Source organism: Catellatospora sp. NPDC049609 (genome assembly GCF_040675365.1).
In the GTDB taxonomy this organism is placed as follows: Bacteria; Actinomycetota; Actinomycetes; order Mycobacteriales; family Micromonosporaceae; genus Catellatospora.
Map to the genome: position 1 here is coordinate 1 of NZ_JBFAOU010000013.1, position 57,671 is coordinate 57,671.

Consider the following 57,671-nt stretch of genomic DNA (forward strand, 5'->3'; position numbering starts at 1 on the left):
ACGGTGGAGCTGCCGCCGTACCAGAAGCCCATGGCCAGCTGGGACGGGGAGTTGCGGTTGATGCCGTTGGCCGCCATCGGGATCCTGATGTCCTGATAGGACGTGGTGATCACCGGACGCGCGCCGCCGTCGAGGGTGAAGTCGCCGAAGACCTTCGTCGACCCGCCCAGACCCAGGTTGAAGTGGGCCTGCTCGCCACCTGCGGCGCCCTTGATCCGCACCACCAGGTACGTCTTCGACGTGAGGTCCACGCCGACGTCGGAGCCGAACCAGCCGCAGTTGTTGTAGCGCAGGCTCAACGCCCCGCCCGTGACCACGCCGTTGCCGCCGCCGTCGAGGAAGCAGTTGCCGCCGGTCCACTTGCCCAGGTCGTTCTGGTTCGACGACGGGTACGCCGGGGTGCCGTCGAAGTTGTCCAGCACGAGCCCCGTGGGCGGCTGCGGTGCGGCGTCGGTGGTGACCGCGACCGCGTTGCTGGCCGCCGACCGGTTGCCCGCCGCGTCCCGCGCCCGGACCGTATAGCTGTAGGCCGTCGACGCGGTCAGGCCGGTGTCCGTGAACGACGTCCCCGTCGGGCTGCCGACCAGCGTCGACCCGCGGAACACCTCGTACCCGGTGACGCCGACGTTGTCGGTCGACGCGGTCCAGGACAGCGACACCGACGTGTCGGACCTGCCGGTCGTGGACAGCGTCGGCACGGACGGGGCGGTGCAGTCACCGGAGCATCCCGTCGTGGTCGCCGAGACCGCCGCCGACGCGTTCGACACGTTGCCCGCCGCGTCCACGGCCCGGACCGTGTACTGGTAGGTCTGCCCCGCGGAGCGGCCGGTGTCGGTGAACGTCGTGCCCGACGGCGTGCCGACCTGCGCCCCGTCCCGGAACACCCGGTAGCCGGTCACCCCGACGTTGTCCGTGGACGCCGACCACGACAGGGACACGCTGGTGTTGGTCACCCCGGACACCGCGAGGTTCGCCGGTGCCGAGGGCGCGGCGCAGTCGCCGGTGCAGGCGTTGGTGCTGACCGCGCCGAGGTTGACCCAGCCGTCGGCGCCCTGGTTGGCGTTGGCGAACGACAGCGGCAGGCGCGGCCGCCACTGGTCGATGATCCAGTCGGTCAGCCTGCTGGCGGCCGGACGGGCGCGCAGCACGTCGGCGGTGACCGCCTCCAGCGGGTTGCGTACCTTCAGGACCAGGCTGTAGCTGCCCGCAGGCACGCCCGCAGTGCTGACGGTGGTGGAGAAGTTGACCGGCCGGCCGAAGTCCAGGTACTTCGGGTCGGCGCCCACGTTCCAATCCGGGAACGCCCGGATCTTCAACGGCTGCACCGCGCGCAGGTCCCAGGGGGTGTCCCAGGTCTTCACCACGGCGCCCGCGCTGTTGCGCAGGCCGAGCTGGACCGTCCACGGGTGGTAGAACGGTGCCACGCCGTCGTTCTGGATCGTCACGCCGACCTTGACGTTGCCCGAGGCGGTGGCGTTGAAGTTGGCCTGCGGGATGTGCAGGTTGTAGCCCAGCTTGCGGATCCCGGCGGCGACCTTCGGGTCGGTGGCGCTGTAGCCGCCCGCGCCCGTCTGGTTGATCATCCAGGTGATGTGGGTCAGCTCGGTCGCCGCGAGCACGTCGTCCACCTGCCCGGACCCGCCCGGCCAGTTGGCGTACAGCTGGCCCTGGATCTCGGGACGGGCCTCGCCGCCGATCGAGTGGGTGACCCACCGGTTCTCGGTGCCGGTGTTGAGCTGCAGCTGCAGGAACGCGTCCGCCCAGCCGTTCATCGACATCGGCAGGGTCATGCTCTTGAGCTGCCCACCCTCACGGAACTCCTTGTACGGCCAGGAGTCGTCGTGGAAGCCGATGTTCGCGGTCTCCGTGCCGGCCAGCGGGTAGCGGACCTCCAGCTGGATGTTGTCGAACGCCGTGTCGTACGCCCCGATCAGCGTGCGGATGGTGGCGTCGGTCGGCATCAGGTCCGGGTAGCCGTCGGCGAGGTCCCGGTCGTAGGGCCAGGTGTGCCACTCGCCCCACAGCCCGACCAGGCCCAGCGACATGTACCCGATGCGCGGGTCGGCGGTGCCGCCCGGCCCGGCCTTGTCGTAGCGCTGGGCGAACGCGTTGATGAAGGTGACCAGCGCGCTGATGACGTCCGGGTCGTCGTAGTCGGGGCTGACGGTGCCCCAGAACCCGTTGGTGCGCAGCGCCATCTTGCCGTTGAGGCACGGCGGGATGCCGTTGCCGGGGTGAGTGCCGCTGCCGCCCGGGTACTCCAGGTAGAAGCGGAACGCGACCTGGCGGCTCCAGACGGCCGCCTCGTCGAGGGCCTTCTCGAACACGCTCCAGTCGATGTTCGCGCAGTTGGCCGGGTCCTTCATCACCTCGTTGAGGGCGAAGTAGCTCCAGACCAGGCCCCCGGGGAACTTCGTCGACAGGTTGTCGCCGGGGAAGAGGTACGGTGCGATGCCCTTCATGGGCTGGCCGAGCGGGGCGTCGGCGTACGCGTAGGTGTGGGTGGTCAGGCTGGTGTCGGGGCCGGGACCGGCCGGCGGGCGCGGCGGCGGGCCCGCCGGTGCCGCGGTCGCGCCCGAGCCGGCGGACACGGCCACGAGCAGGGCTGCCGCGGTGGCCGCGAGCAGCTTGCGTAGCGAGGGCATGTGCGTTGTTCCTTTCAGGGGACGAAGTGGCAGGAACAGCGGTGCGGGGGCGGGGTCAGCGGGTGGTGACGGTGCCCAGGTGCAGCCAGCCGGAGTGGGTGTCCTGGCTGGTGTTGGCGAAGCGCAGCGGGAGGCCCTGCGGCAGCGGGTTGGCCACCCGCAGGACGATGTCGTAGCTGCCGCGGCGCAGGCCACGCGTGTTGATCGACGCCGTCAGCTCGGTGGGGTCCGCGCCGGGCTGGATGCCGGTCACGGTCCAGCCGGTCTGCCAGCGGGCGGCGATCCGGCCCTCGGCGTCGACCGCGGCCAGCTCGGCCTGCCACGGGTAATAGAAGGGCGCGGTGCCGCGGTTGGCGATGCGCACCGACACCCGCTGCAGGCCGACGGCCGCCTCGGTGACGGTCAGCTCATAGCCGAGCGACCGGGCGGCGTCCACGGCGCGGAAGTACTCGTCGCCGGTGTGGCCGGGGGCGAACGCCTGGTGGTTGATCAGCCAGGACGCGTGCGTCTGGTCGACCGAGGCGGCGAAGTCCTCGTACTGACTGCAGCTGACGGGCTGCTCGAACAGGCAGCCCTGGATCTCCGGGCGCAGCTCGCCGCCGACGGGCTCGGTGCGCCACTTGTCGGTGACGCCGTGGTCGATCAGGCGCTGCACGAAGTGCCAGGACGTCGGCGGCAGCGTCTCGAACGCGAACGAGTCGTCGTGGTAGCCGATCGGCAGGTCCTTGTTCTCCGGGCTCGGGTAGCGGGCCAGCAGCCGGGTCCGGTCGAACGCGCCGTCGTACGCGGTCAGGATGCGGGTCTGGATCTCGGTGCTCGGCATCCAGTTCTCGGGCTTGGTCCAGCCGTCGTACGGCCAGGTGTGCCACTCGCCCCAGAAGCCGATCAGGCCGAGGGTGACGAAGCCGATGCGCGGGTCGCCGTCGTAGCGGCGGCCGAACGCGGTGATGAAGTTCTCCAGCGCGCTGACCAGGCGCGGGTCGCTGTAGTCGGGGGCGACGCTGACGCCGTTGTTGCCGAAGTCGTCGTAGGCGTGCGTGGTCAGGCCCAGGTCGAGCAGATACTGCGGGATGCCGCTGGGCTTGCCCGGGTAGTCGAGGTAGAACCGGAACACGCCCTGGTGGCCGCGCGCGGCGATGGTGTTGAGCTGGCGCTCCAGCGCGGTCCAGCGGAACTGGTCCGGGCCGGTCATCACGTCGCGCAGCGGCAGGTAGAACCACTCCATGCTGTGCGGGAAGGTGTCGTAGCTGCCCGCGAACGGCAGGAAGCCCTTGAGCGGGTTGTCGGCGGGCGCCGGGGTGTAGGACAGCGCCGTCCACTGGGGCGTGGCCGGTGCGGGCTTGGCCACGGCGGGTGCGGCGGCGGTCAGGGTCAGGGCGGCCAGCAGCGCGACGGTGTATCGCACGGCTCTTCTCATCTGTTTCCTCGCAGGGTGATAGGGCCGGCCGGGCGGGTGCCCGGCCGGGCGCGGTGGATGTGGGGTCTGGGGCGGGTGGGTTCAGGCGGTGCCGGTCAGCTGACCGTGATGCGGTCGATGTCCGGTGCCCAGCCGCTCGGGTTGCTGATGGTCACCGTGTTGGACCCGGCGGCCAGGTTGAGCGTGAACGAGGCCGAGCCGACGGTGTCCCAGGTCGCCGTGGCGGGGAAGCTGACCGTCTGCCCGTTGATCACAGCGCTTCTGGCCTGAGCGGACGTGTAGTACACCGTCACCGTCTTCGCGCCACCGGTGCCGCCCGCGACGCCGTTGAACGACAGCGTCGCGCCGTTGCCGACGTAGCCGACCTTCGACCCGCCCGAGCACGCCCCGCACGCGGCGACCACGGCGGTGCCGGTCCGGGTGTTGCCGGAGGCCTCGGCCTCGTAGCTGGTCGGGCCGGTGCCGCCGCCGCTGGTGGAGACGGTGATCCGGTCGATGTCGGGCGCCCAGCCGCTCGGGTTGGCCATGGTCACCGTGTTGGACCCGGCGGCCAGGTTCAGCGTGAACGAGGCCGAACCGACGGTGTCCCAGGTCGCGGTGGCGGGGAAGTTGACCGTCTGCCCGTTGATCACCGCGGTGCGGGCCTCGGCGGAGGTGTAGTACACCGTCACCGTCCTGGTGCCGCCCGTGCCGCCCGCGACGCCGTTGAACGACAGCGTCGCGCCGTTGCCCACGTAGCCGACCTTCGACCCGCCCGAGCACGCCCCGCACGCGGCGACCACAGCGGTGCCGGTCCGGGTGTTGCCGGAGGCCTCGGCCTCGTAGCTGGTCGGGCCGGTGCCGCCGCCGGAGGTCGTGCTGACGGTCAGCGGCGAGGAGGCCGCCGAGTAGTTGCCCGCGGCGTCGTACGCCTTGACCGTGTAGGTGTAGGCGGTCGACGCGGTCAGGCCGCTGTCGGTGAAGCTCGTGGTCGCCGAGGTGCCGACCGCGGTGCCGCCGCGCAGGATCTGGTATCCGGTGACGGCGGTGTTGTCGGTCGCGGCGTTCCAGGTCAGCGACACCGACGACGAGGTCTGGCCGGTGCCGGCCAGCCCGGTCGGGGTGCTCGGCGCGGTGGTGTCACCGGTGCCGGTGCCGACCGTGGTCGAGCCGAGCGCCAGCCAGCCGTCGGCGCCCTGCGTCGCGTTGGCGAAGCGCAGCTTCTTGGCGTTGGCGTTGACCGACTCCAGGGGGTTCTTGACCCGCAGCACCCACTGGTAGTCGCCCGCCGCGACGCCGGAGAGGTTGACCGCGGTCTGGAAGTACTGCGGGTAGCCGAAGGCGCGATAGCTCGGATCGGCGCCGACGTTCCAGTCCGGGAAGTTCCGGATCTGCAACGGCTGCACGGTACGCAGGTCCCAGCTGGTGTCGAAGGTGTGCACGACCGTCCCGGCGCTGTTCTTCAAGCCCAGCGTCATGGTCCACGGGTAGTAGAACGGGGCCACGCCGGTGTTCGAGATCCGCACGCCGACGTTGGTGGTGCCGCTCGCGGTGTTCTTGTAGTACGCGTTGTCGACGGTCAGGTTGTAGCCCATCAGCCGCACCGCGGCGGCCACGTTCGCGTCGCCGGCCGGGTAGCCGCCGCTCTGCTCATTGATCATCCAGGTGGCGTGGTCCAGCTCGATGCACGCCTTGAGGTTGTCCACCTGGCCGGAGCCGTTCGGCCAGTACTGGAAGGCCGTCGACTGGATCTCGGGCCGGAGCTCGCCGCCCATCGAGCTGGTGATCCACTTGTTCTCGACGCCGGCGTCCAGCTTGCGCTGCAGCTGGGCGTAGGAGGCGCCGCCCATCGACATGGGCAGGCTGACGCCCTGTAGCGGCGAGCCCTCCCGGTAGCAGAACGAGTCGTCGTGGTAGCCGATGTCGCGGCCGTTGGCCGCCCCGCCGGCCGCGCCGGGGTAGCGGATCTCCGGCTTGGTGGTGTTGAACGCGGCGTCGTACGCGGCCACGAGCTGCGCGCCGTTGGCGTCGGACGGCATGTAGTTGGGCAGGCCGTCGGCGGTGTCGGTGTCGTACGGCCAGGTGTGCCACTCCCCCCACAGGCCGACCAGGCCCATGTGGATGTAGCCGAGCCGGGGGTCGCCGTCGTAGCGGGCGCCGAACGCGGCGATGAAGTTCTTCATCGCGTTGATCAGGAACGGGCTGTCGTAGTCGGGGTGGGTGACGTTCCAGTACGTGTCGCTGCGGTTGGCGACGTTGCCGTTGAAGCACGGCGGGATGGCGTTGGCCGGGTGGCTGCCGGTGCCGCCGGGGTAGGTCAGGTAGATCCGGATGGCGGCCTGGTTGCCGTAGCCTGCCGTCTCGGCCAGCATGCCGTCCACGATCGACCAGTTGTAGCTGCCGCAGTTCGAGGCGCTGGTCATGATCTCGGACAGGCCGAAGTAACCCCAGGTCAGCGAGTGCGGGTAGCCGACGTTCTGGTTGGCGCCCGGTGAGTAGAACTTGGCCCAGCCCTTGAGCGGGTTGTCGACCGGGCCGGGTGCCGCGGTCAGCGGGTGAGCCTGCAGGGTCGGGTCGGGGCTGGCGGGTGCGGCGGGCCGCGGCGGCGGGCCGGCCGGGGCCGCCTGGGCGGGCGGCGCGATCAGGGCGAGGGCGGCGCCGAGGACGGCGGCGCCCAGCGCGGCCGGCAGTGCCCGGCCACGGGGACGTGAATTCATGCGCTTCTCCGGTACAGGAGTGGGACGTACCTGCGGGATGTGCGGCGCGCGTGCCGGGTGCAGCACGGCGGCTGTGCTGTGGTGCCGACTCCGAAGTGCTGGTCGGAGCTGGTGCGCGATACCTTCCGGCCTCTCGCCAGGCCCCGGCGTTACCGAAGCAATACGAAGAGGTGTTGACAAAATTTCGAAGGTCTACATCATTATTCGAGAGCGGGGCGGCTGGCAAGAGCCGACCGATAGATGGATCCGAGGACGTGGATGAGCTCGACAAAACCGCGAGACGACCGGCGGGCGGCGTGGTGGTTCCTGCTGCCCGTGCTGGTGGGATTCGCCGTCTTCTACGGCTACCCGGCAGCCCGTGGCCTGTGGTACTCGGTCACGGACTACACGATGCTCAACACGCCGTCGTACGTCGGCACCGAGAACTACGCCAAGCTGCTCGCCGACCCCCAGTTCTGGAACGCGATGCTGGTCACCGCCTGGTACGTGGTGCTCAACATCGGCTCGCAGACCCTGGTGGCGCTCGGCCTAGCGGCGCTGATGCACCGGCTGACCCGCTCGGTCCTGCTGCGGGCGACGCTGCTGCTGCCGTGGCTGGTCCCCAACGTCACCATCGGCCTGCTGTGGATGTGGCTGCTGGACACCAACCTCGGCTTCGTCAACCAGCTGCTGCACGTCTTCGGCTTCAGCCCGGTGGGCTTCTTCACCGACGAGACCTGGGCGATGCCGACCGTCGCCGGCATCAACACCTGGGCCTACACCGGCTACACCGCGCTGCTGCTCTACGCCGGGATGCTGCAGATCCCGCAGTACCTCTACGAGGGCGCGGCCATCGACGGCGCCGGCGAGTGGCGGATGTTCCGCCGCATCACGATGCCGCTGCTGCGCCCCGTGCTGGCCCTGGTCCTGGTCGTGTCGCTGATCGGGTCGTTCCAGATCTTCGACACCATCGCCGTGACCACCAAGGGCGGCCCGGTCGAGGCCACCCGGGTCATCTACTACTTCATCTACCAGCAGGCATTCAAGTACTTCCACATGGGATACGCCGCCGCGGCGGCGGTGAGCCTCGCGCTGATCCTCGGCGTGCTCACCGCGATACAGATGCGCCTGCTGCGCGCGTCGCGCTCGGATCTGGCGTGAAGGGGCGGACCGCGATGACGAAGAAGCTCAGCCCCGGCCGGGTGTTCGCGTGGCTGGCGATGGCCGTGATGATCCTGGTGACCGTCTTCCCGTTCTGGTGGATGATCCGCACCTCGCTCACCCCGGCGGCCGACATCTACACCGACAACCTCGGCCTGCTGCCCCGCAACCCGACTCTGATCAACTTCACCCGGGTGCTGGGCCTGACCACCGAGGCCGAGGCCCGCGCCGCCGGCGGCTCCGGTGCCGAGATCAACTTCGCCGCGTACCTGTGGAACTCGGTCGTCTACTGCAGCCTGATCGCCGTGGTGCAGACCCTGTTCTGCGCCATGGCCGGGTACGCCTTCGCCCGGCTGCGCTTCCCCGGCCGCGACCTGGTGTTCGCGATCGTGATCGCGGCGCTGATGGTGCCGCCGATCTTCACGCTGCTGCCCAACTTCATCCTGGTCAAGGACCTCGGCCTGATGAGCACCATGGCCGGCATGGTCGCCCCGACCGTCCTGATGACCCCGTTCGCGGTGTTCTTCCTGCGCCAGTTCTTCTTGTCGCTGCCGCGTGACGTGGAGGAGGCGGCGATCCTCGACGGCAACGGGCCGTGGGGCATCTTCTGGCGCATCGCACTGCCGATGAGCCGCGGCCCGCTGATCACCATCGGGCTCACCACCACCGTGTGGGCCTGGAAGGACTACCTGTGGCCGCTGCTGGTCGGCCGCGACGAGGGCAACCGCCTGGTCACCGTCGCGCTCGGGGTGTTCCTGCAGCAGTCGCCCAACACCCAACCCGACTGGACCGGGCTGATGGCCGCCTCGACGCTGTCGGTCCTGCCCGTGCTGCTCCTGCTGATCTTCGTGGGCAAGCGGCTGGTCCAGTCCCTGAACTTCACCGGAAGCAAGTGACAAACACCCAACCCCCGAGAAAGAAGGAACCGATGAACCGCAGGACACGGGCCGGGGCGGCACTGCTGTCCCTGGCCGTGGCGGCCGGCATGGCCGCGTGCAGCCAGACCGAGGACAGCGGCACCGGCGAGGCCGTCACCCTGAACTACTGGCTGTGGGACGACAACCAGAAGGCGTCCTACCAGCAGTGCGCCGACGAGTTCACGAAGGCCAACCCGAACATCTCCATCAAGATCAGCCAGGCCGCGTGGAACGAGTACTGGCAGAACCTGACCACGCAGATCGCCGCGGGTGACGCGCCGGACGTGTGGACCAACCAGGGCTCGTACTACCCGCAGTTCGTCACGTCCGGGCAGATCCTCGACATCCAGCCCTACGTCACCGCCGACGGCGTCGACCTGTCGCAGTACCAGGGCGGCCTGGCCGACCTGTTCACCAAGGACGGCCAGCGCTTCGGCCTGCCGAAGGACTGGGACACCATGGCCCTGGTCTACAACACCGAGCACCTCAAGGCCCAGGGTATCGACGCGGCCGGCCTGGCGAACCTGACCTGGAACCCGGCCGACGGCGGCACCTTCGAGCAGGCCATCGCCAAGGCCACCGTCGATGAGAAGGGCCGCAACGGCCTGGACCCGGCCTTCGACAAGACCAAGGTCAAGGTGTTCGGGTTCCTGCCGGAGTGGGCCGACGGCTCGCAGGGCCAGAACGGCTGGGGCAACCTGGCCGCCAGCAACGGCTTCACCTACCTGGACAAGAACCCGTGGGGCACCCAGTACAAGTACGACGACCCCAAGCTCGCCGAGACCATCGACTGGTTCAAGAAGCTGATCGCCAAGGGATACAGCCCCGCCCTGGACAAGGCGTCCACCCTCAGCCGGGACTCGCTGCTCAACGCGGGCAAGGGCGCCATCACCTTCGCCGGTTCCTGGATGATCAACAGCTACCTGGGTGAGGGCGCGAAGCTGAAGTTCGCGTTCGCGCCGCTGCCGACCGGCCCGCAGGGCCGCAAGACGGCCATCAACGGCCTGTCCGACGCGATCTGGGCCGGCACCAAGCACAAGGACGAGGCCTGGAAGTGGGTCAAGTTCCTGGCCTCGGCCGACTGCCAGAACATCGTCGGCGGCAACGGCGTGGTCTTCCCGGCCATCAAGTCCGCCAGCGAGAAGGCGCTCGCCGCGCACCAGGGCAAGGGCCGCGACGTGAAGGTGTTCGTCGACGAGGCCGCGGCCCCCGGCGGCACGTTCTTCGTGCCGATCACCGAGCACGGCAACGAGATCAGCCAGACCGTGCAGGACGCCATCCAGTCCGCGATCCTCGGCCAGACCGATTCGGCCACCGCGCTGAAGAAGGCAAACGACCAGGTCAACGCGCTGTTCAAGTAACCCGGTCGGACGGGTGCGGCGGGGAGGGGAACCTCCGGCCCCGCCGCACCCCTGCACCCACAAGAAACTGCATCTCACTGCCAAGGAGAACCATGGCACTGCTCATCGAGCTGGCCGGCCACACCTTCGCCCTCGAGCACGACGGCCCCGGCAGCCCGCAAGCAGCCGACGGGGGCCTGATTCTGCCACCAGGACGCGTCGCGCTGCTGCACGGACTGGGCGACGCCCTGTTCTACCGGCATGGACAGAACTCCTGGAGTCCCTGCGGCTGGCGCCGGCTCAGCGAACCCCCGCTGCGCATCGCCAACCCGCAGCGTCGCGTCACCGCCGACGACGACGTGTGGGACGACCCCGCCCGCCACCACTCCTCGGCGGTGGCCGCCCTCGACGCCGGCGACGGCAACGTCCTGCTGCTCGGCGCGCTCGGCCTGGGCACCGCACGGCTGTCGGCCGACCGCGACACCCTCGCCGGCTGGTACGAGCACGGCGCCCAGCCCTGGTTCGCCGCGTACGGGCCCGAGGACGAGGTGTTCGCCGCGTACACCCGGCACCTGGCCGAGCGGCTGGGCAGCAGCTCCCGCCGCGCCGGCAACGTCTGGTGCTCCTGGTACGCCTACTACGAGACGATCACCGAGCAGCAGCTGGCCAAGGACGTCGACGACCTGCGCGGCCTGCCGTTCGACGTGGTGCAGGTCGACGACGGCTGGGAGCAGCTGGTCGGCGACTGGCAGCCCAATCACAAGTTCCCCTCCGGCATGAAGGCGCTGGCCGACCGGATCGCCGACGCGGGCATGACCCCCGGACTGTGGCTGGCCCCGTTCATCGCGCTGCCCGGTTCGGAGTTCGCCCGGCAGCACCCGGACCTGCTGCTGCGCGACGCCCGCGGCGAGCTGGTGATCGCGGGGCACAACTGGGGCGGCGGCTACCATGCCCTGGACCTGTCCCGGCCCGCCGCCCGCGACCACCTCGCCGAGCTGACGCACCGGGTGGTGCACGAGTGGGGCTTCAAGTACCTGAAGCTCGACTTCATCAACGCCGGCGCCGTGCCGGGCGAGCGGGCCGGCGGCGCCGAGCGCGAGCAGACCTACCGCGACGCGCTGGCGCTGGTCCGCGAGGTCGCGGGCGACGACGTCTACCTGCTGGGCAGCGGCGGCATCCTGCTGCCGTCGCTGGGCATCATCGACGGCCTGCGCAGCGGCCCGGATGTCGCGCCGATGTGGCAGAACTACGCCAGCGACGACCCGTCCGACGCGATGGCCCGCAACGCCGTGGTCAACGCGATACACCGGCTGTGGCAGCAGCCGCTGGCAGAGGTCGACCCCGATGTCATCTACTTCCGCAGCCGGCTCAACCTGCTGACCGACCAGCAGCTGGCCTGGCTGCGCGACCTGGCCGACATCTGCCGGTTCCGCGCCGTGTCGGACCCGCCGAGCTGGCTCACCGCCACCGAGCTCGACGACATGACCACCTACCTGTCGGCGCGGCCGGACGTCCGGCGGGTGGGCCGGTACGCCTACCGCGTCGGCGGGCGGGTGGCCGACTTCACGGCGGCGATCACGCCCGCGGCGCAGGCGTACCCCATCTCCTGACACACCGACGCGGTCAGCCGGGCCCGGCTGCGCTCCCCATCGGCGGGCTGCGCGGCCGGGCCCGGCATCACCGTCAGTGGGCTTGCCATCACTCGGCTATTTTGTAAAGATCAAAGCGTATTAGCGGGCGTATCCGCACGCGGACAAGGGACAGACGTGACAGAGCTAGCAACCACCGGAACGGATCTGCCGCGGCTGCGGGAGCTCAACTCCCTGAGCATCGTGCGCGCGCTGCGCGACCACCCGCCGTCCACCGTCACCGAGCTGTCCCAGCGCACCGGGCTGTCCCGGCCCGCCGTCGACGTCATCGCCCAGGGCCTGGTCGGCGACGGCTGGGCCACCGTGCTCGAACCCGGCGCCAGCAGCGCCGTCGGGCGCCCCGCGCGCCGCTACCAGTTCCGGGCCGACGCCGGGCACGTGCTGGGCGTCGACATCGGCGTACACAAGATCCTGGCGCTGCTGGCCGACCTCGACGGCAACATCGTGCACAGTGTCCGCCAGGCCGTGGCCGCCGAAGCCGAGCCCGCCGAGCGGCTCGCCGTGCTCGACGACGTCGTCAACGCCTGCGTGGCCGGAGCGGGCAAGGCGCCCGGCGACATCTGGGCCGTCACCGCCGCGGTCACCGGCGCCGTCGACGCGACCGGCCGGACCAGCTTCTTCACCCCGCTGCCCGGCTGGAAGAGCGTCAACCTGGCCGCCCACCTCGGCACCCGGTTCGCCTGCCCGATCGTCGTGGAGAACGACTGCAAGCTGGCCGCCCTCGCCGAGCGGTGGAAGGGTGCGGCGACCGACGCCGACGACATCGTCTACCTGCTCGGCGGCATGCGCAACGGCGCCGGCCTCATCATCGACGGGATCCTGCGCCGCGGCTTCGGCGGCGCGGCGGGCGAGATCGGCGCCCTCAAGCACGTCCGCTGGCTCAACGCCCCCGAGCACCTGCAGAACTGCCCGGGCGTGCCGGACACCGTCAGCCCCGACGACGCCGCCGCCTGGGTGTTCAACGCCGCACGGGAGGGCAACCGGGCCGCGCGGGCCGCGGTCAACCGCTACGTCAAGGACCTCGCCGTCGGCGCCGCCGCGCTCGTGCTCACCCTGGACCCCCAGGTGGTCGTCTTCGGCGGCGGCTTCTCCCGCTCCGCCGACCTCGTGCTCGACCCCCTGCGCAACGAACTCCAGCGCCTGTGCCTGCGGATGCCCGACGTGCGCGCCTCCACGCTCGGCGCGGACTCCGTCGCCCTCGGCGCGCTGAAGCTCTCGCTCAACGAGGTCGACGCCCGGCTGTTCAGCGCGGGCCTGTCCGCACCCGTCGCACCCCGCCGTCAGTGACGGACCCCGGCCGCCACGCGACCACGGACCAGTGCGCCGTCACGCCTCGGCCTGGTCGCGCGTCGACGGCACGGCGCGCGTTCACACCCGGCGGCCCGGCGCGCCGTTCACACCTTGGACTGGATGCGCTCCTCGATGCGCTCCTGCTCGTGCAGCGGCCGCTGCTCGGCGGCGATGAGCTCGTCGCGGGCGCCGCTGGTGGCCCGGACCAGCTCGTCGAGCTTGAGCAGCACGGCCCGGGACTCCCGCCCGGCGGTGTGCTGGACCAGGAACACCATGATGAAGGTGAACACGCTGGTGACCGCGTGCAGGACGTAGATCCAGCGCTCAGTGAAGCCGCCCACCACGCCGCCGAACACCCACAGCCCGGCCAGGGCGACCGCCGCCGCCGCGGCCCACGCGGATCCGGCGAACTCGACCACCCGGCGGGTGGCGGCGGAGATCGCACTCCGAGCCTCAGCTCTGTCGGGCTGCACCGCTGACTCCTTCCGGCCGGTGTGCCACCGGCGATGCAGGCGCCATACCCCCGAACAAAGTCACTCAACCCAGTGTTTCAGCTCATGCCACCGGGCGTGGCCGCGAGCCGGCGCTCGTAGCCGATCAGCACCGGGTGCGGTGGGAAGGACGTCCTGGTGCGTGCCTCCGTCCGCTGCCAGCCGAGCTTCTCGTAGAAGCGGATCGCCCGGTGGTTCTCCTCGAAGACGCGCAGGTGGGCGCGGGTGACGCCGGTGGCGGCCAGCCGCGCCAGGATCTCGTCGTGCGCGGCGGCGGCCAGCCCGGTCCCCCAGGTCGGCACGGCCGTGCCGAAGTGCAGCAGCTCGTCGCCGCGCGTGGCCGCGAAGCCGCTGATCCGGCCCGCGTGCTCGATGACGTACACCTCGACGCCCGGATCGGCGATCTCCGCGACCCACCGGGCGAGGATGGTGTCCCGTGGAAACGGATGGGTGTCCTGCGGGAAGATGTGCCCCAGTCCCCGCTGCGCGCCCGCTCGCTGCACGTCGAGGAGGGCGTCCAGGTCCGGTAATTCAGCGTGGCGCAGCAGCATCATGGCAGCGTCATCCATCCCCTCAAGCTTGCGCAACCGAGATCCAGTGGGAGTGTGGTGGCGAGGACCGGCGTCCCCGCCACCGCGAACGTGCCCGCTCCGGTCAGGAGTGGCTGACCGTGACGCTGTAGATGATGACCTGGCCGTAGTTGGTGCTGCTGCACGGCGAGGAGTTGGTGCAGTTGGCCTGGGTGTAGGCGCCGGCCTTGAAGTACGCACCCGAGAAGCTCTTGCTCAGCGTCGCCTGCAGGGTGCCGTTGTAGTAGGCCTTGACCTGCCCGCCGCTGACGACGAACTTGGCCTCGAAGCGCGTGCCCAGCTGGTAGCTGCTGGTGATGAGCTTGTAGTGGGTGTCGTCGCCGTTGGTCAGGTAGAGGCTGCTGCCTTCCAGCCGGAACACGGTCACGTCGTCCTCGGAGTCGTGGATCTGCCCGGCGACCACGTGGGGCTTGGTCTGCGGCAGGTTGGTGATGGCCTGGCTGATGACCATCGTGTGGGTCCCGGAGGTGGACGACCAGCTCGCGTTCGCGGTGCCGTTGCTGGTCATCTCCCGCAGCTCGGAGCGGGGGTAGCCGGAACCGCTGGTGGTGACGCCGTTGACGGCCGCGCGGAACTGCACCCCGTCGCAGGTGGAGTTCACCTTGAACCACGGGTCGACGGCGAACGTGTTCAGCGCCGGCTGCTTGATCTCGGTCGGGCTCTCCGAGGCCCCGGTGGGCAGCGTCTCCTTCCAGTTGGTCAGGTTGAGGATCTGCGCCGGGTAGGTGCAGGCGCCTCCCCCACCGCCACCCGGCGAGCCGGCGCCGTAGATGTCGGTCTCGGTGATGCTCGTCCACTCGTTGAGGGTGTTGCCGTGCCCGACGACGCGCACGTAGCGGGCGGTGCGGTCGGTGAAGTCGTACTCCTCCTGAGCGGTGGTGCTGCCGGAGGAGGTGCGGTTGCCGATGGCCGTGCTCCACGACGAGCCGTCGGTCGAGGTCTGCACGTCGAAGGTGAAGGGACGCTCGTCGCCGCGGTGCCAGCCCAGCGCGATCCAGCCGACGGTCTGGCTCGACCCGAGGTCGTAGCGGATCCAGACGCCGTCGCCCTCGTCGGACCAGCGGGTGGACAGGTTGTTGTCCAAGGTGTTGCCGGGAACGTTGCCGTCGTCGCCGCTGGCGGTGACCGCGGAGACCGTCAGCGGGGTGGCGGCGTGCGCGGCGGGTGCGGCCAGCACGGTGGCGAGCATCGCCGCGGCCGCGGTGGCGGCGAGCGCGGCGACCTGCCGGGTGCGGCGTCGGGTTGTTCGGTTCACGTGCGCCTCTTTCGTCGGAGGAGGTATGAACGCGGTTCCTGGTGGTGGGTGCTGCTCGGGAGCTGCCGGGGTCGGGGGCGCGCGGCGTTCTCCGGCTGAGTAGCGGGTACCAGGCGGCGCGCCGGCTCGGGATCGGCGAGCCGCCTGGTGTATCGATGCAGTGGTGAATCGATGCCCCAGAAGCTAGACGCGCGCCGGATGACTGTCAATACCTCGCCACACCACAGAAACAGGCCCGACACAGTGGTGGTGTAGCGCACGCTCTACATCGCACCTGGCCAGTAGGCCTGTCCACATTGCCGGCGCGGAGTCGAACCGTGGGGACCGAAGATGCGGCATAGCCAGTGCGACGATCTACCGGACCGCGTGCAGGACGCTGCCCTCCCGTTGACAGCGACGGTGAGGGCGCTTTAACGTCACACCTCACGTACGGCGCCGGTCCTCGGTGCCATGCGCCCAAGAACAGCTCGGGTGAGGGCGCCTTTCCTCGAAAGGTGCTAGCCATGTCCCTGTCGATCCTCTCCCGAGCCGCGGTGGCGGCCCTGGCGATACCGCTGCTGCTCCTGCCCGCCCCCGCCGCCGCGTACACCGCTCCGGGCGTGCTGCATGTCGACCCGGTGCACGGCGCCGACGACGCCGGGTCCGGCAGCCCCGCCCGTCCGTACCGGACGCTGCGCGCGGCGCTCGGCGCGGCGGAGTCGGGTGCCACGATCGTGCTGCGGCCCGGCGTGTACGCCGAGGACGTCGCGACCGTGCGGCCGGGCGTCACCGTCACCGGCCCGGCCACCGCCGTCCTGCAGGGCGCCGGCACGTCGTCGCGGGTGTTCCAGATCCACCACGACGACACCACGCTCAGCGGCTTCACCATCGACGGCAAGGTGTGCGAGGAGCTGGTCGAGGCCTGCTACCGGGACAAGGCCGTCTACGTGGTGAGCCTGGTCGCGGGCGACGGCGTGTCCGGCACCCGCATCCTGGGCATGCGGCTGACCAACCTGGGCGGCGAGTGCGTACGCATGAAGTACTTCGCCACCGGCGCGCTCATCGCGGGCAACCGGATCGGCCCGTGCGGGATCCACGACTTCCAGGTCCCGAACACCACCACCGGGCAGAACGGCGAAGGCGTCTACATCGGCACGGCGCCCGAGCAGACCTACCTCAACCCCTCCCCCGAGCCCGACGCCAGCAACGGCAACCGCGTCTACGGCAACGTCTTCGACACCCGCGGCGCCGAGTGCGTCGACATCAAGGAGGGTGCCAGCCACAACGACGTCGCGTTCAACACCTGCACCGGGCAGGCGCCGCGCAATGGCAACTCCGGCGCGATCGAGTCGCGCGGGTCGTACAACACCATCCGCGGCAACTGGATCCACCACAACGCCGCGGCGGGCGTACGCATCGGCGGCGACCTGCCCGGCGACGCCGTCGGCAACGACATCTACGCCAACACCATCACCGACAACGCCCGCGGCGGCATCAAGGTGCAGGACGCCGGCCCGCACGGACGCGTCTGCGGCAACGTCATGCGCGACAACGTCGGCGGCGATCTGGTCGGGACCTATGCCGGCCAGCTGGCCGACCCCACCGCCGCCTGCTGAACAACGCCTGCCGGGACCGGCGGCGCGGCAGCTCGTGACTTGCCGCGCCGCCGGTCTGGTGCAACGATGCAACGAGATCGTCAGCCGGTGCCGCGCCGATGTCTGCGCCGTGCCCCGTGGCCCGCAGCCGGGCCTTCCCTTCCTGGAGTCACGCATGCCCAACATCACCGTCGAACTGCTCCGCGGACGCACCCTCGACCAGCGGCGGGAGTTCGCCGAGGCGGTCACCGCGCAGGCCGTGGCCCTGCTCGGCGCGAACCGGCAGGACGTGCGGATCCTCTTCGTCGAGATCGGCGACGACCTCGTCGCCAAGGGCGGAGTGCTGGCGGTCGACGCCCGCTAGCCGGACGGCACGGGCGAGCGGCGCGGACGCGAGTGACTCGCGTCCGCGCCGCTCGTGCATGCCTGTTCCACGGCCTCGCCAGCCGGAGCGGCGAGACCCGTCCGGGCCGGACGATCAGCCGTCCTGGCGCGGCAGGGCCGGCGCAGAGACGGTCAGCGGTCCTGCGGCGGGGCCGCCAGGTGCAGGGCGAGCAGCAGTGGCAGGGTCGGGCCGAACAGCAGCGGCCCGACGGCCAGCGGCAGCGCGACCAGCGGCGCCGCCACCGCCGCGGCGAGCAGCAGCAGGCCGCGCCGCGGCGAACCGAACGCCAGCACCAGCGCGCGGCGGCGCAGCCCGGCCCGGTCGGTGCGCGGGTCGGGGCCGTCCACGGCCGCGACCGCGGCCAGCGCCAGGTGGTAGGGCACGAGCGCGGCCAGCACGCCGACCTGCGCCGCCAGCAGCGCGAACGCCGCGGGCGACGGCTGCCCGGCGAGGAAGACGACGTTCGTGACGAGCACCGCGCAGGCCAGAGTCGAGGCGAGCGAGTGCCGCCACAGCGCCCGCCAGTAGCCGCCGAACGCGCGGATGGTGCCGGTGAAGCAGCGCTCGTCCTCGCCCGTGCGCCACCGGTGCAGCGCGTGCCCGGCCGCGGCGTACGCCGGCAACCAGGTGACCACGGCCAGGCTGAGCAGCAGGAACGCGAGCCCGGCCAGGGCGGGGTAGGCGATCCAGGCCATCGCGCGCAGGGCCAGGGCATACCAGTCCGGCCGGTGCGGGCGCCGCCGGGACGGGCCGGCGGCGGGCAGGGCGGGTGACGACGGCATGGCGGTCATTGCAGCACACCGGTCCAGGGCTGCTCCGACCTGTGCAGGAGCCGCCCGTCGCGGATCACCTTCGTGGCCGCGACGACCGCGACCCGGTCACCGGAGATGATCACCGCGGCGGCGTCGGCGCGTACCCCCGCGTCGTCGATCTCCCGCGACAGCGGTGCGACCAGCACGGTCTCATCACCGAAGGTCACGCCCTGGTGCAGCGCGGTGGCGCGAGCCGGTGCGGGCCGCAGCGCGCCGGTCGGCTCCAGCGCGGTGAGGAACGCCGTGCGCGGCACCCGAGGGCTGGTGGCCCGGATCGTGTGCAGGTTCTTGGTGATGCGCAGGCTCGGCGTCGACGACGTCGGGTTGGCGTCGATCATCGTGACGCCGGTGCTGAGCGTCGCCCCGGCGGGGGCGAACCGGGTCACCCACGCCTGGCCCGGCCCGGACCGCAGCACCAGGCGCTGCTCGTCGAGCTGCTCGGCGGGCCAGTCGCTGTGCAGCAGCATGGTCCACTCGCGGGGTGCGGTGGCGGCGAGCTCGTCGAGGATCACCACGCGCCCGCGCGGTGTCGTGACGAGGGTGCGGTCGCAGCGGACCACGCCGAGGGCGCGGTCGAACATGGCGCCGACCTCGGCGGTGGCGTGCGCGAACCCGGCCTCGGCGAGCACGTCGCGCACCCGGGCCTGGTGCTCGAAGGCAAGGTCCTGGTAGACGTGGTAGCGGTCCTCGTTGGCCCAGCCGTGGCCGTCCACCAGCACGGTGTTGTGGTGCTCGGCCTTCTTGCGGTTGCAGTAGCCGTCGTCGACGGCCAGGAACGCCCCGTGCGAGGCGAGCACGAAGGCGCCCGCGTCGGGGTGGTGGTGGCCGGCGTTGAGGGTGGTCCAGCCCCGCTCGCGGCGCAGCCGGTCGGCGGTCTCCCAGGCGTGGTGCCCGCCGCCAGGGCTGGCCTTGAAGCTGACGAAGGTGGCGTCGCCGTCCCAGCCGGTGCGGGCCACGACCTGCCCGAGGTCGGGGAAGTACGCCGTGGTCGGGGTGGTGGTGGCCGGGTCGGCGGCGGCCACGGTGGGGTCGTACCACAGCAGTTCCAGGAAGGCCTCGGCCATCACGCCGGGCTTGACGCCGGAGGCGTACGCCTCCCGCCAGAAGAACTCGCGGGCGACCTTGTCGGCGAGCCACTGCGCCTCACCGATGCGGTACACGGCGGCGAGCTTGTAGTACAGCGCGACGCTGTGGCCGCTGCGCCGGTCGTGGCAGTCGCCGTGGTCGACGTTCTCCTCGAAGCCGGGCGCGCACTGGTGCAGCCGCCAGCCGAACGTGTTGCGCAGGAAGGTGCCGTGCCGCCACAGGTCGTCGCCCTCGGCGTGCTGGACGAGGTCGGCGTAGACGGCGAGCCACGGCACGCCGTAGCGCCAGTACACGACGCCTTCGGAGTCGGAGCCGTCGGCGGGCATCAGCTCCAGCACGGTCTCCATGCCGGTGCGGGCGCGCTTGGTCCAGTCCGGACGGTCGAGCACGTAACCCGCGGTGGCCAGGCCGGTGTGGCAGATCCAGTGGTGGTTCTGCCAGTAGCTCGACGACCACCAGCCGCCCTCGGTGGCCACCGCGTAGTCGTAGAGCCGCTGCCCCTGCAGCTCCAGCTTGGCGCGCAGCAGCTCGGCCCGTTCCGGCCCGAGGTCGTCGCGCAGCCAGCTGTACGCCAGGGACAGCCCGTGCAGCAGCCAGCCCGCGTCGAGGTCGTGGTCGGGCAGGTTGGCCTTGCCCCAGTGCGGGTACGCCACGCAGGTGGAGATCCAGCGCCAGGCCTCCTCCAGGTAGCCGCGCTGGCCGGTGAGCCGGTAGGCCAGGGCCAGGTTCGCCGCGGCGGGGCCGAAGTAGGTGATGCTGGCCGTGGGGTGCTCGGCGGGCGGGTGCTGCAGCCGGTACCACTCGCACTGCTCGTACAGCCGCCGCCACTGCGCGCGGTGGGTGGTGTGCAGGGCCTCGCGCAGGTGGTCGAGGCGGTCGGCGATGAGCAGCATGGTCAGCTCCTGTCCTGTCCGGGGTGGCTGCGGTAGACCGTGCGGAAGGTGACCTCGGTGGTGTCGTGGGCGGTCCAGTCCACGTGGGTGCGGGTGCGCTGCGGGTCGTCCGCCGGGCCGGGGCCGGGCCGGGCGGTGAAGAACGCCGTGGTGCCGGCGGTGTGGGTGCTCTCCAGCCGCTGCCCGCCCGCCGACCAGACGGTGGCGACCGCGCCATCGGCGCCCGCCAGGACCTGGATGTCGGTGTCCGGGCGCAGGTGCAGGCTGATCCGGCTGGGCTGCGCGGCGCGCACGGTCAGCTCGTCGACCAGGTCGCCGCCGCGCAGGGTGAGCCGGCGCACCGCGCTCACCCCGGGGTACGCGCTGTCGCAGGCGACCTCGACGCCGTGCTCGTCGGCGCAGACCAGCCGGCCGGTGCACTCCGCCTGCTCGCGCCCGTCGACGGAGAACGCCGGATGCGCGGCGGTGCTCGCGTAGTGCTCTCGCCAGCCGGGGTGCCCGTACGGCACCTGGCCCGGGTCGGGCTGCCACGCGACGTGGTCGCCGTAGAGGTAGAGCGCGAGCTTGTCGCGGTGGCCGTGCGAGCCGCCGTGCGGTCCGAAGTCGACGATCGCGGTCAGCGCCGGGCCGCGCAGCACCGCGTAGCCCGCGTCCGCGAACACGGTGACCGGCTTGCCGGCGGGCGGCTGCGGGAGCAGCGCGGCGGTCAGCTCGGCCAGCTCGGCCAGCTCGTCGTCGTAGCCGGGCCGCCGGTACGGCCCGTCGTGCAGCGCGGGCAGCTGCCCCGGCCGGGCGATCACGGTCAGTGCCGCCGCCATCGCGGCCAGCCGCTCCCGCACCTCCGCCGGCACGGCTACCTGCGGGCAGGCACGCAGCGCCAGCAGGTACGCCCGGAGCACGAAGGCGTGGTAGTAGGTGCTCGCCTCCCACTCCCAGCCGTCCGGCCCGGTGGCGGCGAGCACGTGGGCGAACACGCCGTTCGGTCCGGTGAGCCAGGCGGGGTCGCCCGTGCAGGTCGCGCCCGCGGCCAGGTGCCAGGCGGTGTAGTTGGACCGGAACCGGTCCTGCACGACGAGGGTGTCGCGGGCCAGCGCGGCGCGGTCGGCCAGCAGGCGGCGCAGCGGCTCGGCCGCGCCGGTGCGTTTGCAGGCCTCGCCGATGGTCACCGCCCAGATGGACTCCGTCAGCGCCTGCTGGAACAGGTGGCCGCGGTGCATCCAGGCGTCGGCCTCGTCGTGTTCGGCCGCGCCGAGCTGCTCGTACCGGGCGGCGTACTGCTCCAGCAGGTCGGCGGCGGCCGCGGTGTCCACCGGGTGGCCGGTGCGGGCCAGGCGCCGGATCTCGCGGGCGCAGGCCTGGTGCGCCAGCACCGTCCAGGCGCCGCGCACCTCGGGGGTGTCGATGGCGCAGCCGTACCGGCAGAGCGGGTCGCCGGCGGGGAAGACGCCGCCGAGCAGGCCCGCGTGGATCAGCTCGACGCCGTGGACCGGGCAGACGTAGCGGTGCCACCAGCCGCCGCGCTGCCGGGGCAGCACGACGGCCGGTGGCGTGGCCACGGTCACCGGAACCACGCCCCGCCGTCGATGTCGACGGTGGAGCCGGTGATGTATCCCGCGGCGTCGGAGGCCAGCCAGACCACCGCCCCGGCGACCTCGCCGACCGAGCCGGCCCGCTTGAGCGGCACCCCGGCGACGATGTTCTGCTGCGCGGCGGGGGGCGTGAACGTGTTGTGGAACGCGGTGTCGCCGATGAACCCGGGCGCCAGCGCGTTGACCGTGATGCCGTCGGCGGCCAGCTCCTTGGCCAGGCCCTTGGTCAGGCCGCGGACGCCCGCCTTGGCCGCCGCGTAGACGGCGGAGCCGGGGCCGCCGCCGTTGTGCGCGGCCAGCGAGGACATGGTGATGACGCGGCCGCTGGTGCCCGCCTTGCGCAGGTGCGGCAGCGCCGCGCGCACGGTGCGGAACGTCGCGCCGAGGTTGACGTCGACGACGCGGGCGAAGTGCTCGTCGCTCATCTCGGCGACCGGGACCCGGCCGACGAGGTGCCCGGCGTTGCAGACCAGGATGTCCAGGCCGCCGAGGAAGGCGGCGGCGTCGTCGACCAGCCGGTCCACCGCGGCGCTGTCGGTGACGTCGGCCTGCAGCGCGATCGCGCGCCGGCCGATCGCGGTGACGTCGGCGACGACGCCCGCGGCACCGTCGGCGGACTGCCCGTAGTGGACGGCGACGTCGGCTCCGGCCTGGGCCAGGGACAGGGCGATGGCGGCGCCGATGCCGTGGCCGGCACCGGTGACCAGGGCGCGGCGGCCGGTCAGGTCGAACATGGGGTGGTGACTCCTCACTTGATGCCGGCAGTGGCGAAGCCCTGCACGAAGTAGCGCTGGGTGAACAGGAACAGGACGATCATCGGCACGGTGGCCAGCGTGGACCCGGCCATCAGGTAGGCCCACTCGGTCTTCTCGACCTGCTGGAACGCGGCCAGCCCGACCTGGATGACCCGCAGGTCGTCGCGGGTCGTGACGATCAGGGGCCAGAGGAAGTTGTTCCAGCTGTTCTCGAAGGTGATCAGGGCGACGGTGGCGATGGCCGGTTTGACCAGGGGGGTCATCACCTTGCCGAAGATGGCGAACTCGCCCATGCCGTCGATGCGGGCCGCCTCCTCCAGCTCGGTGGGCAGCGACAGGTAGAACTGCCGGAACATGAAGATCGCGAACGGGGTCAGCGCGCCGGGGATGATCAGCACCCACCACGAGTCGAGCCAGCCGTAGCCGCCGCGCCCGAGGTAGTCGTTGCCGCCGAAGAACGGCATGCCCTTGGCGATCAGGTACTGCGGCACGATCTTGGTGTAGGTCGGGATCATCATGGTGGCCAGGATGGCCATGAAGATGACCGTCCGGCCGCGGAACGGCACCCGGGCCAGCGCGTACCCGGCCATGGTGGCCAGCGCGAGGTTGATGACGGTGTGCCCGACGGCGATCAGCAGGCTGTTGCGGAAGTACGTGCCGAACGGCGCGAACGACATGGCGTTGGGGTAGTTGGACCACACCCACTCGGTCGGCCAGAGCACCGGCGGGTAGGCCGAGATCTCCGCGTGGCTCTTCAGCGACGAGATGATCATCCAGACGAACGGCACGATCATGATCACCGCACCGGCGCCGAGCACCAGGTGCAGCAGCGTCTTCGAGGCCTTACCGCGCATCGTCGTCCTTCCCCGTCATCCGCCTGCTGATCACCGTCAGGACCAGCAGGAACGCGAACAGCACCAGGCTCTGCGCGCACGCGGTCGAGATGCGGAACTCGCTGAACGCCGTCTTGTAGATCTCGAACGTCATGACCGTGGTCGCGTTGGCCGGCCCGCCGTCGGGGGTGAGCACGTACACCTGGTCGAAGACCTGGAACGCGTCGATCATCGACACGACGAACACGAAGAAGGTGGCCGGCTTGAGCAGCGGCAGGGTGATCGACCAGAACCGCCGCGGGGCGGAGGCCCCGTCGAGGTCGGCCGCCTCGTAGGTCTCCGGCGGGATGCTCTGCAGCGCGGCCAGGTAGATGAGCATCTTCAGGCCGATGCCCTTCCACACGCTCACCACGATCACCGCGGCCATCGCGTAGTCGGGGTCGGACAGCCACGCCGGCCCGTTCAGCCCGGCCATGCTCAGCACCGCGTTGAACAGGCCCACGTTCGGCTCGAACATCCACATCCACACCAGCGCGATCGCCACCGTGGCGGTGATGTGCGGCAGGAAGAACGCCGCGCGATACCAGGCCCGCGCGCGCAGCTTCGTGTTGAGCAGCACCGCGATGACCACGGCGATCGCCATCGCCACCGGCACGGTGAAGAAGGTGTACACCACCGTGTGCAGGATGGAGAGGTTCCACGTCTCGTCGGCGAAGATCTCCGTGAAGTTGTCCAGGCCGACCCAGCTGATCGTCCCGGCGAGCACGTCGTAGTGCGTGAAGGCCAGCACGAAGGTCGCCAGCACGGGCACGCCGATCCACCAGGTCAGGTGGATCAGGGCGGGGGTGAGCATGAGCCAGGCCGCGCGCCGGCGTTCGTAGCCGAGCCGACGGCGGCGGGGCGGCGGGGCGGCCGTGCCGGGCGGGGCGTGCAGCGCCGCGGCCGGCGGCGAGGTCACCGTCACCGGTTCTCCTTCCAAGGCGGACGCGGGCGCGGCGGCGGGTTCGCCACCGCGCCCGCGAAGGTCAGCAGGATCAGGCGGTACGGCGGCCGTCAGCCGCGGGCCATCGCCTCGGTCGCCTTCGCGGCCAGCTCGTCGAGGGCCTGCTGCGGCGTCTTCTTGCCCAGCAGCGCCGACTCGATCGCGGCCTTGAAGTCGCCCCGGATCTCCAGCCAGGCGGGCACGCCGCCCTCGGAGTAGGCGGCGTCGAGGTTGCCCATGGCGAACTGCACGGCCGGGTTGGCCTTGACGTACTCGCTGGACTCCAGTGCCTTGAGGGCCGGCACGTTGCCGCGCTGCTTGCAGGCCGCCAGCGCCGCGTCGCTGTCGGCGAGGTAGCGCACCAGGGCCTTGGCCGCGGCGGGCGACTGCGACTTCGCCGACACCGTGCCCAGCGTGCCGCCCTGGAACATGGCCGGGCGGGTGTTGGCGATCGGGAAGAAGCCGATCTTGCCGTCCTTGATCAGGTCCGGCGCGTTCTTCTCGATCTCCAGCCACACGTTGTTGTGGCCCACCATCATCGCCGCGCGGCCCTGCACCAGCGGGACGCCGGTGGCCGCGCCCGGCGCGGTGAAGCCGAAGTCCTCGGTCTTGTCGGTCAGGATCACGTCGGTCATGAACTGCAGCGCGCCCACCCCGGCCGGGGAGTTGAAGGCGACCTTGCCGTCGGGGGTGAACAGCTCGCCGCCGTTGGCCCACAGCAGCGGCAGGAACGTCTGGCGCAGGTCGTTGGCGAGGATGTCCAGCCCGGCGCGGACGAGCTTGCCGCCCTCGCGCTTGGTGAGCTTGCGGCCCATGTCGCGCAGCTCGTCGAAGTTCTTCGGCGCGGCGGACAGGCCCGCCTCGGCGAAGATGTCCTTGCGGTAGTAGCCGAACCGGGTGTCCAGCATGATCGGCAGGGCGTAGACCTTGCCCTGGTAGACGCCGGGATCGACGACGCGCTTGTTGAAGCGGGAGGTCAGCTCCTGCTGGTCCTCGCCGAGGTCGGCCAGGACGCCCTTGGCGGCGAACGGCGGGATCCAGCCCACGCCCATGAGCATCACGTCGTAGGGCCGGCCGCTGGCGATGGACGTGGTCAGCTTCTCGCTGAGCTTGCCGTACGTGGTGTAGTCGACCTCGACGCTGACCTTCGGGTGCTGCTGCTTGAAGGTGGCGAGCAGGCCCTCCAGCGTCTTCTGCCCCTCGGTGCCCTCGAAGATGGGCGTCAGCAGCCGGATCGTGCCCGACGCCTCGCCGTTGTCGCCCGGACCGGCCGGGGCCGGTCCGCCGCAGCCGGACGCGGCCGCCACGCCCAGGCCGAAGGCCGCACCCAGGACGGTGCGACGGGTCACCGCTGATGTCTGCGAAGCCATGATGCAAACTCGCCTTCCGCGGCATCGATGCCGCCGTGCAGGTGGGTTCAGGGGGTGGTGCCCGTAGTCGGCCCCGGTGGGCGGGCCGACAAGCAGCCGCGGTCGACCTATGACGACTGGTGACCTGCGGCGGTTGTACATCGATTTACTGGTGCAACGGTGCACTCAACCTAGGACCACGCCTCCGGGTTGTCAACGGCGGCGTGACATCACGTTCATGAACTGGAAACTGTCGCGTACGGCATCTGGTGTTGCCGCAGTGCGCCGGTACACTACGTTCACTCCGGGCCCGCGGCCCGAGGACAAGCAATGTGGAGGAAGCGCGTGTCCGGTGTGACGATCTACCAGGTGGCCCAGGCCGCTGGCGTATCCCCCAGCACTGTCTCGAACCTGCTCAACGGCCGTCCCGGGCGCATGCTGCCGCAGACCCGCAAGCGCGTCGAAGAGGCGATCACCCAGCTCGGCTACCGCCCCAACCGCGCGGCCCGCCAGCTGCGCACCGGCCGCATCCAGGTCATCGGCCTGGTGGTGCCGTCGGTCGCCAACCCGTTCTGGGGCACCTTCGCCCGGCACCTGGAGGGCGCCGCCCTGGCCGAGGGATACCACGTGCTGCTGTGCAACAGCGAGCGCGACCCCGCCCGCGAGCGCCAGTACGTCGAGGAGCTGTGGTCCGACGGCATCCGCGGCATCGTGCTCTGCTCCTCGCTGCCCTCGCTGGAACACATCATGCCGCTGGTGCACCAGGGTCTCAGCCTGGTCGCGTTCGACCGCACCGCGCAGGCCGGCGACCCGCCGTCGCTGGTCAACATCAGTGTCGACAACGTCATCGGCTCCCAGCTGGCGACCCGGCACCTGCTCGAGCTCGGGCACGAGCGCATCGCGTTCGTCTCCGGCTCGGTGCGCAGCGTCAACCGCCGCGAGCGCTACCGGGGTTTCACCGACGCGCTCAGCGACGCCGGACTCGACCCGCAGCAGGCCATCGTGTGGTCGGGCGCCTCCGAGGAGCCCTACGGCGACCTCGACGTCGCCGGGCTCGGCCGCACCGCCGTGCGCGACCTGCTCGCGGGCGACCGGCGGCCCACCGCGATCGTGGCCATCAACGACATGTGCGCCCTGGGCATCAGCGCCGGCATCCGCGACGCCGGGCTGGAGGTCGGGCGCGACATCTCCGTGGTCGGCTTCGACGACATCGTGCTGGCCGACCTCGCGTCCCCGGCCCTCACCACGGTGCGCCAGCCGCTGGCCGACATGGCCGCCGAAGCCTTCGCCCAGCTGCGTGAACGCCTCACCGGCGACGCCCCGGTGGGGCACTCCATGCTGGTGCGACCCGAGCTGGTCGTGCGCGCCTCCACCGGCCCGGCCCGCTGACCATGCCGCCTAGGCGTCACGGGGCGGTCGCCCGACCGCGTGCTCCAGGGCGACCGGCGGCAGGTACTCGTCGATCAGCGTGCGCCGCCAGCGCTCGCCGGTCGCGCGCCGCTGCGCCCGGTCGGTGAACCGGTAGCGGTACCGCAGCGCGCGCACGTACACCGGCGGGGCGTCGGGGAACGGGTTGTGGCGCAGCAGCCGCAGCACCGCCCGGTCGCCGGCCAGCAGCCGGCCGAGCAGGGTGAGCAGCCACGGGTGGGCGTACGGCGCGGACATCGCGGCGAACCACATCAGCCAGTCCAGGCGCAGGTGGTAGGGCGCGACCTGGGGCGGCAGCCGGCGCGGGTCGCCGGGCTTGCCCCGGAAGCCGTACTCGTGCCAGACCGTGTCCGGGCCGAGGACGCGCTCACGGGTGCCCTCGATGACGATCTCGTGGCGCACCTTGGTGACGCTGCCGAAGGCGCCGTACGTGTTGACCAGGCGCAGCGAGTTGAAGCTGTAGTTCATCAGCTGGTCGCGGGAGAGCAGGTTGCGGGCAGGGCGGTAGCTGAGCACCAGCACCAGCGCCACCGCGGCGACCACGAGCGCCCGGTGCCAGAGCGGCCCCGGCCCGGCGTCGGGTCCGGCGCCCAGCAGCGGCGAATAGTCGATCACCGAGGCGGCCAGGATGATCGCCATCCAGTTGAGCCAGGAGAAGTTGCCCGAGGCCACCAGCCACAGCTGCGTGACCAGGATGGTCCCGGCGGCGACGCTCGCGACCGGCTGCGGCAGGAACAGCCCGAACGGCACCACGAGCTGGGTGACGTGGTTGGCCAGCACCTCGGCGCGGTGCAGCGGGCGGGGCAGCAGGTGGAACAGGCGGCTGAGCGGGCCGGGCATCGGCTGGGTCTCGTGGTGGTAGTACAGGCAGGTCAGGTCGCGCCGGCACCGGTCGCCCCGCATCTTGATCAGCCCCGCGCCGAACTCCAGCCGGAACAGCAGCCAGCGCAGCAGCCACATGACCGCGACCGGCGGCCCGACCGCGGCGTTGCCGAGGAAGACCGCCAGGAAACCGGCCTCCACCAGCAGGCTCTCCCAGCCGAAGGCGTACCAGATCTGGCCCACGTTGACGATCGACAGGTAGAGCGCCCACAGCAGCAGCCACAGCGCCGTCGCCGTCCACAGCGGAACCCGGTCGCCCGCGCCGGCCAGCAGCGCCGCCGACACGCCCACCCCGGTCCAGGCCACGACCGCCAGGAACCGGTCGGAGTAGTGCAGGTGGAAGATGCTGGGCGCCCGGCGGAACGGCGTGCGGGCCAGCAGCGGCGGCACCGGGGTCAGCCCGTGCTCGCCGAGCAGCGCCCGGAACTGGTTCGCCGCACACAGGAACGCCACCAGGTAGAGTCCGGCGAGGCCGCGCTGGAACACCGCCCGGCCCCACCACAGGTCCTGCGCGAACCAGTCCACGCTCAGCCGTCCCAGGGCGCGGGCTGCCGGATGCCGAACACGCGCCGCAGCGCGACCCGCGCGGCGTGGTAGCCGCACATGCCGTGCACACCCGGACCGGGCGGCGTCGAGGACGAGCACAGGAACACCGCCGGGTGCGGGGTGGCGTACGGCACCGGCGCGAACGTGGGCCGGAACAGCAGGTGCAGCCCGTCGCAGCGGCCGCCCGCGATGTCGCCGCCGACGTAGTTCGGGCTGCGGCGCTGCACCTCGGCGGGCCCGGCGACCGACCGGGCGAGCACCAGGTCGCCGAAGCCGGGCGCGAACCGCTCCACCTGGGCCTCGATCACCGGCGTGTAGTCGCCCTCCCAGCCGTTGGGCACGTGCGCGTACGCCCAGAACACGTGCCCGCCCGCCGGGGCGCGGCCGGGGTCGACCACGCCCGGCTGCGCGGTGATCAAAAACGGCGCCCCGGCGGCCGCGCCGCGCCCCACGGCCCGCAACGACGCGTCGATGTCGGCCATGGCCGGTCCGACGTGCACGGTGCCCGCCTGCCGGCACGCGGGCGCCGTCCACGGCACCGGCCCGGACAGCGCATAGTCGACCTTGAACACGGCCGGGCCCGGGCGCAGCCCGCGCAGGCGGCGGCGGTAGGTGTCCGGCAGCCGCCCGCCGGCGAGCGCGGCCAGGTGCCTGGGCACCACGTCCAGCAGGTAGGCGCGGGCCCGGGGCAGCTCGTCCAGGCTGCCCACGGGATGCCCGGTCACCACCTTCCCGCCGAGCTCGCACAGGTACGCCGCGAGCGCGTCGGAGATCTGCTGCGACCCGCCGCGCGGCACGGGCCAGCCGACGGCGTGCGCGGCCAGCGCGAACATCAGCGCGACGCCGCCGGTGCCCAGCGTGCTCAGCGGGGCGCTGACGTGCCCGGCGAGCCCGGCCAGCAGCCCCCGCGCGTGCCGGCCGGCGAACCGGCGGGCCATCAGCGCCGCCGGGGCCGCCGAGGGCAGGCCGAAGCGGGCCAGCAGCAGCGGGTGGCGGGGCGGCACGCCCAGCGGCGGGCGCAGCACGTCGACCGCCAGCTCGTCCCAGCGGCCCAGAAACGGCCCGACCAGGCGGCGGTACGCGGCAGCGTCCACACCCAGCGAGGCCGCCGTCTGCGCGACCGAGCGGGTCAGCGTGGCGGCGGTGCCGTCGGGGAACGGGTGCGCCAGCGCCACCTCCGGGTGCAGCCAGTGCAGGCCGTGCCGGGCCAGGGGCCACGCCCGGAACACCGGCGAGCCGGCGCCGAGCGGGTGCACCGCCGAGCAGGGGTCGTGCCAGAAGCCCGGCAGGGTGAGCTGCTCGGTGCGGGCGCCGCCGCCGACGGTGTCGCCCGCCTCGTACGCGACGACGCTCAGCCCGGCCTCGGCCAGCGTCACCGCGGCGGCGAGGCCGTTGGGTCCGGTGCCCACCACGACCGCGTCGACGTCGAACCTTCCGGCAGCACCCACCCCTGTCCGTCCCGATACGAGAGGCGCTCAGGCCCCGGTCTTACCCGCGGATCAGCGCGTTGACACCTCACCCGGGGGCGGGCCGGGCGACGGATGCCCGGCCGGCGGGACGTGCACGCGGTCGCGTCCGGCCCGCTTCGCGGCGTACAGCGCGTGGTCGGCGCGCTCGGCCAGCTCCCCCGCCGACTGGCCGTGCTCGGGATAGCAGACGACCCCGAAGCTCGCCGTCACGGTCAGCCGGTGCTCCTGGTAGACGGTCTCCGAGCGGGCGATCACCGCGCGCAGCCGTTCGGCGATCACCACGGCCGCGTCCCGGCCCGCGTCGGGCAGCACGACGCCGAACTCCTCGCCGCCCAGCCGCGCGGCGACGTCGTCGGCTCGCAGCTCCCGCTGCAGCAGCTCCCCCACCTGGCGCAGCACCGCGTCACCGGCCAGATGGCCGTACCGGTCGTTGATCGACTTGAAGTGGTCGAGGTCCAGGATGATCAGCGAGAACGGCGTGCCACGGCGCTCCGCGCGGGTGATGCCGCGGGCCAGGCTCGTGCGGAACAGGCGGCGGTTGTGCAGCCCGGTCAGCGGGTCGGTCGTCGCCAGGTCGGTCAGCACCGCCTTGCGCTCGGCGATGCGGGCCGCCATCGCGTTGAACGCCTCGGCCAGCTCGCGTATCTCGCCCCGGGACGACACCTGCGCGCGTGCCTCGTAGTCGCCCTCGGCGTAGCGGTGCGCGACCTGAGTCAGCCGGCGCAGGTCGTGCACCAGGCCCCGCGACAGCAGGTAGCCCAGGGCGAGCGCCACCGCCATGGCTGCCAGCGCCGCCGTGAGGGTCGCCCGCCGGGCCTTCGCGCCCGCGTCGACCAGGTCGCCGGCGAGCACGCTGTAGTCCATCAGCACGGCGCCCACGATGCCCTCGCCCTCGGTGCGGATCGGCACGACGACGATCTTCATCGCCGAGGACGCGCCGTCCCGGTCGATGAGGCGCGGCAGCCCGTCGCGGATGGTGGCCGCCACCTGGCCGCCCGCGTCGGCGCCCAGCAGCGTCGCGCGGCCCTCGGGCAGCGTGTCGGCCAGCACGTTGCGCCGCAGGTCGACGACCTCGACGTCGCCCTGCACCTGGCGCCGCAGGTCGTCGAGGTAGCCCTGCAGCTGCGCCCGGTCCAGCGGCTGCTCTCCCGACAGCCCGCTGCCGATGTCGTACGCGATCAGCTGCGCCAGGCGCCGCGCCTCGGACTGCGCCTCCCGCGCCCCGGCCAGGCGCTGCTCCCGCTCGGCCACCAGACCCAGCAGCGGGAGGAGCGCGGCGAGCGCGATGATCATGATGGCCAGCCGGGGACCCACGCGGGCGAGCCGCTCCCGAGCGGGCAGCGGCCGCGATCCCGGCGGCCGCGACGGCCGCGTGAAGTAGCGCCTGAGGTCCATCGTCATCGAGGAGCGGAGTCCGTGCTCCCCCGCCTTCCTGGCACCGGGGACGGGTGCCGCCGCTCGCGGGACTGCGCCGATCTGCGCATACGGCAACCATAGCGGTACTGTCGGTGATCGGCCGCCCGCCAGCGGCCGCCCCTCCGGACGGCAGCACCAACCACACGGCGATAGATGAAGCGTCACCGACCCGTCCGTTTGGGCTGTTGATGCCCGCCCGGGTTCGGCAAGGCCCTGTCGTCCGGTTAAGGGGCCGGGGGCGCTCTGCCCGGTGGGCCGAGGCCGCCCGGATGACCTGCCGGTTCCTCGCGCGCCCGCCCGCATCCCGCAGGTTGATCTCTCGGTTAGGAGGTCGAAAGTCCCGGTCGCGGCGAGCACTTCGCTCCTGGCGGCCGGACGGCGCAGGGCGTGCACTGGACCGGACACCCACGGAGGCACCGATGACGACATCCCACGGCGCGGCCGACCCGGCGCCGGCCGCAGCGTACGCGCAGGCCGCGGAGGCCGCCGGGCGTGCGCCCTCGATCCACAACACCCAGCCGTGGCACTGGGAAGTGCACCCCGACCGCCTCGACCTGCGGGCCGACAGCTCCCGTGCGCTGCCCGGCACCGACCCCGACGGCCGGATGCTGACGGTCAGCTGCGGTGCCGCCCTGCACCACGCCGAGATCGCGCTGCGGGCCGCCGGCCATGCCGTCGACGTGCGCACGCTGCCCGACCCCGCCGATCCGGACCTGCTCGCCACGCTGACCGTCACCGGCGACGTCCCGGTGACGCCCGAGGCGATGCGGCTGGTGCAGGCGGCGGAGCTGCGCCACACCGACCGCCGGCCCACCGTCGACATCGCGGTGACCCCCGCGCAGGTGGAGGAGCTGCGCCAGGTCGCCGACGCGTACGGCGTGCACCTGCACCGTCTCAACCCGGACCAGGTCACCGACCTCGTCGTCGCGGTGTCCCACGCCGAGGACGCCGCCGCGGCCGAACCCGCCTGGCAGGCCGAGACCGCCCGCTGGACCGGCCCCGACCGCCCGGCCGGCGCGGGCCTGCCGCCGGAGGTCATCCCCGACCGGCGGCCCGAGACCGACGTCGGCGAGCGCGACTTCGGCACCCGCGGCACGCTCGAGGTCGGCGGCGGCCACGACAAGGCGTCCACCTATGTCGTGCTGTTCGGCGGCGACGACGACCGGGCCGCCTGGCTGCGCGCCGGGCAGGCGCTGTCCGCGGTGTGGCTGCACGCGACCGTGCAGGGGCTCGCGGTCCTGCCGTACAGCCAGGTCGTCGAGATCGACGGCACCCGCGCCATGATGCGCCGGATCCTGTCCCAGCTCGGCCACGCGTACGTCGTGCTGCGGCTGGGCGTGGCCGACCCCGAGCACGCGCTGCCGGGCCGCACTCCGCGGCTGCCGTTCGAGCAGACGACCACGGTCGACGACCTCGGCGCCTGACGCCCGCGCACCGGTGCGCGGCCTGCCTGCACCGCGCTAGTCAGGGCATCGGGCCGTACACCGCGTGCCAGGCGGTGGACATCGCCACCCCGGCGGCACCGTCCGACAGGTCCGGTGCGCCGTACGCCATCGCCGCCTCCAGCAGGGCGGAGAACGCCGCACGCCACGGCTCGGCCACCACGTCCTCGCCGTCGCCGTCGACCACCCACGCGCCGGGTCGGCCGCGCAGCCGGGCGCTGTCGCCCACCACGCGGTGCAGCAGCGCGAACCCGGAGCCGACCGGCGACGACGCGCCGCTCACCCGCGGGCCGTCCAGCCAGCGCCGCCACGCGGCACGGTAGGCCTGCTCGGCGTTGCGATGCCGGGCCTGGGCGAGCCGGTGCGCGGTCTGCTCGTCGAGGGCGCACCCGGCGTCCAGGACACGGGCCACCGCGGCACCGTACGGCCCGAACAGCAGTGCCGGGGACAGCTCCTCCAGCACGTCGACGCAGGCGGCGCGGGTGAACCCCGCGATGGGCAGCAACTCCGCCACGGCGTCGGCAAGGACGGCGCGCTCCCGCTCCGTCGCCGGTGGGACCTCCGCCACCCGGAACAGGCGCACCGGCCACCGGGTGACCAGCATCTGATCGAGGGAGCGGTGCACCAGCAGCCACGGCGGGCGCGGCGCGGGCAACGTCACCCGGCCCCCGGCCACCGCCCGCGGGTGCTCGGGATCCGTGTGGTCGACGTACAGGTAACCGGGCACCATCCGCTCCTCGCTCGACATTCCCGACGACCCTAGGACGCGGCGCGGGCCCGGTGTGAATCCCGTATTCCGTTTGCAGGTCGCGGGCGGTCGGGCGTACCTTGGTCGGCGATGTGAGCCACTGACACCTTCCCGCGCCCGCGCCCGAGGCACTGCCCGGCGGGCGGTCGAAGCTACCCGTCGGTGGTGTCCCATGTATCAGTCCCCCCTGCTCGCCCATGACCTCGTCCGCACGCACGGCGAACGCCGCGTGCTCGACGGCGTGTCCCTCACCGCCGCGCCCGGCCGCCGCATCGGCCTGATCGGCGAGAACGGCGCCGGCAAGTCGACGCTGCTGCGGCTGCTCGCCGGTGCCGACGAACCCGACTCCGGCACCGTCACCCGGCCCGCCGACCTCGGCTTCCTGCACCAGGAGATGCCGTACGACAGCACGTCGACGCTCGCCGACGTGCTCGACGACGCGCTCCGCGAGGCCCGCCATGACCTCGCCGAACTCGACCGGCTCACCCGCGCGATCGCCGACGCCGACCCGGACTCCCCCGGCTACCACGACCTGCTCGCCGCGTACGGCGAGCGCCTCGACCGCGCGCAGGAGCACGAGGCCTGGGACGCCGACCGGCGGGCCGACCTGGTCCTGACCGGGCTCGGCCTCGGCGAGGTGCCGCGCGGGCGCACCCTGGGCTCGCTGTCCGGCGGGCAGCGCGGGCGGCTCGCGCTCGCCGCGCTGCTGGTGCGGCGACCCGCCGCGCTGCTGCTCGACGAGCCCACCAACCACCTCGACGACGCCGCCGCGTCATTCCTGGAGGAGCAGCTGCGCGGTATGCCCGGCGTCGTCGTGGTGGCCAGCCACGACCGCGCGTTCCTCGACGCCGTCTGCACCGACCTGGTCGACCTCGACCCGGCGGTGGACGGTCCGATCCGATTCGGCGGCAACTACACGGCGTACCTCGCCGAGCAGCGCGCCGAACGGGAGCGCTGGCAGCGGCGCTTCGAGGAGGAGCAGGAGGAGCTGGCCGAGCTGCGCCGCGCCGTCTCGGTCACCGCGCACCAGGTCGCGCCGGGCCGCGCCCGCCGCGACAACGAGAAGATGAACTACGGCCACACCAGCGGCCGGGTGCAGAACCAGATCTCGCGCCGGGTACGCCACGCCTCACGCCGCCTCGACGAGCTCGAACGCGACCAGGTCCGCCGGCCGCCGCAGCCGCTGCGCTTCCGGGCCCCGCTGGCCGCCGACGCGGCCGACGGCACGCTGCTGTCGCTGCGTGACGTCCGGGTGCCCGGACGGCTTTCCCTCGACCGGCTCGACGTGTCCGCCACCGACCGGATCCTGGTCACCGGCGCGAACGGCGCGGGCAAGTCCACGCTGCTCGCGGTCCTCGCCGGACGGCTGGACACGACCGGCGAGGTGCGGCGGCGCCGCGGTCTGACGGTCGGGCTGCTGGCCCAGGATACGGTGTTCGACCGGCCGGACCGGACGGTGCGCGACACCTACGAGCTGGCGCTCGGTCCCGAACGGGCCGAGACCGTGCCGCTGGGCTCGCTCGGCCTGCTCGCCCCGCGCGATCTCGGCACGCCCGTCGGGGACCTGTCGGTCGGGCAGCGCCGCCGGCTCGCCCTGGCGCTGCTGGTGGCGAACCCACCCGAGCTGCTGCTGCTCGACGAGCCGACCAACCACCTGTCGCCCCGGCTCGCCGACGAGCTGGAGGACGCGCTGGGCACCGGCCCCGGCGCGATCGTGGTCGCCAGCCACGACCGCTGGCTGCGCTCCCGCTGGCCGGGCCGCGAGCTGCGGCTCTGATCCCGGAACCGCCGAACCGGGGAGATCAGCCCGCCGCGCGCCGGTAGCGGTCGGCGAGGCGATGCAGCGCGGCGGACAGCTCCGGGGCGTCCTGGACGGTGAAGTCGGCGTCGAGCAGGCCGATCCACATCGCCAGGCTCTCCGGGGTGTCCGAGCCGGTGGTGACCGCGCACGTCTGCTCGTCGATCACCTCCACCGAGCCGGCGGTCGCGGGCAACCGCTCGGCGATGACCTCGGCGGGCGCGTGCACGACGATCCGCGCCCGGTAGTGCCACATCGCGGTGGACACCCCGCGGGAGACGTACGTCGCCAGGTCCTCCGCGGGCAGCGGGCGCGGGGCGAACCGTGGCCCGCCCGGCGTGCGCGGCTCGATCCGGTCGACGCGGAACGTGCGCCAGTCGCCGCGCTGCACGTCGTAGGCGACCAGGTACCACTTGCGACCCCAGTTGACCAGCCGGTACGGCTCGGCCTCGCGGCGGGTCGCGGTGCCGTCGTGGGCGCGGTAGTCGAACCGCACGCGCTCGTGGTCGCGGCACGCGGCCGCCAGGGCCGTCAGCACCTGCGGATCGACCTCCGGTCCGCGCCGCCGCGCCGGCACGGCCACGGTGTACGTCTGCAGCGCGTTCACCCGGCGGCGCAGCCGCACCGGCAGCACCTGCTCCACCTTGGCCAGTGCCCGCAGCGAGGTGTCCTCCACCCCGGCGATCGAACCGGCGGCGGCCGAGCGCAGCCCCACCGCGACCGCCACGGCCTCCTCGTCGTCGAGCAGCAGCGGCGGCAGGTTCGCGCCCGCGCCGAGGCGGTAGCCGCCGATCGCCCCGCGCGTGGCGTGCACGGGGTAGCCGAGGTTGCGCAGCCGGTCGACGTCGTTGCGCACGGTGCGGGTGCTCACCGCCAGCCGGTCGGCGAGTTCGGTGCCCGACCACTCGCGCGGGGTCTGCAGCAGGGACAGCAGTTTCAGCAGGCGGGCCGAGGTCTCCAACATGCCGTCGATTCTGCCAGGGCATTAGGAACGTACTGTTCCTAATGCCCTGGCAGGGTCATCGGCATGGAGAACATCAGCAACGGCCGCCGCTGGCTCGGCCTCATGGCGATCCTCGCCGCGACCCTCATGAACCTGCTCGACTCGACGGTGGTCAACGTCGCCGGCCCCGCGATCCTCGCCGACCTGGACGGCACGTACGTCGACCTGCAGTGGATCGCCGCCGGCTACACCCTCGCGCTGACCGTGGGGCTGCTCGTCGGCGGGCGGCTGGGCGACATGTTCGGCCGCCGCCGGGTCCTGCTCGTCGGCGTCGTCGGCTTCCTGGCCGCCTCGGCGCTGTGCGCGGCGGCCTGGTCGCCCGAGTCGCTCATCGTGGCGCGGGTGGTGCAGGGCCTGTTCGGCGCCGTCATGATCCCGCAGGGCTTCGGCCTGATCCGGGACCTGTTCGGCCCCGCCGACTTCGGCAAGGCGTTCGGGGTGTTCGGCCCGGCGATCGGCCTGTCCACGATCCTCGGCCCGGTCGTGTCCGGCATCCTCGTCGACGCCGACCTGTTCGGCACCGGCTGGCGCATGGTGTTCGCCATCAACCTGCCGCTCGGTGCGTTCGCGCTGATCGCGGGCCTGCGTACGCTTCCCGCGGGGCTCGGCGCGGTCCGCGCCCGGCGGCTGGACACGACCGGCGCGGTGCTCGCCGCCGTGGGCGTGTTCCTGCTGGTGTTCCCGCTGATGCAGGGCCGCGAGCTGGGCTGGCCCGCCTGGACCTGGGCCATGCTGGCCGCGTCGGTGGTGGTGCTCGGGCTGTTCACCGTCCACCAGCGGCGCCGCAGCAGCACCGGGCGCACGCCGCTGGTCGAGCTGAGCGTGTTCAGCAAGCGCTCGTACACCTCGGGTGCGCTGTTCGTGCTGGTGTTCTTCGGCGCCATCGTCGGCTTCTCGCTCGCGGTCGGGCTGTTCCTGCAGCTGGGCCTGGGGCACAGCCCAGTGAAGGCCAGCGTGAGCATGTCCGCGTGGGCGATCGGCGCGTTCCTCGGCTCCGGCTTCAGCGCCGGTGCCATGGCCAAACTGGGCCGCCGCATCCTGCACCTCGGCCTGGCCCTGATGACCGCCGGGCTGGTCCTGCTCTACGCCATGTTCACCCAGCACGGTCTGGGCATCGGCGGCTGGTCGCTGGCGCTGCCGCTGCTGGTGTACGGCCTCGGCATGGGCATGATCTTCGTGCCGCTGTTCGACGTGATCATGGGCGAGATCGCCGACCACGAGGTCGGCTCGGCCTCGGGGATCCTGGAGTCGATCCAGCAGCTGGGTGCCTCGCTCGGGGTCGCCGCGCTGGGCACGGTGTTCTTCGCGGCGGCCGGCGTGAGCGGCCAGGCGGCCGGGTTCCTGGTGGCCTCCGAGCGCGTGACGCTGGTGACGATCGCGCTGACCGCGGTCGCGTTCGGACTGGCGTTCCTGCTGCCGCGCCACGCCCGCAGGCACGAGCCCGCCGCGCCGGAGCAGCAGGTGCCGGTCACCCCGGCCCCCGAGCGGGAGCCCGCACTGGTCTGACCGCGATGCCACGCGGGGCGGGTCGACGACCCGCCCCGCGTCCGGCTGTACCGGCCCGGAGTGGTCGCCTCAGGGGCGCCGGAAGGTCCCGCCGCAACCCGCATTTGGCCGGAACGTTCCTGAGTAGTAACTTGGCGCGGACAATCTTCTGGCTGGACCGACGCACACGGCGGGTTGGCAACACCGCGGCGTCAGGCATGGAGGCCGCACCAATGACTTCGTACACCGTCACCATCACGCCCGACGACCCGTCGCTCGCCGTCACCACCATCCGCCTCGACCTCGACAACGGCGCGGCCTCGGTACGCGAACTGCGCCTGCAGCCCGGCACCGGCGGCGGCCTGCTCCCCGGCGAGCTGCCCGTGCTCAACCTGAACCAGCTGGTGCAGGCCGTGATCGCCGCGACCACGGCCCCGGCGACCGCCGCGCCCGCTGCAGCGGCCGCCAAGGTGGCTCCGCAGGCCCCGGCACCGGCGGCCGAGCCCGTCGCGGCCGCGCGGTCGGGCCGCACGCGGAGGCGGCCGTTCGCGACGCCTGCACCCGGCGAGCTGGACATGCAGGCGCCCGCGGCGGAACCCGTCGCGGCGGCGAGCCCGTCCCCACGCAAGCGCGCCAAGGCGGCGGCCGCCGACGCGCCCGGCAAGAGCGCCACCGCCGGCAGGCGGCCGGCCAAGGCACCGGCCGCCGACGCGCTGCCGGACACGCCCGGCACCGGCAAGCGGAACGGATCGGCGCAGGCCGGCCGGGCTAAGGCCGACGCCGCGCTGGCCGCTGCGACGAAGGCCGGCACCGCGAAGGCCGCTGCGGCGAAGGCGTCACCGCGCAAGGCGATCCGCGCGGACGAGGCACCGGCGCAGGCCACCCCGCGCACTAAGGCGGCGGACCCGGCCCCGGCCGACGCGAACGGTGCCGCGTCAGGCCCGAGCCGGACCTACCGCAAGCTGCCCGACGACTTCGCGCAGGTGATGCGGCAGGCCGGCAGCAGCGCCAGCGTCATCGCCGACCACTACGGCGTGCCCCGGCACACCGCGTACGGCTGGATCCGCACCGCGGGCCGCAAGACCACCGCTGCCTGACCGTCACCGGGCCGGAGGTGGCCGCCCACCTCCGGCCCGGCGGCGCAAGCGGATAACCGGGGGCCGATGCGCGAATGTCGGCTCGACGACAGCGCCCGCAGCCCGCCCGCGCGTCGAATGGTATTAGTGCACAGAAGAACCGTGACACGCTTCACGCCCCTTCGACGATGCCCCTGTCCAGCAGCGATGCTGTACGACATCCGTCATTCGACGGCGCTCCCGGGCTTCGCGAATAATCGCGCGCAATCAATGCCGCACGCCTTCCAGAATCCCGTTCATGCGCCACCGCGGCGCTCCCGAATGGGCGACAGTGAAGGACCACGAAAGTGCGGAACACCCTGAGGCGCTTGGTGACCACGGCGACCGCCGTCGTCGCGGCGCTCGCGCTCAACCTGACCCCGGCGGCGGCCGACCCACAGGTCGACTCTGTCCAGGGCAGCCGGCTCGCGTCGGCCGCGACCGAGCTGATCACCAACCTCGACGGCATCGGCTGGCCGGCCGAGCGCGCCTACAACTCGTACGGCACGCCGAGCCGGATCACGTTCGGCACGCCGGGCCAGCCGACCACGTACCGCAACGTCAGCCAGTGCGCCACGTTCGTCCGCCGGCTGATGAGCCACCGCTTCAGCTGGGCGACCGGTGACTGGTTCACCGCGGAGTTCGGCGACGACTTCCCCGACAGCGCCGAGTTCCACGACGCCTTCGCCGCCGACATCGCCCGCACCGACGACATCCCCGACGTCCGCGGGTTCCGGCTGCACGTCTTCCCGTACTTCAACCTGGAGGCCGGGGACATCATGGCCATCAGGTACGACGACGACACGTCGTCCGGCAGCGGGCACATGGCGATCATCGGCACCGGCAGCCACCTGGTGGACGACAGCAACCCGGCGCACCGCGAGTGGGCGATCCGGGTCATGGACAGCTCGTCGTCCCCGCACGGCGACCCGGCCGCCGGCCACCCGTTCCCCGACACCCGGTTCTACCTCGACCCGCAGTCGGGCACCTGGACCGAGGCCGACGGGGCCGGCATGGGCTGGATGTTCATCCGCACCAGCCGTGCCGACGGCGCGATCATCGCGCACCGCTGGAGCTCCGACGAGTCCACCTGGCACAGCATGGCGGACCGCCCGATCAACTTCGGCCGGATCGACCTCTACGCCTGACATCGACTCCACAGGCGCAACGCGTCACGGCTTACTCGTCTGGGGAGGTGGACACATCCCCAGACGAGTAAGGGCTCGGGACAACCGGCCGTGCTGCGGCTCCTGCCGTCACCCGGATCACGGGGTGCGGCGGACACCGGCGAGGTTTATGCCGACCCGCTCCCGGGAGAGACGCGACCCTGGAATTATGAACACCGCCGACTGATGTCCATTACGCAACTTTTATACCTTCCTAAGTTGGTGGATGACTATGAGGACCTGGTTCATCACCGGTGGGACGCCGGGAGGGTTCGGCTTGGCATACGCCGAGGCCGCACTCGACAGCGGCGACCGCGTGGTGCTGACCGCACGGCGGACCGAGCAACTGCGGGAATGGGAGAGCCTCCAGGAGGGACGGGCACTGGTGCTGCCCCTGGACGTCACCGACGACGAGCAGGTCCGGCAGGCGGTGCGGGCCGCCGAGGAGCACTTCGGCGGCATCGACGTGCTCGTCAACAACGCGGGCCGCGGCTGGTACGGGTCGATCGAGGGCATGGCCGACGACGCGGTGCGCCGGCAGTTCGAGGTGAACTTCTTCGCGGTGCTCGCGGTCATCCGGGCCGTGCTGCCCGGCATGCGCGCCAGGGGCAGCGGCTGGATCGTCAACATGTCCTCGGTCGCCGGTCTGGTCGGCGTGACCGGCTTCGGCCACTACAGCGCCACCAAGTTCGCGCTCGAAGCCGTGACCGAGGTCCTCCGCACCGAGGTGGAGCCGCTGGGCATCCGGGTCATGGCGGTCGAGCCGGGAGCGTTCCGCACCCGCGCGTACGCCGGCTTCGCGGACGAGCCCGTCACCGAGACCATCACCGACTACCGGCCGTTGCTGGACCGCGTGCGGGCCGCGATGGTCGACCAGGACGGCAGGCAGCCTGGGGACCCACACCGCGGTGCCCGCGCCGTCATCGCCGCCATGGCCCAGGAGCAGCCGCCGCATCGGCTCGTGCTCGGCGGTGCCGGGTTCGACGCCGTCGTCGGCGCGCTCAACCGGACCCTGGCCGACATCCGCGCGTCCGAGCCGCTCTCCCGCGGCGCCGACTTCGACAGCGGCGACGCCGGTCCGCAGTGAGCGATCGCCACGGCTTGCTCGTCTGGGAAGAGCTCGATCCCCAGACGAGCAAGCGGGTGCATGGGAGCGCCGAGACCTCAGCTCGCAGGCTCGCGACGCGTACCGCCGGGCTCACTCCTGCGCGGGCCGGGAAGGCTTGCCCACCGGCATGATCGTGGCGAGCATCGTCGCGACGTGGCGTTCCTTGTCGTCCTTGACCGCGTACACGTCGGCGGCGGCGATCACCAGCCGGGACGACGCCTTGATCACCCGGCCGCGCCCGATCAGCCGGTCGCCGATGGCCGGGGCGAGCAGGTGCAGCTTGTACTCGGAGGTCACCACGTCGCCGACCACCGACGCCGCGGCCCAGGCGCACGCGTTGTCGGCCACGCACCCCACCACCGCGCCGTGCGCGAACCCGTGGTGCTGGGTCAGCTCCGGGCGGATCGGCACCGTCAGCTCGGCGATGCCCTTGCCGCACTCCAGGATCTCGGCACCGAGCAGCGAGTTGAACGGCGACGCCTTGATGACCTCGCGCATGATCTCCAGCGTGGCGACGGGGCGGTTGTCGATCGGTTCCATCAGTCCTCCGGGCAGGGGTGAGAGGTGGGTCAGACCATCGAGGACGCGCGCGGCGTCCAGAGTTCGAAGTCGGCGTCCAGGTAACGCCGCCGGGCCGCGGCACGCATGATCTTGCCGCTGCTGGTCTTCTGCAGCTGGACGGGCTTGGTCAGGACCAGATCGCCGAGCGAGATCTCGTGCTCGCGCGTCACCGCGGCACGGATCGACGAAGCTACATCCATCCGGTCAGCTTCCCACAGCTGCTCCCGCTTGATCTCCTGGACCACGACGAGCCGCTCCCCGTCCGGGCCGGGGACCGAGAACGCCGCGCACCCGCCCTCCTGCAGCGCGGCGTGCGCCGTCTGGACCGTGTACTCGATGTCCTGCGGGTAGAGGTTCCTGCCCCGGACGATGATCATGTCCTTGAGCCGGCCGACGATGTACAGCTCGCCGTCGCGCAGGAACCCCAGATCGCCGGTACGCAGATACGCACGCTCGTCCCCCGCGAGCCGCGCCTGGAACGTGGCGGCGGTCGCCTCGGCGTTGCGCCAGTAGCCCTTGGTGACGTTGCCCCCGCTGACCCAGATCTCGCCGATCTCGTCGTCGGCGCACCGCCGGCCGGTCTCCGGGTCGACGATCCGGACCTGCTGCCCGGGCGCGACCGCACCGGACCCGACGAGGGTCTGGCTGCGGCCCGCCGTGCCCGGGACGAAGCGGCGCCGGCCGAGCGCGTCCACATCGGCCTCCCGCACCCGCGCACCTCGGCCCAGACCGGCGCCGCTGACCATCAGCGTGGCCTCGGCGAGCCCGTAGCAGGGAAAGTGCGCCTCGGCGCGGAAACCCACCGGGGCGAACGTCTCGGCGAACCGCTGCAGCGTGTCGTGCCGGATCGGCTCCGCCCCGTTGAAAGCGATCCTCCAGCTGCCGAGGTCGACCTCGGGCACGCCCTGCTTGGCGGCCCGCGCCACGCACGCCTCGTACGCGAAGTTCGGGCCGCCGCTGGTGTGGGCGCGGTAGCGGGACACGGCGGTCAGCCAGCGTAGCGGCCACCGGATGAACACCAGCGGCGACATCAGGACGCTCGTCGAGCCGACGTAGAGCGGGTTGAGGACGTTCCCGATGAGGCCCTGGTCGTGGTAGAGCGGGGCCCAGCCGACGACGGTGGCGTGCTCGTCGTGGCTGAAGGCAGCCGTCATCATCTCCTGGTTGGCGATCAGGTTGCCGTGGGTGACCATGACGCCCTTCGGCGCCGACGTCGAGCCGGAGGTGTACTGCAGGAACGCGACGGCGTCGGCGTCGCACGGCTGCGGCGCGAAGCCGGGGCCGGGCGCGGCATCCACCCGGTCCACGTCCAGCCAGGACGCCGTCGCGGCGAGCGTCGCCAGGTTGCGGCGCGCGGACTCGGCCAGGGCGCTGACCGTGAGCACGACCGCGGGCCGGGAGTCGTCGATGATGCTGAGCGTGGCGTCCTGCACGCGGGTCTTGCGCGGCCGGTTCACCGGCACGGCGATCACCCCGGCGAGCAGGCAGCCGAAGTACCCCACGATGAAGTCGAGCCCGGGCGGGAACAGCAGCAGCGCCCGGTCGCCCGGCGCGCACAGCGCGGTCAGGCGCTCGGCCACGGCCAGGGCCCGCCGATGCAGCTCGGCGTAGGTGAGGACGGCCTCCTCGGCCTCGTCCTCGTTGAGGAAGACGTACGCGCGCCGGTCCGGGGTGAGGGCGGCGCGGGTGGCCAGGATGTCAGGAAGCAAGGGTTTCGACGGCACGCGCCTGGACTCCTTCGACGATCGTTCCGGCTATCGCCGCCCGGTGACGCTGGTGGAAGAAGTGGTCACCGGGGAAGGTGTGGACGCGGAAGGCCGCCGCGGTGTGCTCGCGCCAGGCGCGGACCTCGTCGGCGTCGACCACCGGGTCCTCGGTGCCCACGAAAGCGTCGATCGGGCAGCGCAGCGCCGGGCCCGGCCGGTACGCGTACTCCTCGGTCAGCCGCAGGTCGGCCTTGATGAGCGGCACGGCGTAGCGCAGGAAGGCCGCGCTGCCGGTGCCGCTGCCGAGGGTGCCGCCCATCGTCTCCAGCGCCGCCGCGAACTCGTCGTCGGGCAGGTGGTGGATCGGGCGGCGGCGCGCGGGCAGCTGCGGCGCGCGGCGGCCGGACAGGAACAGGTGCACCGGTGGCGTCCCGGCGGCGGTGAGGCTGCGGGCCAGCTCGAACGCGATGAGCGCGCCCATGCTGTGGCCGTACAGCGCCACCGGCCGGTCGAGCTGCCGGACCTGCTCCATCAGGCCGTCCACCGCCTGGCCCGCGTCACGCGGCGCGGGCAGCGCCGCGAGGTCCTCCCGGCCGGGCAGCTGCACCCGCACCGGCAGCACCGTGGGCGGGAACAGGCCGAGCCAGCGGTTGAACGACCCCGCTCCGCCACCGGCGTGCGGCAGGCACAGCAGCGCCACGGCCGCGTCCGACGGCTCGTAGCGCAGCCATCGGCTCACCGGGCTCCCCGCACCACGACCGGCAGCCGCTGCAGGCCGCGCACGATGAAGCTGTGGTCCTGCCATTCCAGCTCGTCGCCGGCCAGCTCCAGCCGCTCCGCCCGGCGGTAGAGCGTCTCGAACACCACGCCCGCCTGCAGCTCGGCCAGCAGGCCGCCGAGGCAGCCGTGCATGCCGTGGCCGAAGGCGAGGTGCCCCCGGGCGTCGCGGGTGATGTCGAACTCGTCGGGCCTGGCGAACACCTCGGGGTCGCGGTTGGCCGCGCCCATGCACAGCAGCACCTGGTCGCCGGTGCGGATCTGCTGGCCGCCGACCTCGACGTCGCGGGTGGCCAGGCGCTTGGTCTGCTGCAGCGGGCAGTCGTAGCGCAGTGCCTCGTCGACCATCCTGGGCACCAGCTCCGGCTCCCGGCGCAGGCGCTCGTCCTGCTCCGGGTGCTGCAGCAGGGCGAGCAGGGCGTTGCCGATGAGCGACTTGGTGGTCTCGTTGCCCGCGACGAAGCACATGATGCAGACGAAGGCCAGCTCCTCGTCGGTGAGCCGGTCGCCGCTGGTGGTCCGCACGGCGAGCAGCTGGCTGATCAGGTCGTCGCCCGGCTCGGCACGGCGAGACGCGAGCACTTCGTCCAGGGCGCGGACGAACGTCGCGACGACCTCGCAGACGTACGCGAAGTCCTCGCCCTTCATCAGGCCGGGTTCGAGCAGGAACCGGATGTCGTGCGTCCACTGCCCGACACGCTCGCGCAGGCTGTCGGGCAGCGCCATCCAGTCGCACATGACGTTGACCGGCAGCTGCGCGGCCAGGTCGGCGACGGCGTCCATGCCGCCGCCGGCCCAGGCGCGGTCGAGCAGCTCCTCGGCGCGCTCGGCGATCCGGGGGCGCAGCGTCGCGACGGCGGGCGCGGTGAACACCCGGTTCACGATGCCGCGCAGCCGGGCGTGGTCGGGGTTGTCGGTGAAGACCAGCGACTTCTCGCCCAGCCGTTCGAGCTGGCCGACGTCGTCGTGGCCGTAGCGGGCCGCGTGCTGGCGCACCAGCTGCGGGATGAGCCCCGCCCCGAAGGTGCGGTCGCGCAGCACCTGCTTGACGTCGGCGTGCCGGGTCAGCACCCACATGCCCATGGTGCGGTGCACGGGTTTGGTCTCGCGCAGGTGCCGGTAGGCGGTGTACGGGTCGCGCCGGAAGTCGGCGCTGAACGGGTTGAACCTGACCTGGGGCGTCTGCACGGTCATGCGGCGACTCCCCGCGCCCCGAACCGCCTGTCGCTGTAAGGCCGGAAGACGAGCCGGAGCAGGCACAGCTTGCCCATCCGGAAGCCGAGCGCGGAAAGTTTCAGGTAGCGCGCGTACCGGGCGACGGTCTCCGGCCCGACCAGGTCGGTCGCCTCGTCCCGGTGGGCCCGCAGCCGGCGCCCCCACTCCTCCAGGGTGCGCGCGTAGTCGAGCCTCCCGTTGCCCACCGACTCGATCTCGAACACGCCCTCGGCCGCCTGCGCGATCTCGGCGAACGTCGGCAGGTCCGCGTTGGGGAAGATCTCCTGCTGGATGAACGTGCTGGCGTCCGACGGCGACATGTCGGCGTACGCGATGGTCTGCAGGGACAGCGCGCCGTCGTCGTGGAGCCAGTCGCGGCAGCGGGCGAAGAACTCGCGGTAGATCCGGATCTTCTGCGCCGCCGTCTCGTCGGGCCGCGCGAAGTGCTCGAACGCCCCGATGGAGATGATGCCGTCGAAGCGCTCGGCCGGCTGGTGGTGCATCCAGTTCTCGATGCGCACCTCGACTCCGGGGTAGTCGCGGGAGCGGACGTACTCGGCCTGCTCCTCACTGAGGGTCAGGCCGACGGACCGGGCGACGCCGTGCGTGGTCGACAGCCGTTCGAGGATCGCTCCCCAGCCGCAGCCGACGTCGAGCACGCTGCCGGCACGGTGGGCGCGCACGGCGTCCAGGTGGTGGCGCAGCTTGCGTTCCTGCGCCTGCTCCAGCGTGTCGTCGGGGCCGGCCCAGAGCGCGCAGGAGTAGCTGAGCGAGCTGTCCAGCCAGAGGCGGTAGAAGTCGTTGCCGACGTCGTAGTGGTGGCGGATGGCCGCCGCCGCCTCGTCCGCGCGCTGCGCCTCGGTCGTCACCACCACCGCTACACCCCGCGTTGCCGCTGGATCGCGGTGTGCAGGTACGCCGTCACCGCGTTGAGGGTCGGGTTCTCGAACAGCGCCTCCGGCGGCAGGTCGACGCCGAACTTCTCCTCGATGTCGATCAGCAGCGAGACCGCGAGCGCCGAGTCGAGACCGAGCCGGTCGAAGTCGGCGGCCGGGTCGACGTCCGCGACGGGGATCTCGAGCAGGGTCGCGACGGCCTGCCGGCACCAGTCGGTGATCTCGTCCTGGGTCAGGTTGGCGATGTCGCCGGTTGTCGTCATCGGAGGCTTCCTTAGGCTGCGGGGTTGGCGGAGACGGCGTTGCGGGTGAGGCGTTTGGCTGCCCTGCGCTCCTCGGCGGGCAGCTTGAGGTCGGACGCGAGGCCGGCGAGCGCGAGCATCCTGATGACCCAGTAGCCGGGGTCGAGGCGATACCAGTCCAGCCCGAAGGAGGGCGACTCGGGGAACGCGTGGTGGTTGTTGTGCCACGACTCGCCGAGGGTGAGCAGCGCGAAGACCCCGCCGTTGCGGCTGTTCTCCCGGGACTCGTAGGCCTTGGTGCCGAACATGTGCAGGAAGGAGTTGATCGCCCAAACGATGTGCTCCAGGATGAAGATCCGCGCGAGGCCGCCCCAGAGCAGCCCGCTGACCGCCCCGGTCCAGCTCCAGCTGACCAGGCCGCCGACGACGCCCGGCAGCACGAGTCCGAGCACGACCCAGTAGTAGTACAGGCGGGCGACGCGGATCAGCGGCTTGTTCTTCAGCAGGTCCGGCGCGTAGTGCACGATGTTCGGGTACTCATGGCGGCGCATCCACAGGAAGTGGGAGTGCACCAGCCCGGTGAGCCGGCCCTTGACGCCGCCGCCGGACAGGTTCGGCGAGTGCGGGTCCCCCTCGCGGTCGCTGCACTCGTGGTGCCTGCGGTGCAGCGCGACCCAGGAGACCATGCCGCCCTGGCCGGCCATCGAGCCGAGGATCGCCAGCGTCGCGGCGACCCAGGGCGCCGCCTTGAAGGTGCGGTGCGTGAACAGGCGGTGGTAGCCGACCGTCACCCCGATCCCGGTCAGCAGCCACATCCCGAACAGCAGCGCGAGCTCCAGGACGCCGAACGGATGGACCCACAGAAACGCGATGGCGGCCGCCATTCCGAAGAACGGAAGGACGTCGAAGAGGAGGAAGTGACGCCGTTGCAGGCGATGGATATAGGGATTGCTGATTGCTTTCTTGCGGTGGTCGGCCTCGCTCTCCACCACGAAGTCGGAATTGTGGGCAGCGAACGCCGAGCTCTCCTGCGCCATCTCGATCCCCCATCCTGAGGCAGCATCAAATATCGAGATATTTAAGTTCAACAGGGAGCAACTGTAGGCGAGCGGCTCAAGGTCCGCAAGGCCGAATGCCCTGACCCGAGGGCAAATTCGGCGTTAACAACATCTCACTCACGCAGCACGCGATAGATATTGGCTGATGCCGTGCATGATCGTCCCGCTCGGCCACCGCGCGACCCCGGTCCACTTCGGACAGTACGGTAAAGAAGCCGACAAGGCGCGACGGAAATGCTTGCCGCAAACGGCAATCAGCGATGAGACGACGGATCGGCACCGTCACCTCATCGCTGATTGCGGGTCGTTACATGCGCATGTGCTTATGCGCGCCCGCGTCTATTCGAAGCGGGCGGGATCACCGGCGCCCACGCGCAGGATCTCGGGCTCGCCCTCGGACAGGTCGACGACGGTGGTGGGCTCGGTGCCGCACTCCCCCGAGTCGATGACCGCGTCCACGAGGTGGTCCAGGCGCTCCTTGATCTCCCAGCCCTGGGTCATCGGCTCCTCGTCGCCGGGCAGCAGCAGCGTGCTGGAGACCAGCGGCTCGCCGAGCTCGGCCAGCAGCGCCTGCGCGACGGGATGCTCCGGGATGCGTACGCCCACGGTGTGCTTCTTCGGGTGCAGCATGCGCCGCGGCACCTCACGCAGCGCCGGCAGGATGAACGTGTACGGCCCCGGCGTGGACGCCTTGACCAGCCGGAAGACCGAGTTGTCGACCTTGACGAACTGGCCCAGCTGCGCGAAGTCGCGGCAGACCAGGGTGAAGTGGTGCCGCTCGTCCAGCTTGCGGATGTCGCGGATGCGGTCGAGCCCCGCCTTGTCGCCCAGCTTGCAGCCGAAGGCGAAGCAGGAGTCGGTGGGGTAGGCGATCAGCCCGCCCTCCCGCACGATGTCCACGACCTGGCGGATCGTGCGGGACTGCGGGTTTTCCGGATGCACGTCGAAGTACCTGGCCACACGCCGAGAGTAGTACGCAGCATCGTGCCGCCGGGCGAACCCCGCCCGACCCGCCGGTCAGGTGCGCACCAGCGGCAGCACGTGCTCGCCGACCCGCCGCGCCTCCTCCAGGTGCGGCCAGGCCGACAGGATGAACTCGTCCACGCCCAGCGCCGCGTACTCGCCGAGCCGCTCGGCGACCTCGGCGTAGCTGCCGACCAGCGCGGTGCCCGCGCCCTCGCGCACCAGGCCCACCCCCGCCCACAGGTTCGGCGCGACGACCAGGCCGTCCGCGCGGCCGCCGTGCAGCGCCGCCATGCGCGCCTGCCCGACCGACTCCATCCTGGCGAACCGCTGCTGCGCGGCGGCGATGCGCGCCGGGTCCATGCCCGCCAGCAGCCGGTCCGCCTCCGCCCACGCCTCCTGCGCGGTGGGCCGGGCGATCACGTGGATGCGCAGGCCCAGGCGCAGCGTACGGCCGTGCTCGGCGGCCAGCGCGCGCATCCGGGCGACCCGCTCGCCGATCGCCGCGGGCGGCTCGCCCCACATCAGGTACACATCGGACAGCCGCGCGGCCACCTGCTCCGCGGCGGCGGACGCGCCACCGAGGTAGATCGGCGGCGCCGGGTCCAGCGCCTGCCCGAGCCCGCCCGCCTCGACCCGGTAGTGGCTGCCCTGGTGGTCGAACTTCTCCCCGGCCCAGCAGCGCCGGATGACCTCCAGGCAGTCGGCCGTGCGGGCGTAGCGCTCGCCGTGGTCCAGGAAGTCGCCGTACGCGCGCTGCTCGCCCCCGTCGCCGCCGGTCACCGCGTTCAGCGCGAGCCGCCCGCCGGACATCGCCTGGAACGCCTCGGCCTGCTGGGCGATGAGCGTGGGCAGGGCGAAGCCGGTGCGGAACGCGACCAGCAGCTTCAGCCGCTCGGTGTGCTGCGCGACCGCCGCGCACACGATCCACGGGTCGGGGCAGGCCGCGCCGACCGGCGTGAGCGCGGCGGTGAACCCGGACTGCTCGGCCGCCCGGCCCACCTCGGCCAGGTAACCGATGGACGCCGCCCGGGAGTGCCGGGCCGCGCCCGCGGCGACCGTGGCCGAACCCACCTCGGTGCCGTCGCCGGACGTCGGCAGGAACCAGTGGAACTGCGTCATCGGTCGCCTCCTGACTCGCCCCGGTAGGTATTCCTATATTCCCGACCGGACCGCTAGCTTATGCGGCCCCGGAGCTTCGGCGATCGGCCACCCCTGGGCGGCCGCATCGCCGCCCAGGGGTGGCCCGGGCCGGCTCCATCGACTACACGACCCGAAGGTGGCCGCCCGCCTCACATCCAGCGGTCGCCGAGCAGCAGGCGCCTACCCCAGTCGTCGTACGGGATCGACTCGCCCGCGTACAGCGGGTGGAAGTAAGCGAACGCGACGACGACCAGCAGCACGTACGCCCCGGCCACGATCGCGCCGGTGAACTGCCGGTTGGCGTCCGGCGGCCGGCCCGGCGGGCTGGTCATGATCGCGCCGAGCACGTACACCACCGCCAGGATGAGGAACGGCAGGGCGGGCAGGGCGTAGAAGGCGAACATGGTGCGCTCGGGGTAGAAGAACCACGGGATCAGCGCCGCGCCGGCCATGGCCAGGACCGCGGCCGCACGCCAGTCCCGGCGGGCGATGCCGAACCAGATCGCGGCGCCCAGCGCGGGCAGGAAGCTCCACCACAGGATCGGCGTGCCCAGCATCAGCACGTCGGCCATGCACCGCTCGGCGCCGCACCCCGGGGCCTCGCTGCGGTAGAACAGCACCGGCCGCCCGAGCAGCAGCCACTGGATCGGCGCCCACTCGCCCGCCGACTGGTAGGTGTGCGGGTTGGTGGCCGTGGTGATCGCCTGGTGCGAGCCGTACGCCTGCTCGTGGTAGTTCCACAGGTTGCGCAGCGCGCCCCAGAAGGCGGGCTCCTCCTGGCCGCTGTCGCGCAGCCAGTGCCGACCCCAGCCGCCGTCGGTCGACAGCCAGCCGCTCCAGCTGGTCAGGTACACACCCAGCATGAACGGCAGCCCGCTCAGCAGCCATCCGGTCTCGTCGAGCAGCGTGTCGCGGATCGGGCGGCGCACCCCGACGCCGCGCCGGGCGCCGATCTCCCACCACAGGATCAGCAGCACGAACACGGGCACGAACGCCAGCGCCGACCACTTCACCGCAAGCGCGCAGCCCAGCAGCACGGCGGTGGCCAGCCGCCACCACGGCACGGCGTGCGGCGGGCGGGCGGCCCGGCCCCGCACGGCGGGGTCCCCGCCGTCCTCCACGAACCGCAGCCACCTGGCGCGACGCTGGTCGCGGTCGCGCAGCAGCGCGCCGAAGGCGGCCAGCACGAAGAACATCAGGAAGACGTCGAGCAGCGCCGAGCGCGAGAGCACGAAGTGCATGCCGTCGAACGCCAGCAGCAGGCCCGCGGCGCAGCCCAGCACCATCGAGCCGAACAGCCGCATGGCGATCCGGGTGAGCAGCAGCACCGACAGCGTGCCGAACACGGCGGTGGCCAGTCGCCAGCCCGCCTCGTTATAGCCGAGGACCTGCTCCCCGAGCCCGATGAGCCACTTGCCGAGCGGCGGGTGCACCACGTACCCGGCGGTGTTGTCCTTCTCGTTCCACTCGAAGCCCTTCTCCCAGAGCCAGTGGGCGTCGGTGGCGTAGTAGGTCTCGTCGAAGATCTTGCCCGGGGGATGGGCCAGGTTGTTCAGCCGCAGCAGGCCCGCCAGCAGGGTGACCAGCAGCGCCGCCGGCCAGGCGTACGGATCCAGCACCGGCGGCGACAGTCGGCGTCGCAGCACGTCGGGCACGGGGGTCGCGACGCTGGTCGCCTGGCGGGGCCGCGGCACGTGGACCGTTTGGGTCATGGCCGCATGGTAGGCGGTCGTGATCGCGTTGCCGAGTGCCCGCCCGGCGGTCCGCGGGACGACGGACTCGCGTCGGCGTCGTGATGGGACAGAGAACGGTTACTGGATAAGTCTTGTATCACTGCGGACACGTGCTCTATGTTCTGTGCACTCATCGGGGGGAACCGTTTACGAAAGATCGATGTAGCTCTGCCGTAAAGGACCGACATGAAGCTGTCCCGCCGTCACCTGCTGCAGGCCGGTGGCGCCACCGCACTCGGCACCCTCACCCTCCCGGCGCTCGCCGCCCCCGCGCATGCCGCGGACGAGTTCGACACGCTGCGCCTGCGCTACCGCGACTCGATCACCGGCACCGGGTTCGACCCCGCCGCGCAGCCGTTCGCCTCCCGCCTGGCCGCCATCGGCGACGTCGCCGCCGAGCGCCGCGCGGCGATGACCCCCGGCGCCGCGGCGCTCTGGCCCGACCTGCCGCTCGACGTCTCGTCCTCGGTCACCGGCAGCTACTCCCGGCTGCGCGCGATGGCCCTGGCCTGGGCCCTGCCCGGGACCGGCCTGACCGGCGACACCACCCTGCGCGGCGAGATCATCGCCGGGCTCGACCAACTGCACGCGGCCGTCTACAAGCCGTCCACCGCCTGGTTCGGCAACTGGTGGGACTGGAACATCGGCACCCCGCAGACGCTGCTGGACATCATGGCCCTGCTCTACGACCACCTCACCGCGACCCGGATCAGCAACTGGCTGGCCGCCGTGGACACCTTCGCCCCGGCGGTCGCGCCGCTGCTCAACGGCGGCGCGAGCACCGGGGCCAACCGCTCCGACGTGTGCCTGGTCATCGCCCGGCGCGGCATCGTCGGCAAGAACGCCACGAAGATCGCCGCCGCCCGCGACGGCCTCTCCCCGATCTTCGAGTACGTGCGCACCGGCGACGGCTACTACGAGGACGGCTCCTTCATCCAGCACGGCGTGGTGCCGTACGCGGGCACCTACGGCGCGGCGCTGCTGTCCGGCCTGTCCGGGCTGTTCGGGCTGCTGGCCGGCTCGACGTGGGCGGTGACCGACCCGCACCGGCAGATCGCGTTCGACGCGATGACCCGCTCCTGGGCGCCGTTCGTCTACAACGGACTGATCATGGACTGCGTCAGCGGGCGTGGGGTCAGCCGCGGCCTGTCCGTGGGCGACGCGCTCGGCGTCCAGGGCGACGACCACGTCCGCGGGCACGGCATCGTGGCGAACTTCGTCCGGATGGCCGACGCCGCATCCCCGGCCGAGGCCGCCGCCTGGCGGTCCATGGTCAAGGGCTGGATCCAGCGCGAATACTGGGGCAACCTCGCCGACGACCCGGTGCTGAGCCTGCCGTCGCTGGCGGCCTGCCTGGCGGTGCGCGACAACGCGTCGATCACCGCGGCGGCCGAGCCGGTGCACCACCGCCTGTTCCCGTCGCAGGACCAGGCCGTGCACCGCCGCGCGGGCTGGGCCGCGTCGATCGCCATGTGCTCCAAGCGCACCACGTTTTACGAGACCGGCAACGGCGAGCACCTCAAGGGCTGGCACACCAACAACGGGATGCTCTCCTACTGGGGCTCCACCTGGGGCAACGGGCAGTACTCCGACGCGTTCTGGCCGACCGTGGACCCGTACCGGCTGCCCGGCACGACGACGTCGAAGAAGGCGCTGGCCGACGGCGCGGGCGGCACCTGGGGCGCGCCCGACCCCGGCACGAGCTGGGTCGGCGGCGCGACCGACGGCACGTACGCGGCGCTCGGCCAGGACACCCGCGGGCTGCAGTCGACCCTGCAGGCGAAGAAGTCCTGGTTCTGTCTGGACGACAGCATCGTCTGCCTCGGCGCGGGCATCAGCAGCGCCGACGGCACCGCCGTCGAGACCATCGTGGACAACCGCAACCTCGGCGGCGGCACCGGCATCCAGCCGCTGGTCGTCGACGGCACCGCGCAGCCGACCACGATCGGCTGGTCGGCGACGCTGAGCGGCGTCGGCTGGGCGCACAACTCGTTCGCGGGCATCGTGTTCCCCGGCGGCGCCACCGTGAAGGCGCTGCGGGAGGCGCGCTCGGGCAGCTGGTCGCAGATCAACACCGGCGGCACCACCGAGGTGCTGACCCGCCGGTACCTGACGCTCTACGTCGACCACGGCGTGAACCCGTCGGCCGGGTCGTACCGCTACATCCTCATGCCCGGCGCGGACACCGCCGCCACCGCCGCACGGGCGGCCGCACCGACCGTCAGCGTGCTGGCCAACACCGCGAGCGTGCAGGCGATCAGCGACACCACCACCGGCGTCAGCGCGGCGAACTTCTTCGCCGCGGGCACCGCCGGGCCGATCACGGTCAGCGCGCCCTGCTCGGTGCTGATGCGCGAGTCCGGCGGGCAGCTCAAGGTGTCCGTGGCCGACCCGACCCGGGCCGCGACCACGATCACCGTCACCATCGCCCGCGGCGGCTACGCCACCGCGTCCGGCGACGGCCGGATCAGCGTCACCGGCCTCAACCCGATCACGCTGGTCGTCGAGGTCGGCGGCGCACTGGGCGCCAGCCGCACCATCACCTTCGGCACCGGCGGCGCGGTCACCGGCGGGCAGCACGTGTCGCTGCCGCCCACCGCCGACGCGTACGTCCGCGACGGCGGCTACGCCACCGCCAACTACGGCGCCGACAGCACCCTGGTGGTCAAGAACGACGGCACCGGGTACGCCCGCAGGTCGTACCTCAAGTTCGACCTCACCTCGCTGCCCGCCGCGCCGAAACGGGCCGTGCTCTGGGTCAGCGGCAACACCGCCGACTCCGTCGGCACGCACACCACCATCTCCGCGTACGCCGTCAGCGCCGACGGCTGGACGGAGAACGCGGTCACCTGGAACACCGCACCGGCACTCGGCGCGTTGCTGTCCACCGCGCCGCTGTGCCAGGTCGCCGACTGGATCCCGCTCGACGTGACCGCGTTCGTGCAGGCCCAGCACGCGGGCGACAGGGTCGCCACGATCGCCCTCTGGCAGGCCGCGCTCGGCCGGGCGACGCAGCTCAACAGCCGCACCAACACCACCCGCCCGCCGTTCCTGCAGGTCGTCACCGGCTGACGGCCGCCGCCCGATCGAGGCTCCGCCCGCACGGGCGGTGCCTCGATCACGGCGCGGGCCGGGCAGGCTGCTCGCGACGCCGTGCATCGCGCTGCGGGTGACCGCTCCGTCAGACCGCGGCCACCCGCTGCGGTTCACGACGGCGCGACGGCAGCGCCGCGAGCGCGAGACCGAGCAGCGCGGCGGCGCACCCCGCGGCCAGGAAGAGCGAGAACGTCGGCTGCCCGAGCCACTCCCACAGCGGGTGCCAGCTCGGGTGCGGCTCGCCCAGGTGGTGATTGACCATGAACGGCGCGACGTACAGCACGGGCGGCCACCACAGCGTCATGGTGATGCCGAACAGCACGTTCACCACCACGCGGACCGGATGCGGGGCCTGCGCGCGGCGGCTGGCCCAGCCGAACACCAGCCACCCGGCGACCGCGCCGAGCAGCCCCCCGACGATGCCGGCCGGCAGCACGGCCGCCGGGGTGGTCCGGCTCAGGCTCACGGACAGGAACGTGCTGTCGGCGTACTGCTGCGGCATGAGCTCCACCGCCATCGTCGTGTCGCCGCGCTCGGCGAACAGCCTGGTGTCCTGCGGGATCACGGTCGGGTCGCACGGCGGCCCGGCACAGCTGTAGAGGTCGTGGTGGGTCACCCCGTACACCGTCCAGCCGCTGTCCCGCAGCCGCTGCTCGATCGCGGCGGCCAGCTGCGCGACCGGCACCGTGGACGCGCCGTTGCGGCTCGCCGTCGTGGCGCTCAGCGCGTACTCGTTGCCGTCGCCGAACAGCAGCGAGTCGAGCATCTTCAGGCTCAGCTGCTCGCCGTACATGGTGAACAGGCCGCTCGGGACGTAGATGCCGTCCACCGCCTGGCCGGGCATGATCTCGGCCAGGACCGCGGCGGCCTCGGCCTGGTCCGGCATCGGCCGCGACGTCTCCCAGGCGAGCCGGGTGGCCAGCGAAGCCGTGAACAGCCCGCAGATGACCGCGGCGAGCGCCGCCCACACGACGACCGAGCGGCTGCGCGGCCGGCCCAGCCGGGCACGCATGCCGTGTCCGATCAGGTTGGCGGCCTCGCGCGCGCTCGGCCGGGTGCGGCCCGGCGGCGCGGCCTCCAGCAGCGTGGCGACCAGCTCCTCGCCGCGCTCGCGGCGCCAGGCGCGGGGATAGCACAGCAGCAGCCGCCGGTAGCGGCGCGCCAGCGGGTCGGGTGTCACCGGCATGGTCTGCCTCTCGGACATGGCCGCTCAGGCCGTGCGGGGTCGCAAGGTGCGCAGCCGGGTCTCGGCGGCGGCGGTGAGCTCGCGCAGGCGGGCGGTTTCGGCCTCCAGGGCCGTGACGCCACGCGGGGTGAGCCGGTAGTAGCGGCGCAGGCGCCCGTCGACGGTCTCCTCGCGGTCGATCTCGACGAGTCCCTCGGCGGCCAGCCGGTCCAGTGCGGTGTAGAGGGTGCCGGGCAGCAGCGACGTGCGACCGCCGGACAGCTCCGCGACGTCCTGGATGATCCCGTAGCCGTACCGCGGGCCGGCGGCCAGGGCGGTCAGGATCAGGAAGGTGGGCTCACGCATCGGCGGCGGCATGCGACGACCATAGTCAAATGATCAATACATGTCAACGACGCCCGTCGCTGCCCCGATCGGCGGGGCCGCCGAGCGCCGCACCGGGCCCTAGGATGGCGCGAATGACCGAGCCCTCCTTCCTCACCACCGCCCGCGCCGCCTACGACACGATCGCCGACGCCTACGTCAAGGCCTTCGAGGACGAGTGGGACCGGGTGCCCATCGATCGCGCGATGATGACGGCCTTCGCCGACCTCGTCCGCGCGGACGGCGGTGGCGAGGTGCTCGACGTCGGCTCCGGCCCCGGCGAGACCACCGCGTACCTGCACAGCCAGGGTCTCGACGTGCGCGGGCTGGACCTCTCCCCCGCCATGCTGGCGCACGCCCGGCGGTCCCATCCGGAGCTGCGCTTCGACGAGGGCACCATGACCGAGCTGAAGGTCCCCGACGGCTCACTCGCCGGGATCAGCGCCGTGTACTGCGTGATCCACATTCCGGACGAGGAGCTCCCGGCGCTGTTCGCCGAGTTCCGGCGGGCGCTGCGGCCGGGCGGGCACCTGCTGCTCATCTTCATGAACCTCGACGAGCACATCCTGCGCACCGAGGCGTTCGGGCTCACCTTCCAGCTGAACTACTACATGCGCACGCCGGGCCGGATGACCGAGTACCTGGAAGCGGCCGGTTTCGACGTGCACGCGCAGGCCACCCGCAAGACCCAGCCGGGCGAGAACCTCCCCCGCGCCATGCTGCTGGCCAGGAACGGCACCCTCGTGACGCAGTGACGGCATCGCATCGAGGGCCGCTCAGCCGGCCGGCCGGTCCCGCCGTCGCCTGAGGTCGGGGCGGAACGCCCAGGAGGCGCGGATGGCCGCCGTCTGCTCAGGCGGCGGTCTCCGCCATGGTGCGCCCGGTCTCCAGCAGGGTCTTCAGGTCCGACAGCAGGTGCGGCCAGCCCTGGCTGACCATGCCGGGCAGGGCGCTGCCGGGTGCGAAGCCGTCGTGCACCACGGTCAGCTTGACCAGGTCGCCGACGGGTTCGAGGTCGAAGGTGACCTTCGAGCGCGGCTCGGCGGCCAGCTGCGCCCGCAGCTCCTCGTCGAGGTCGACCGACTTGGCGAACTCGGGCGTGAACGTGTGCCAGCTGTAGGACAGCCGCCGGTAGGGCTCGGCCTCCAGCACGACCTGCTCGGGGTCGGCCATGACCACGCCGTGCCGCTGCCAGGTCATGGTCGAACCGGGCTGCCAGTCGGTGTCGAAGGTGACCTCCCAGTAGCGCGCGGTGAACGCCGGGTCGGTGATGGCCTGCCAGAGCTTCTCGGGTGTGGTGCGGATGTAGCTGGTGTAGACGAACTCGTCCATGGGTTGCTGCTCCAATGCCGTCTTGAGGTCCGCGAGCGCCTGCACCCGCCCGCGGTGGTAGCGGTCGATCCAGCGGTCGGCGATGGCGTTGATCGGCTCGGCGTTG

At 72.1% G+C, this 57,671-nt stretch carries 47 protein-coding genes (1 of these 47 running past the window's edge); 16 read left to right on the forward strand and 31 right to left on the reverse strand.

The window, feature by feature from the left end; all coding sequences use genetic code 11:
• The 3 genes from AB0J67_RS06000 to AB0J67_RS06010 all read right to left on the reverse strand — a co-directional run.
• Positions 1 to 2,645 (reverse strand): fibronectin type III domain-containing protein (locus AB0J67_RS06000; protein ID WP_363476742.1); only part of this gene is annotated, 2,645 nt, incomplete at its 3' end.
• A gap of 55 nt (positions 2,646 to 2,700) precedes the next feature.
• The gene (locus AB0J67_RS06005) at positions 2,701 to 4,050 is read right to left on the reverse strand and encodes a DUF4832 domain-containing protein (RefSeq protein ID WP_363476744.1); all 1,350 of its coding nucleotides are present in this window, start codon (positions 4,048 to 4,050) and stop codon (positions 2,701 to 2,703) included.
• 107 nt (positions 4,051 to 4,157) lie between these two features.
• Entirely contained in the window at positions 4,158 to 6,758 is a 2,601-nt protein-coding gene (locus AB0J67_RS06010) for a carbohydrate-binding protein (RefSeq protein WP_363476746.1), read from the reverse strand.
• A gap of 258 nt (positions 6,759 to 7,016) precedes the next feature.
• Between AB0J67_RS06010 and AB0J67_RS06015 the strand changes: the two genes are divergently transcribed.
• The 5 genes from AB0J67_RS06015 (at position 7,017) to AB0J67_RS06035 (ending at position 13,091) form a co-directional block, all read left to right on the forward strand.
• Positions 7,017 to 7,898 carry a sugar ABC transporter permease gene (locus tag AB0J67_RS06015; RefSeq protein WP_363476748.1) on the forward strand — a complete coding sequence of 294 codons (882 nt, stop codon included), beginning with the start codon at positions 7,017 to 7,019 and terminating at the stop codon, positions 7,896 to 7,898.
• Positions 7,899 to 7,912: 14 nt separating this feature from the next.
• On the forward strand, positions 7,913 to 8,794 hold the full coding sequence (locus AB0J67_RS06020; RefSeq protein WP_363476750.1) for a carbohydrate ABC transporter permease: 882 nt from the start codon (positions 7,913 to 7,915) through the stop codon (positions 8,792 to 8,794).
• Between the two features lie 32 nt (positions 8,795 to 8,826).
• Positions 8,827 to 10,176 carry a sugar ABC transporter substrate-binding protein gene (locus AB0J67_RS06025; RefSeq protein WP_363476752.1) on the forward strand — a complete coding sequence of 450 codons (1,350 nt, stop codon included), beginning with the start codon at positions 8,827 to 8,829 and terminating at the stop codon, positions 10,174 to 10,176.
• Positions 10,177 to 10,268: 92 nt separating this feature from the next.
• Complete coding sequence (locus AB0J67_RS06030; RefSeq protein WP_363476754.1) at positions 10,269 to 11,765, forward strand: glycoside hydrolase family 36 protein; 1,497 nt, start codon at positions 10,269 to 10,271, stop codon at positions 11,763 to 11,765.
• Between the two features lie 156 nt (positions 11,766 to 11,921).
• Entirely contained in the window at positions 11,922 to 13,091 is a 1,170-nt protein-coding gene (locus AB0J67_RS06035) for an ROK family transcriptional regulator (protein ID WP_363476756.1), read from the forward strand.
• 107 nt (positions 13,092 to 13,198) lie between these two features.
• Here AB0J67_RS06035 and AB0J67_RS06040 read toward each other — a convergent pair whose 3' ends face one another.
• The 3 genes from AB0J67_RS06040 to AB0J67_RS06050 form a co-directional block, all read right to left on the reverse strand.
• Positions 13,199 to 13,567 carry a low affinity iron permease family protein gene (locus AB0J67_RS06040; protein WP_363476758.1) on the reverse strand — a complete coding sequence of 123 codons (369 nt, stop codon included), beginning with the start codon at positions 13,565 to 13,567 and terminating at the stop codon, positions 13,199 to 13,201.
• Positions 13,568 to 13,644: 77 nt separating this feature from the next.
• Positions 13,645 to 14,154 carry a GNAT family protein gene (locus AB0J67_RS06045; RefSeq protein ID WP_363476760.1) on the reverse strand — a complete coding sequence of 170 codons (510 nt, stop codon included), beginning with the start codon at positions 14,152 to 14,154 and terminating at the stop codon, positions 13,645 to 13,647.
• Positions 14,155 to 14,239: 85 nt separating this feature from the next.
• Positions 14,240 to 15,430 (reverse strand): polysaccharide lyase family 7 protein, encoded by a 1,191-nt coding sequence (locus tag AB0J67_RS06050; RefSeq protein ID WP_363476762.1) that lies wholly within the window; start codon positions 15,428 to 15,430, stop codon positions 14,240 to 14,242.
• A 503-nt stretch (positions 15,431 to 15,933) separates the two neighbouring features.
• Between AB0J67_RS06050 and AB0J67_RS06055 the strand changes: the two genes are divergently transcribed.
• Positions 15,934 to 17,025 carry a right-handed parallel beta-helix repeat-containing protein gene (locus tag AB0J67_RS06055; protein ID WP_363476764.1) on the forward strand — a complete coding sequence of 364 codons (1,092 nt, stop codon included), beginning with the start codon at positions 15,934 to 15,936 and terminating at the stop codon, positions 17,023 to 17,025.
• 154 nt (positions 17,026 to 17,179) lie between these two features.
• Complete coding sequence (locus AB0J67_RS06060; RefSeq protein WP_363476766.1) at positions 17,180 to 17,368, forward strand: tautomerase family protein; 189 nt, start codon at positions 17,180 to 17,182, stop codon at positions 17,366 to 17,368.
• Positions 17,369 to 17,520: 152 nt separating this feature from the next.
• Here the strand turns inward: AB0J67_RS06060 and AB0J67_RS06065 are convergent, their stop codons facing one another.
• From AB0J67_RS06065 to AB0J67_RS06095, 7 genes are all read right to left on the reverse strand, one after another.
• Positions 17,521 to 18,171, reverse strand: a complete 651-nt coding sequence (locus tag AB0J67_RS06065; protein ID WP_363476768.1) for a hypothetical protein — start codon at positions 18,169 to 18,171, stop codon at positions 17,521 to 17,523.
• A gap of 5 nt (positions 18,172 to 18,176) precedes the next feature.
• On the reverse strand, positions 18,177 to 20,180 hold the full coding sequence (locus AB0J67_RS06070; protein ID WP_363476770.1) for a heparinase II/III family protein: 2,004 nt from the start codon (positions 20,178 to 20,180) through the stop codon (positions 18,177 to 18,179).
• A gap of 2 nt (positions 20,181 to 20,182) precedes the next feature.
• Complete coding sequence (locus AB0J67_RS06075) at positions 20,183 to 21,742, reverse strand: heparinase II/III family protein (RefSeq protein ID WP_363476772.1); 1,560 nt, start codon at positions 21,740 to 21,742, stop codon at positions 20,183 to 20,185.
• Positions 21,739 to 22,503 carry an SDR family oxidoreductase gene (locus AB0J67_RS06080; protein ID WP_363476774.1) on the reverse strand — a complete coding sequence of 255 codons (765 nt, stop codon included), beginning with the start codon at positions 22,501 to 22,503 and terminating at the stop codon, positions 21,739 to 21,741. Before AB0J67_RS06080 ends, AB0J67_RS06075 begins: the two co-directional genes overlap by 4 nt.
• Positions 22,504 to 22,517: 14 nt before the next feature.
• The gene (locus AB0J67_RS06085; RefSeq protein WP_363476776.1) at positions 22,518 to 23,378 is read right to left on the reverse strand and encodes a carbohydrate ABC transporter permease; all 861 of its coding nucleotides are present in this window, start codon (positions 23,376 to 23,378) and stop codon (positions 22,518 to 22,520) included.
• Positions 23,368 to 24,321: a sugar ABC transporter permease gene (locus AB0J67_RS06090; protein ID WP_363476778.1), complete on the reverse strand. Its 954-nt coding sequence runs from the start codon at positions 24,319 to 24,321 to the stop codon at positions 23,368 to 23,370. Before AB0J67_RS06090 ends, AB0J67_RS06085 begins: the two co-directional genes overlap by 11 nt.
• 89 nt (positions 24,322 to 24,410) lie before the next feature.
• Entirely contained in the window at positions 24,411 to 25,688 is a 1,278-nt protein-coding gene (locus AB0J67_RS06095; protein ID WP_363476780.1) for an ABC transporter substrate-binding protein, read from the reverse strand.
• A 345-nt stretch (positions 25,689 to 26,033) separates the two neighbouring features.
• Here AB0J67_RS06095 and AB0J67_RS06100 point away from each other — a divergent pair, with 345 nt between their 5' ends.
• A complete protein-coding gene (locus AB0J67_RS06100) occupies positions 26,034 to 27,077 on the forward strand; it encodes a LacI family DNA-binding transcriptional regulator (RefSeq protein WP_363476782.1) in 1,044 nt (347 codons plus the stop codon).
• Positions 27,078 to 27,086: 9 nt separating this feature from the next.
• Here AB0J67_RS06100 and AB0J67_RS06105 read toward each other — a convergent pair whose 3' ends face one another.
• The 3 genes from AB0J67_RS06105 to AB0J67_RS06115 are packed head-to-tail and all read right to left on the reverse strand — an operon-like array spanning position 27,087 to position 31,414.
• The gene (locus AB0J67_RS06105; RefSeq protein ID WP_363476784.1) at positions 27,087 to 28,523 is read right to left on the reverse strand and encodes a lipase maturation factor family protein; all 1,437 of its coding nucleotides are present in this window, start codon (positions 28,521 to 28,523) and stop codon (positions 27,087 to 27,089) included.
• 2 nt (positions 28,524 to 28,525) lie between these two features.
• Positions 28,526 to 29,992 (reverse strand): NAD(P)/FAD-dependent oxidoreductase, encoded by a 1,467-nt coding sequence (locus tag AB0J67_RS06110; RefSeq protein WP_363476786.1) that lies wholly within the window; start codon positions 29,990 to 29,992, stop codon positions 28,526 to 28,528.
• A 51-nt stretch (positions 29,993 to 30,043) separates the two neighbouring features.
• Entirely contained in the window at positions 30,044 to 31,414 is a 1,371-nt protein-coding gene (locus AB0J67_RS06115; RefSeq protein ID WP_363476788.1) for a GGDEF domain-containing protein, read from the reverse strand.
• Between the two features lie 434 nt (positions 31,415 to 31,848).
• Between AB0J67_RS06115 and AB0J67_RS06120 the strand changes: the two genes are divergently transcribed.
• The gene (locus AB0J67_RS06120) at positions 31,849 to 32,853 is read left to right on the forward strand and encodes a nitroreductase (protein ID WP_363476790.1); all 1,005 of its coding nucleotides are present in this window, start codon (positions 31,849 to 31,851) and stop codon (positions 32,851 to 32,853) included.
• 40 nt (positions 32,854 to 32,893) lie between these two features.
• Here the strand turns inward: AB0J67_RS06120 and AB0J67_RS06125 are convergent, their stop codons facing one another.
• Entirely contained in the window at positions 32,894 to 33,619 is a 726-nt protein-coding gene (locus AB0J67_RS06125; protein ID WP_363476792.1) for a hypothetical protein, read from the reverse strand.
• Positions 33,620 to 33,791: 172 nt separating this feature from the next.
• On the opposite strand from AB0J67_RS06125, the gene AB0J67_RS06130 reads away from it, so the two are divergent.
• Positions 33,792 to 35,396 (forward strand): ABC-F family ATP-binding cassette domain-containing protein, encoded by a 1,605-nt coding sequence (locus tag AB0J67_RS06130; RefSeq protein ID WP_363476794.1) that lies wholly within the window; start codon positions 33,792 to 33,794, stop codon positions 35,394 to 35,396.
• Between the two features lie 25 nt (positions 35,397 to 35,421).
• Here AB0J67_RS06130 and AB0J67_RS06135 read toward each other — a convergent pair whose 3' ends face one another.
• Positions 35,422 to 36,381, reverse strand: coding sequence for a YafY family protein (locus AB0J67_RS06135; RefSeq protein ID WP_363476795.1), 960 nt, complete (start codon positions 36,379 to 36,381; stop codon positions 35,422 to 35,424).
• A gap of 63 nt (positions 36,382 to 36,444) precedes the next feature.
• Here AB0J67_RS06135 and AB0J67_RS06140 point away from each other — a divergent pair, with 63 nt between their 5' ends.
• The 4 genes from AB0J67_RS06140 (at position 36,445) to AB0J67_RS06155 (ending at position 41,273) form a co-directional block, all read left to right on the forward strand.
• Complete coding sequence (locus tag AB0J67_RS06140) at positions 36,445 to 37,926, forward strand: MFS transporter (protein ID WP_363476797.1); 1,482 nt, start codon at positions 36,445 to 36,447, stop codon at positions 37,924 to 37,926.
• A 212-nt stretch (positions 37,927 to 38,138) separates the two neighbouring features.
• Complete coding sequence (locus tag AB0J67_RS06145; RefSeq protein ID WP_363476799.1) at positions 38,139 to 39,002, forward strand: hypothetical protein; 864 nt, start codon at positions 38,139 to 38,141, stop codon at positions 39,000 to 39,002.
• A gap of 350 nt (positions 39,003 to 39,352) precedes the next feature.
• Entirely contained in the window at positions 39,353 to 40,168 is an 816-nt protein-coding gene (locus AB0J67_RS06150) for a hypothetical protein (RefSeq protein WP_363476801.1), read from the forward strand.
• 250 nt (positions 40,169 to 40,418) lie between these two features.
• Positions 40,419 to 41,273, forward strand: coding sequence for an oxidoreductase (locus AB0J67_RS06155; protein ID WP_363476803.1), 855 nt, complete (start codon positions 40,419 to 40,421; stop codon positions 41,271 to 41,273).
• A 111-nt stretch (positions 41,274 to 41,384) separates the two neighbouring features.
• On the opposite strand, the gene AB0J67_RS06160 is transcribed toward AB0J67_RS06155, so the two are convergent.
• The 10 genes from AB0J67_RS06160 to AB0J67_RS06205 form a co-directional block, all read right to left on the reverse strand.
• Complete coding sequence (locus tag AB0J67_RS06160; protein WP_363476804.1) at positions 41,385 to 41,834, reverse strand: PaaI family thioesterase; 450 nt, start codon at positions 41,832 to 41,834, stop codon at positions 41,385 to 41,387.
• A 29-nt stretch (positions 41,835 to 41,863) separates the two neighbouring features.
• The gene (locus tag AB0J67_RS06165; RefSeq protein WP_363476806.1) at positions 41,864 to 43,579 is read right to left on the reverse strand and encodes a fatty acyl-AMP ligase; all 1,716 of its coding nucleotides are present in this window, start codon (positions 43,577 to 43,579) and stop codon (positions 41,864 to 41,866) included.
• On the reverse strand, positions 43,554 to 44,300 hold the full coding sequence (locus AB0J67_RS06170) for an alpha/beta fold hydrolase (protein ID WP_363476808.1): 747 nt from the start codon (positions 44,298 to 44,300) through the stop codon (positions 43,554 to 43,556). Before AB0J67_RS06170 ends, AB0J67_RS06165 begins: the two co-directional genes overlap by 26 nt.
• A complete protein-coding gene (locus AB0J67_RS06175; protein WP_363476810.1) occupies positions 44,297 to 45,532 on the reverse strand; it encodes a cytochrome P450 in 1,236 nt (411 codons plus the stop codon). Before AB0J67_RS06175 ends, AB0J67_RS06170 begins: the two co-directional genes overlap by 4 nt.
• Positions 45,529 to 46,428, reverse strand: coding sequence for a class I SAM-dependent methyltransferase (locus AB0J67_RS06180; RefSeq protein ID WP_363476812.1), 900 nt, complete (start codon positions 46,426 to 46,428; stop codon positions 45,529 to 45,531). Before AB0J67_RS06180 ends, AB0J67_RS06175 begins: the two co-directional genes overlap by 4 nt.
• Positions 46,429 to 46,430: 2 nt before the next feature.
• Positions 46,431 to 46,712, reverse strand: coding sequence for an acyl carrier protein (locus AB0J67_RS06185; RefSeq protein ID WP_363476814.1), 282 nt, complete (start codon positions 46,710 to 46,712; stop codon positions 46,431 to 46,433).
• Between the two features lie 11 nt (positions 46,713 to 46,723).
• A complete protein-coding gene (locus AB0J67_RS06190; RefSeq protein WP_363476816.1) occupies positions 46,724 to 47,728 on the reverse strand; it encodes an acyl-CoA desaturase in 1,005 nt (334 codons plus the stop codon).
• Between the two features lie 360 nt (positions 47,729 to 48,088).
• Positions 48,089 to 48,709, reverse strand: a complete 621-nt coding sequence (locus tag AB0J67_RS06195; RefSeq protein ID WP_363476818.1) for an L-threonylcarbamoyladenylate synthase — start codon at positions 48,707 to 48,709, stop codon at positions 48,089 to 48,091.
• 57 nt (positions 48,710 to 48,766) lie between these two features.
• On the reverse strand, positions 48,767 to 49,834 hold the full coding sequence (locus tag AB0J67_RS06200; protein ID WP_363476820.1) for an LLM class flavin-dependent oxidoreductase: 1,068 nt from the start codon (positions 49,832 to 49,834) through the stop codon (positions 48,767 to 48,769).
• Between the two features lie 170 nt (positions 49,835 to 50,004).
• Positions 50,005 to 51,567, reverse strand: a complete 1,563-nt coding sequence (locus AB0J67_RS06205) for a phospholipid carrier-dependent glycosyltransferase (protein WP_363476822.1) — start codon at positions 51,565 to 51,567, stop codon at positions 50,005 to 50,007.
• A 207-nt stretch (positions 51,568 to 51,774) separates the two neighbouring features.
• On the opposite strand from AB0J67_RS06205, the gene AB0J67_RS06210 reads away from it, so the two are divergent.
• On the forward strand, positions 51,775 to 54,660 hold the full coding sequence (locus AB0J67_RS06210) for a polysaccharide lyase family 8 super-sandwich domain-containing protein (RefSeq protein ID WP_363476824.1): 2,886 nt from the start codon (positions 51,775 to 51,777) through the stop codon (positions 54,658 to 54,660).
• A gap of 109 nt (positions 54,661 to 54,769) precedes the next feature.
• Here AB0J67_RS06210 and AB0J67_RS06215 read toward each other — a convergent pair whose 3' ends face one another.
• Positions 54,770 to 55,888 carry a hypothetical protein gene (locus tag AB0J67_RS06215; protein ID WP_363476826.1) on the reverse strand — a complete coding sequence of 373 codons (1,119 nt, stop codon included), beginning with the start codon at positions 55,886 to 55,888 and terminating at the stop codon, positions 54,770 to 54,772.
• Positions 55,889 to 55,894: 6 nt separating this feature from the next.
• On the reverse strand, positions 55,895 to 56,215 hold the full coding sequence (locus tag AB0J67_RS06220; RefSeq protein WP_363476828.1) for a PadR family transcriptional regulator: 321 nt from the start codon (positions 56,213 to 56,215) through the stop codon (positions 55,895 to 55,897).
• A 113-nt stretch (positions 56,216 to 56,328) separates the two neighbouring features.
• Between AB0J67_RS06220 and AB0J67_RS06225 the strand changes: the two genes are divergently transcribed.
• The gene (locus AB0J67_RS06225; RefSeq protein ID WP_363476830.1) at positions 56,329 to 56,988 is read left to right on the forward strand and encodes a class I SAM-dependent methyltransferase; all 660 of its coding nucleotides are present in this window, start codon (positions 56,329 to 56,331) and stop codon (positions 56,986 to 56,988) included.
• Between the two features lie 97 nt (positions 56,989 to 57,085).
• Here the strand turns inward: AB0J67_RS06225 and AB0J67_RS06230 are convergent, their stop codons facing one another.
• A protein-coding gene (locus AB0J67_RS06230) for a metalloregulator ArsR/SmtB family transcription factor (RefSeq protein ID WP_363476832.1) crosses the window boundary here: on the reverse strand, positions 57,086 to 57,671 show its 3' portion. It continues 203 nt past the right edge of the window; 586 of the gene's 789 nt are visible here — the last part of the coding sequence; its start codon lies off the right edge, out of view — the gene reads right to left on this strand; its stop codon occupies positions 57,086 to 57,088.

Coding starts and splice junctions, on each gene's coding strand:
- AB0J67_RS06015 (WP_363476748.1), top strand. CDS start 7,017: ATGAGCTCGACAAAACCGCGAGACGACCGGCGGGCGGCGTGGTGGTTC.
- AB0J67_RS06140 (WP_363476797.1), top strand. CDS start 36,445: ATGGAGAACATCAGCAACGGCCGCCGCTGGCTCGGCCTCATGGCGATC.
- AB0J67_RS06175 (WP_363476810.1), bottom strand. CDS start 45,532: ATGACCGTGCAGACGCCCCAGGTCAGGTTCAACCCGTTCAGCGCCGAC.
- AB0J67_RS06210 (WP_363476824.1), top strand. CDS start 51,775: ATGAAGCTGTCCCGCCGTCACCTGCTGCAGGCCGGTGGCGCCACCGCA.
- AB0J67_RS06080 (WP_363476774.1), bottom strand. CDS start 22,503: ATGTTCGACCTGACCGGCCGCCGCGCCCTGGTCACCGGTGCCGGCCAC.
- AB0J67_RS06115 (WP_363476788.1), bottom strand. CDS start 31,414: ATGACGATGGACCTCAGGCGCTACTTCACGCGGCCGTCGCGGCCGCCG.
- AB0J67_RS06160 (WP_363476804.1), bottom strand. CDS start 41,834: ATGGAACCGATCGACAACCGCCCCGTCGCCACGCTGGAGATCATGCGC.
- AB0J67_RS06135 (WP_363476795.1), bottom strand. CDS start 36,381: ATGTTGGAGACCTCGGCCCGCCTGCTGAAACTGCTGTCCCTGCTGCAG.
- AB0J67_RS06020 (WP_363476750.1), top strand. CDS start 7,913: ATGACGAAGAAGCTCAGCCCCGGCCGGGTGTTCGCGTGGCTGGCGATG.
- AB0J67_RS06130 (WP_363476794.1), top strand. CDS start 33,792: ATGTATCAGTCCCCCCTGCTCGCCCATGACCTCGTCCGCACGCACGGC.
- AB0J67_RS06010 (WP_363476746.1), bottom strand. CDS start 6,758: ATGAATTCACGTCCCCGTGGCCGGGCACTGCCGGCCGCGCTGGGCGCC.
- AB0J67_RS06215 (WP_363476826.1), bottom strand. CDS start 55,888: ATGTCCGAGAGGCAGACCATGCCGGTGACACCCGACCCGCTGGCGCGC.
- AB0J67_RS06045 (WP_363476760.1), bottom strand. CDS start 14,154: ATGGATGACGCTGCCATGATGCTGCTGCGCCACGCTGAATTACCGGAC.
- AB0J67_RS06185 (WP_363476814.1), bottom strand. CDS start 46,712: ATGACGACAACCGGCGACATCGCCAACCTGACCCAGGACGAGATCACC.
- AB0J67_RS06065 (WP_363476768.1), bottom strand. CDS start 18,171: ATGCCGTCGTCACCCGCCCTGCCCGCCGCCGGCCCGTCCCGGCGGCGC.
- AB0J67_RS06155 (WP_363476803.1), top strand. CDS start 40,419: ATGAGGACCTGGTTCATCACCGGTGGGACGCCGGGAGGGTTCGGCTTG.
- AB0J67_RS06070 (WP_363476770.1), bottom strand. CDS start 20,180: ATGCTGCTCATCGCCGACCGCCTCGACCACCTGCGCGAGGCCCTGCAC.
- AB0J67_RS06190 (WP_363476816.1), bottom strand. CDS start 47,728: ATGGCGCAGGAGAGCTCGGCGTTCGCTGCCCACAATTCCGACTTCGTG.
- AB0J67_RS06220 (WP_363476828.1), bottom strand. CDS start 56,215: ATGCGTGAGCCCACCTTCCTGATCCTGACCGCCCTGGCCGCCGGCCCG.
- AB0J67_RS06085 (WP_363476776.1), bottom strand. CDS start 23,378: ATGCGCGGTAAGGCCTCGAAGACGCTGCTGCACCTGGTGCTCGGCGCC.
- AB0J67_RS06125 (WP_363476792.1), bottom strand. CDS start 33,619: ATGTCGAGCGAGGAGCGGATGGTGCCCGGTTACCTGTACGTCGACCAC.
- AB0J67_RS06200 (WP_363476820.1), bottom strand. CDS start 49,834: ATGACGCAGTTCCACTGGTTCCTGCCGACGTCCGGCGACGGCACCGAG.
- AB0J67_RS06025 (WP_363476752.1), top strand. CDS start 8,827: ATGAACCGCAGGACACGGGCCGGGGCGGCACTGCTGTCCCTGGCCGTG.
- AB0J67_RS06145 (WP_363476799.1), top strand. CDS start 38,139: ATGACTTCGTACACCGTCACCATCACGCCCGACGACCCGTCGCTCGCC.
- AB0J67_RS06205 (WP_363476822.1), bottom strand. CDS start 51,567: ATGACCCAAACGGTCCACGTGCCGCGGCCCCGCCAGGCGACCAGCGTC.
- AB0J67_RS06060 (WP_363476766.1), top strand. CDS start 17,180: ATGCCCAACATCACCGTCGAACTGCTCCGCGGACGCACCCTCGACCAG.
- AB0J67_RS06120 (WP_363476790.1), top strand. CDS start 31,849: ATGACGACATCCCACGGCGCGGCCGACCCGGCGCCGGCCGCAGCGTAC.
- AB0J67_RS06030 (WP_363476754.1), top strand. CDS start 10,269: ATGGCACTGCTCATCGAGCTGGCCGGCCACACCTTCGCCCTCGAGCAC.
- AB0J67_RS06055 (WP_363476764.1), top strand. CDS start 15,934: ATGTCCCTGTCGATCCTCTCCCGAGCCGCGGTGGCGGCCCTGGCGATA.
- AB0J67_RS06225 (WP_363476830.1), top strand. CDS start 56,329: ATGACCGAGCCCTCCTTCCTCACCACCGCCCGCGCCGCCTACGACACG.